Below are 57,671 nucleotides of genomic sequence, written 5' to 3'. Positions count from 1 at the left end.
ATTTAAAAATAAGTGCGCCAATCAATTTTGAATTAGTGGCAGTAAATTTAGATCAAAAGCAACCAGGGTTTCCTGAACATATCCTACCTCAATATTTAGCATCATTAGGTATTGAGTATAAAATTGTCCAGGAGAATACTTATGGCATTGTGAAAGAAAAGATCCCAGAAGGTAAAACTACCTGTTCGCTTTGTTCACGCTTACGACGTGGAATTTTATATCGTACGGCAACCGAACTGGGTGCGACCAAAATAGCATTAGGCCATCATCGTGATGATATTTTAGAAACTCTGTTTTTAAATATGTTCTATGGTGGCAAACTCAAAGCCATGCCGCCTAAATTAATGAATGATTCTGGTGAACATATTATCATCCGTCCACTTGCTTATTGCAAAGAAAAGGATATTGCCAAATATGCTGAAATTAAGCAATTTCCAATTATTCCTTGTAATCTTTGTGGTTCACAACCTAACTTACAACGACAAGTCATTAAAGAGATGCTTAATGAGTGGGATAAAAAATTTCCTGGGCGCATTGAAACCATGTTCCGTGCTACCCAAAATATCACACTCTCTCACCTATGTGATACGAACCTTTTTGATTTTAAAGGAATCAAAAAAGGAGATGATGCCATTAATGGTGGTGATATCGCTTTTGACCGAGAAGACATTGCTCCTGCAATGGGTTTTGATGCATCAGAACTTGAAGAGCAAGATATGATTTTGTGGAAAGAAGCAAAATAACTTGTTATTGAACAACAGACATCCATTATCGGTCGAATAAACACTATTAACCGATAATGGTTTACCTAAATAATTACATTAACCACTTTTGCCAACTTTGGTTGACAATCTGTTTTTCAGAATAAAATTGTGAACTGCTGACCGTACTTGGCAATAGTTGCAATGCAAGTTGATGAATTTGATTACGCATATCAATATAAGCTTGAGTCAATTGTTCTGCTTCATGACTGTTCATAATTTGGTAATGAGTGGCTAGCTCTAAAATTCGTACATTATCACTCCAAGTTGTCATTTTAGGATGTGAATTAGCATAATTAAGCACCAAATATTGTGATAAAAATTCGATGTCACCAATGCCTCCTTCATCTATTTTCAGATTAAATAGTTCAGCTTGCGTCGTTCCTAAATGATTTCGCATTTTTTCACGCATTTCTCTAACTTCTGTTTTTAATTGGTTTTCATCTCGTGGTTTACAAAGCACATCATGACGGATTTGGTTAAAACGTTTTATAAGCGAATTTTCACCATATACCACTCGAGCTCGTACCAGTGCTTGGTGTTCCCATGTCCATGCTTCATTCATTTGGTAATCCGCAAAGGAATCTAAACTACACGCAAGTAAACCTGCATCACCTTGTGGACGTAATCTGACATCGACTTCATAAAGAATACCGAAGCTAGTACGCACATTAAATAAATGAATAATACGTTGTACCAAGCGCAAATAAAATTGGCGACTATCAATCTGTTTATCACCATTGGTAACACTATTTACAGGGCAATCATGCAAAAAAACTAAATCCAGATCCGAACCGTAACCCAGCTCCCAGCCACCTAATTTACCATAAGCTACTACGACTAATCCTTTATGATTATCAGTTAAGTGTGCTGGTTTACCGTAACGTTCGATCATCTGATTCCAAGCCATTTGGACAACAAAATCAAGTAATGCTTCCGCCACATAAGTAAGGTGATCACTTACTTTCATAGTGGTTAGTACATGTTCCACATCGGCTGCAGCAATGTGCAGCAATTGCATCTGCTTAAATTGGCGTAAGGCTTCTAATTGTTGTTCTTCATCGTCGACTTGAATACGTAATAAATATTGATAAAGTTGGCTTTTATACTCATTAGGTGCAACCGTTTGATAAAGTGAATTAATATCAATTAATTCATCTAATAAAATTGGATAGTGAGCCAGTTGATCACTAATCATAGGAGAAGCACTACACAAACGGATCAATTGCTTTAATGCACTCGGATATTCAAGCAATAGCTCTAAATAGGTAGTACGACTAACAATATTAACCAATAAAGGTAATATGCGTGAAAACACCATAATTGCCTGTTGTTCATTACAAATAGCATCTAATAAACGAGGCATAAGTTGATCGAGTATTTCACGCCCACGCACACCTATTGTCCGTTTGCCAATATCATTACGAAATTGGATAAGCATTTGATAAAGTTGCTCGGCATCGCTATCAGAATAGTTTGGCAATACAGATTTTATATCGCTTAATTGCAAGTCAGGAACCCATAAGTCATCAAACAGATCATTGTATTGTTTTGTGTTTGGAACAGATTCTGAATCATCATTACCAATAAGAGCATTGAATATGAGGCGATTTTGCTTCATACGCACGGCTAATTGTTCAATAAACTCAGACCAATTCGTAAATCCCATATTGGTAGCTAAACGAATTTGGTCGAGTTCTTCGTCCGGTAATGTTTGGGTTTGTTCATCATTAATGGCTTGCAATAAATTTTCGCAGCGGCGTAAAAATAAGTAGTTATTACGCAATTGAGCAACTTCATTAGTATCAAGTAATGATTCTTGTTCAATCACTTGTAAGGCGGTAAGCAGTGAACGTGTCTGTAATCCAATGACACGACCACCGCGAATCAGTTGAAAAACCTGTACAATGAACTCAATTTCGCGAATGCCTCCAGCACCTAGTTTAATATTGTTTTTTAAACCACGACGGCGCACTTCACGTTCAATCATGCTTTTCATATTTCGCAAAGATTGCAAAACACTAAAATCAATGTAACGACGATAGACAAAAGGTTTAAGCATTTGGTAAAGTTCTTTGCTGTATGGATCTTGCTGATCACCTAACACTTTAGCTTTTACCATAGCATAACGTTCCCAATCTCGCCCTTGTTCTTGATAATAATCTTCCATAGATGAAAAACTTAAGACTAATGGCCCACCTTCACCAAGTGGACGTAATCGCATGTCGACACGATATACAAAACCATCTTCAGTAATATTATCGAGCGCTTTTATTAAACGTTGTCCTAAACGGGTAAAAAATACAGCATTATCCAGTTCTCGCCTGCCACCTTGCGTTTGCCCATGTTCAGGATAAGTAAAAATTAAATCAATATCAGAGGAAAAATTCAGTTCTCCTCCACCTAATTTTCCCATACCCAATACGAGCAAAGGTTGAGGTTCACCTTGATGACTACACGGTGTCCCCCACTCTTTACAACTTAATTCATACAACCAATCACGTGCCGTTACAATAATGACTTCAGCCAATTCACTTAATTGACTTAATATTAGTTCATCGCTACTAGTATAAGTTAATTGTGACCATTCAAGCCTAACTAAGATATAACGCCTAAATAATCTCAATGCTTTCATTAATGCCGTTTCATCCAATACCGATGTTAAGTGTTCATTAAGCCATTGTTGATAATAACGTCTTTCATCAGCTTGTGGCGGATGATTAATAATATTTGTAAGCCACTGTGGATATCGATAAAAAGCATCTACTATAAAATCACTTTGTACCAAAATATTAAGATTATCCTGTACGAAAACGGAATTACATTGTGATAGCTGTGATGTTATTTTCTGTTTTTGTTGATTCAAAATTTCAGATTGTGACATATCCTTCTCTCGCATTGATGACGTTATCGGCTCGTCCTATTTATCATAAAATCATAACATTACTCTTTATTTAACCGTGCAACTAGCAGTAGTTTTAATACTGTATTTATTGGGCTATAAGCAAAATCATAAACGGAGTTAATATTAGTCATTGCTTGTTGCCACTGTTTAAATTCAGATTCATGTGCAATATCGTGATTAGCTAGTATTTCGTTTATTTGAATTAAGAGTTGTTGATAAAACGCTAGATCATTATTTTCGAGTGCATACTCTTCGTTTTGTTGCCAAAAATTTAATAAGCTTGATAAATCATGTTTAAATTGCAGGGTAAAAGGTGTGCGATTAACAGGCGCGTTTTTTAATAATCGATAACCGCGAGAGGCCTTACTTTGAGAAAAGAGATGTAGGTTAAATCTGCTCAATTCAATAGCAAAATTGATTAAATCATGTTTATTACCTTGTTTTATTTCTAATTCAACTTCTTGTATCGATTTTGATTTTTCATTAGAAATGATTTCACCTTGATCTAAGGCGACTTCTATTTCGCTATTGGCAAATGAAATTAACCATGTTTGCCGATCAAAATGCGTTGAAAAGAGTGGGTGTAGCATTTTTTGTAAATTTTCGATATTACAATCTTTGGGGAAAGCACTGCTTGGTAGTAATGTTAAATCAAGATGATCGTCTGGTAAATTTGCATTATATTCAGATCGTTCATGTAAACCTGCAATGGCTTTGTTACCATGCTTTACGGTAATTTCAAATTGTTTATTGAGCTTATCTTGTGTTCCCCTGATACGTAAACCACATCCATTAGACCGCAAATAGTAATCTTGAGTATCATAATAGGTATTAAAAAGTTTAAGTTCGTGAATATTGTTTTGAATTTTTGAAGAGCTTTCAAATTCAGCTTGATCACAATTTACCCATTGATTTAAGAATATTTTTAAATCATGAATATCTTTAGTTGCAATTTCAAATTTTAATTCAATTTCTTTCATTATGTTTAGGTAAATCAGTTAATTTTTCTATATCATATACCGATTTACCCAAGAAATACACTCAATCAATTACTGATAGAAAACTGTTGTTTTTGCAAAGAATAAAGTCTAGTAAATAAACCATTGTTATCTATTAATTGTTGATAGCTACCCTGTTCAACAATACTTCCTTTATCTAATACAATAATTTGATCTGCCGTGATAATTGTTTTTAAGCGATGGGCAATAACAATTACAGTTCGATCTTTAACTAGTTCTGAAATGGCTTGTTGTATATAAACTTCGTTTTCAGGATCAAGTGATGCTGTTGCTTCATCTAGCAGTACAATCGGAGCATTCTTTAATAACGCTCTTGCTATTGATATTCGTTGTCTTTCGCCACCAGATAGCTTACTGCCATTTTCACCAATCAAAGTATCCCAGCCATGAGGTAAACGAGCAATCAATTCATCACATCGAGCCTTTTTGGCTGCAAGTTTAACCTCTTCATCACTTGCATCATGTCTACCGATACGGATATTGTTTAAAATGGTATCATCAAATAAAATAACATTTTGAAATACAAACGACATACTAAGCATCAAGGTTTCAGGATCGATAGTTTTAATATCATTACCGTCAATAGTAATCATACCTTTATCGACATCCCAAAAACGCGCGATTAATTGTAATAAAGTGCTTTTACCACTTCCTGAAGGCCCCACTAATGCAGTCATTTTATTTGACGGTATAACACAACTCAGATCATTAATAACAGATTTCTGTTTATATGAAAAATTAATGTGATCAATGTTAATACTAAAATCTTTAAATAAAACATCATTTCGACCTTCCATTGTAGACTCAGTTTGTAAACTTTTCATACGTTCAATAGATGTCAACATATAAAAAAGCTCAGGTAATAGTGTCAATACAGAAATTAAAGGGCTATATATGCGTGAACCTATAACGATAAATGCCAAAAATGTTATCGGATCTAAACTACCAATGACGATCAACTTCACGCCAACTAATACAACTACACCCAAACCTACCTTTAAAACCATAGTAGATAATGTAACGAAAATCCCACTTATACCTTCAAATTTGATCGCCGCCCACATCATATTTTTAAGGGCTCTATCCAATGTTTTAAATTTTTCACCACTAATACCAAAGCCTTTAATGATTTTAATTCCATCTAAATACTCTTGAACCTCATTTGAGACAGCTAATTTGCTTTGTAACTGTTTTTCACCTAATTTTTTCTCAAAACCTTTGCCGATAATCACAATTAAAAATGCTATAGGTAAAGTACAAAATATAGCACTTGCCATTCTCCAATCATAAAAAGCTAATAGGACACAAGTAATAACACTACTACATGAATAACCAATTAGTTGAGGAACTACATGACTCAACATGTTCTCAATTGTTGCACAATCACCCATGATATTGGTTGTTAGCTCGGATAAATCTTTACGATTAAAAAAACTAAGTGGAAGTTTTCTAATTTTTTCTGCTACTTCAATGCGAGTATTTGCTGCCTGCCCAAAAGCACTTGCATAAGTTTTTTTATATTCCCTTTGATAGCATAATAAAAAAAGTAAACTAGATAAAATGCCTAAACCGACCATTAACCATAAATAACTCTTATTTACAGCTAAATGATTTGTTAAAGGGGTAATTAACGATACAATAACTTGCAATAGAATAATAAAAGGTAACATTAATGTAAGATTTGAGATCGTACATGCAATGATGGCTTGCCTTAAATTTTTACTTCCTGCATCGGACAACATCAATAATCGTTTAAACATTTTCTGCCTCTTGCTGATAACTTATTTGCGCTTCATAATTTGTTTCACTCATATTTGAATCATGCATTTGCCAATCTAATGTTTGTTGATAATATTGCCACATCTTGTAGTAGGTACCCTTATTTGAAAATAGTTGTTCATGTGTTCCTGATTCAGCAATATTACCTTTATCTAATACTATTATCTTATCAGCATCTTTTATTGTTGATAGGCGGTGAGCAATCATAATGACCGTTTTATTTTTCATTAATGCTTTCATTGCTAATTGAATTTTACTTTCATTTTCTGGATCTGCAAATGCGGTTGCTTCATCAAGGATTAAAATTGGAGAATTTTTTAATAGTGCACGAGCGATAGCAAGTCGTTGCATTTCACCTCCGGAAAGGTGTATACCATCAGATCCAATTATTGAATCATAACCATTTGCTAATTTCTCAATGAACTCGTGACATTGAGCAGCTTTAGCAACAGCTATAACTTCATCAATTGTTGCGTCAGGTTTACCAATTCGAATGTTATTTATTACACTTTGTTTGAATAAAAACACATCCTGAAAAACAAAACTTACTAAAGATAATAGATAATCACTATTCATCTGTTTTAAATCCACATGACCAATTGTAATATGACCTTCATCGGGATCAAAAAATCGTGGAATGAGTAATGATATTGTACTTTTGCCACTGCCTGATAAACCAACTAAAGCTGTTATTTCTCCTTGTTTAGCTGTAAATGAGATATGGTTAAGCACTTTATTACTATCGGTTGAATTTGAGGTCGGATCATCACGATAAGAAAAACATACATTATCAAATTGAATATCGTAGCTTTTAACTTGCAAACCCTCTTGAGGTTCGCAAAGAGAAGGGGTATTCAACACTTCATCCATATTTTGGACACTCTTAACCGCTTTTTGGAAACCTTGCGTTACATATATCAATTTAAAAAATGGTGCAGGTAATCCCAAAGAAAAAATTAAATAAAAAATAGCTGATAAAATGAAGTTCGCGTAATCATCCGTGTCACTGATTAATAATATAACAATTGGAACAATAAAAAGATAAATACTATTTAATAGCAATATAAAACATGCCATGTGGTATTTAAAACAATATATAAACTTTAAACAATAAAGCTGATAAGCTTTAATTGACTCATTAAATCTTTTAAATGAAAAAAATGTCTGGTTGAAAGCCTTTATAACAGCAATACCTCGAATATATTCAACTGAAGCATGGCTCATTTCAATCAATTTTTTTTGCAATTCTTGTTGATTGGTTTTGATATCCTTACGTCGATATCCACTAATTAGTACAATATAGGCAAGAATAATGGGGACTAATGTTGCTAAACCTAACCGCCAATCGAAAACGGCTAAAATCACTAAAATAACAACAGGAGAAGCAAATGATCCAATCATATCGGGCAATTGATGAGCGATAAATTGTTCTATTTTTTCGATGTCATCATCGACAATTTTTCTTAGCTCGCCACTTGAATGGTTTGTATGAAAACCTAATGGTAGGCAAGATAAATAGCGAATAAAGTTGTATTTGAGATTATAAAGTGTTTTAAATGCAACAATATGTGATAAGCATAACGCTAAAAAATTAAAAAAAATTGCCAAAGCAGACGCTATAAATGCCAACCAGCCATTATTGATAATTAATTCACTATTTAATTCAGTTTGATGACTGATGCTCATTATAATTTCACAAACAATAAAATAGATAGCAATGAATGGTATAAATGAAGTTATCACACTTAAAATAGAAAATAAGCAGGAAAAAATCATTAATGTTTTATGAGTAAATGCTAGTTTCCATAAACGAGAACTTGGATTGATATCAGTTGAATTCATAACATAACACGCGCGCATTTTTGATGTTAATAATAATCATTATCAATTATAAAAAAATAAAATGATAATAAGTTTTATCTCTTCATTTGATAGATAAAAACTATTAATATTTTAAATTATGATTGATTTATTATTTTACTTATTGCCCGTTAGTTAAGCGGGCGTTGATAGGTTGGAAAATTAAATCTAAAAAATAATTTTGTTATAAAAATTATTTCACAACTCTAAATGGATTGGCCTTTTTTGCAGGAGGTGTTTCAGGTTGATTATTTTGTTTTTCTTGTAACCTTTGGTATTGAGGTTCATCTTCAAATCCCATCCCTACTCCATTTTCACGAGCATAAATAGCTTCAACCGCAGCCATAGGGACAACGATATGTTGTGGCACACCAGAAAAGCGAGCATTAAACTCAATTTGTTCATTATTTGAAACATATTGACCTACAGATTGTGGTGCAATATTTAGAACTATCTGATTATTCTGTACAAACTCTTGTGGGACCAATACTCCATAGACAGAAGTATTCACCACAATATAGGGGGTTAAATCATTATCCAGAATCCAATCATAAAAAGCCCTAAATAAATAAGGCCGACGTGGAGTCATTTGCTCAAGTTCCATAAAAAATACCTTGTATATAAAATAGTGCTAATCAGATAAAATTATTTATTATGTTCTCATCTTTCTTTCATCATCTGTAAGAGACTGCATAAAAGCAGGACGTTCAAAAATGCGTGCCATATAATTTAAATAATTTTTTTCAGCAACTTTTGGTAATTCAATATTAAGCATTTGTAAGCGCCATAATAATGGAGCAAAATAACAATCACATAAAGTGAAATCATCACTCATAAAATAATCTTTTTCTTTAAAAATAACTGAAATTGAAACAAGATCATCTAGTAAATTTTTTCGGGCGGTTTTAGCTGCACTGCCATTAGGATCTGCAATAATTGTTTCGTAAGCGGAATACCACTCTTTTTTGATACGATACATTGCTAAGCGAGCGTTTGCACGGAGAATAGGATAGACGGGCATTAAAGGAGGGTGGGGAAATCGTTCATCTAGATATTCCAATGCAATATGTGGTTCGTATAAAGTAAGATCGCGATCAATTAATGTCGGAATTGTAGCATATGGATTAAGATCCAATAATTCTTGAGGTAAATCATCTGCGGTTACAAACTCGATTTCAGCAGTCACACCTTTTTCTGCCAATACAAAACGAATCTGATGGCCGTAAATATCTGTTGTATCACAAAATAGTGTCATAACAGAACGTTTATTAACAGCAACAACCATGTTCACTCCCAATAAGCAAAGTTAAAATAAGTTAGTTAAGTAACTATTCTAACAAATTGGATAACAAATTTGTTAAAAAAATGCATTTTATTGCTATCTTTCTTGTAAGGAAAAATTTATTTGACAAGAAGTTTGAGGTTAGCTATACGTTTTAGTATAAATACTTATTTTTATATGTAGGAAGAATTATATTAAAAATATGAATGTTATATAACAAATAGGTTGAGTTATACTTGGTCACTCATCTCAATGGTAGTTTTAGATAAACAATAATTTGACATAAAAAACCCAGCTTTTGACTGGGTTTTGGAAACAATTTTGTAACGTATGCAATTAACGTTTGCTGAATTGTGGACGACGACGTGCTTTGCGTAGACCCACTTTTTTACGTTCAACTTGACGAGCATCACGAGTTACAAAGCCTGCTTGACGTAATGCAGAACGTAATGTTTCATCATATTCCATTAATGCACGAGTAATACCGTGACGAATTGCACCAGCTTGACCTGAAATACCGCCACCTTTAACAGTGATGTATAGATCAAGTTTGTCAGCCATTTCAACTAACTCTAAAGGTTGCATAACAACCATACGAGCAGTATCACGACCAAAGTATTGCTCTAATGAACGTTTATTAATAACGATATTTCCACTACCTGGTTTAATAAACACGCGAGCAGCAGAACTTTTGCGGCGACCTGTACCGTAATATTGATTATCAGCCATCTTCTATCCCCTTAAATATCTAATACTTGCGGTTGTTGTGCCGCATGATTGTGCTCACTACCAGCATAAACTTTTAGTTTACGGTACATTGCACGACCAAGAGGACCTTTCGGTAACATGCCTTTTACAGCAATTTCGATGACTTGTTCAGGATGACGTTCAATCATTTCTTTAAAAGTCGCTTCTTTAAGTCCACCGATGTAGCCAGTATAGCGATAATAAATCTTATCAGTGCGTTTTTTGCCTGTTACAGCAACTTTTTCTGCATTGATAACAATGATATAGTCACCTGTATCAACATGTGGTGTGTATTCTGCTTTGTGTTTACCACGCAAACGGCTTGCGATTTCAGTAGCTAAACGACCTAACGTTTTACCTGCTGCATCAACAACATACCAGTCGCGTTTAACTGTTTCTGGTTTAGCTGAAAAAGTACTCATTCGTAATTATCCAATTTTAAATTAATCTCACGTTAATAAATCATTTGATTTATTTACACTTTTTGATTGTTGCTATTAACTAACTAACCCCTTCGAGTTGTTACATTAACTTTGACAACCGAAAACAACGTCGGGAAAACGTTGTTGTAACGTGGGTGCCGATATTATACAGAAATAATATAAAAGCGCTAGTTTAAAAATAAAAATTCATGGCGAGAATAAACTCTTACTGTTACACTTAAAGCCAAGCCCAAATAATAGAATATTTATATCATGAATACTACCATCACACTTTCCGAAAAAGATTATATAAGCAAAGGATTACACCGCAAATGTTATCATCACCCCGAAGATTCGAATAAATGTATTAAAGTCAACTATAATGAAGGAGCAGAAGAAGAAACCAACCGTGAAATCGCTTATTATAAACACCTTATTAAACGAAATGTATCATTTGATGCATTAGCTAAATATTATGGGCCAGTTTCAACCAATTATGGTAACGGTCATATTTTTGAACTGATCCGAGATTATAATGGCGAAACTGCAATTCCCCTGGAAAAATATTTTGCTAATAATTCATTGACCGAAAAATATTTTGATCAATTAGTCACAGGGCTTAAAGAGTTAAAATCAGCATTATTAAAAGATCGTATTATTACCATGACCATCAAAAGTAAAAATATCTTATTTCAACATTTAAGTGAGACTAAAAGCCGCTTAATTATTATTGACAATATTGGTAATTCAACTTTTATTCCGATTGCAAATTACATTCCTTATTTTGCTAAATCTAAAATTGAACGGACTTGGCAACGCTTTTTAAATTCTATTGTTAAAGAAAATAGCAATAATCCTTTGCTTATTCGTTTAATTAGCGTGGTGAATCATTAAGTTGCAATTTCGCAATCGCACCTTTGGCATTGCTAGGTCGATTCTTTAACGTAAATTGCCCATGATGTAATTTAGCGATACGACTAACAATACTCAAACCAAGCCCAATACCGTTATGTTTACGATCCATACGGAAAAAGGCTTGAGTGAGTTTTTCACTTTTCGATTCGTCAATGCCTGTTCCCTCATCTTCCACACTTATAATAATATCTTTTTGATTTTTATAACAACTCACTACAATTTTGGTATGTTTTGGGCTGTATCGATAACTATTTTCGACTAAATTACGTAGTAGTAATCTTATTAAAGTAACATCACCACTAAACAAAAGTTTTGCATCAGGAATATACCATTCAATTGATTGAAATTTTTGTTTGGTTAATTCTGTTAACTCATCGAATAATGGGAGCATAATATCATCATAGAAATTAATCTGTTGATATTGCCCAACTGTAAATTTTTGGCTTGCACGCGCTAACATCAATAATTGCTCAACGGTATTAACTAAACGATCAATTCTGTCGATTAATTCAGTACAATCAATATTATTTTTAGTTTCTAATAATTCTAAATGTAAACGAATACCAGCAAGTGGCGTTCGCATTTCGTGCGCGACATCAGCAGTAAAAAGTCGCTCCTGGGCTAAAGTTGTATCAAGTCGCATAAACAAATTATTCAACACTGAAGTTATGGATTTAATTTCACGCATATTACTAATTGGTGCAATGGGTTTTAAATTCTTGTCAGTACGTTGATTAAGATCTTTCTCCAGAATCTCTAGCGGTTTAGTTATCCATTTTATTGCTTTATAGGCTAAAAATAATGTCACTAGCATCATGGTAAAAGCAGAACAAAACAGTGCAAAAATAGCTTCAAGTTCTTCATGCTCAACTACTTCATCAATTTTATTTTGACTCAGTGTTAAATTAACCAATACATCTATTTGTTCCTTACTTTCATGCCATAACCAAAAAACGGTAATAGTTTGGCAAATGAGCATAATTGCGCCTAAAGTAAAAAAAAGATTCCAGCGAATACTGTGGCGGATGTTACTAAGAGATTTTGCAATCATAATAAACTTATATATAGTAGTATTAATTAACATCCATCGCTAAGTTGATAGCCATAGCCACGAACAGTTCGAATAAAGTTTTTTCCCAGTTTATTGCGTAATCCATGAATATAAACTTCTAGTACGTTTGAGCTCGGATCACTTTGCCAATCATAAAGATCGTTTTGCAGTAAATCTCGATGCACCTTGTCACCTGCTTTTAACATCAATCGGGATAAAACAATAAACTCTTTAGGAGTTAATATTATTTCCTGATTATTGACAGTCACTTTTTGTTGTTTGATATCAATAGTAATTGGTCCATAACTAATCAAATTATCCGCAGTACCTTGATTACGACGAATTAATGCCCGCACTCTCGCCAATAATTCAGTTAAAGCAAAAGGTTTTATTAAATAGTCATCGGCACCTAAATCTAACCCCTCTACTCTATCTTCAACTGTATCGCGTGCAGTAAGTATGAGAACGGGTGCATCGATTTGTTCTTTTCGCCAGCGTGTCAGTAATTCTAACCCATCACAATCAGGTAAACCTAAATCAAGAATGATCAAACTAAATTGCCCAAATTGGATATACTGTTCAGCTTGTTTACCCGTTGATGCTAACTCACACACATAACCTTTAGAGGTAATACCATCATACAGCCCTTTTTGTAATAAACTATCATCTTCAACAATAAGTATTTTCATTATTATTTACTCTAATCGGTATTTTATAATAAAGTAGATAGTTAATGACTTATTATTTATTTGGCTTTGCTTAACAATGCGGGTAAATCAAATCCATAAATAACTATCGATTAATCAATTTACTTATACTCATCCAACATTTTTTAACTATCAATGAGGATATAATGCTTACAATAAATCCAATAAAAATATCTAATGGCCAATGTACTCCCAGATAGATACGGCCCCAACTGACTAATAATGCAACTATCACTAATAAATATAAGATTGTTTTAGTTCTCTGTGCTTTATTAAAAAAGGCAGTAAAAAATAAAGTCCATACAAAAACCGCATGTTGGCTTGGTAACGAGCTTGTTTTATCATGAAACAGGTAATTTGTTCCAACATCTATTGTAAATGGCCGTGGAGAATAAAATAGATGACGAATAATAAAAGTAATCAATAATGCGATACATAAACCTATCACCATTTTTAACATGAGTTGCCGATAAATGGGATGAGTAAACCAACAAATACTCATAACAATAATTGGGACATAGACCAAATATTTTGCACAAAAAATAGCAAAGCTAATAAATGATTTCGATGCTTGCTCTGAAGCATTAATTAATAGAAAAATTTGAGTATTTAAATCATGCAACATTGAACAATTACCAGATTAATTAAAATTATTAACAATTTAACGCTTAAACCTTAAAAGAACCTTAATAATATAATTAATTAATAAACAAATTTATCAAACAAAATCATAGATGATCGATTATTTTGTACTAAACCAACATCTTTTTGCTAAAAACGATACAACAATATCCAGAGATAAACAAATAATAAAATAAACAACGATAACAAATAAAAATATTTCGGTCGGATAAACCATACTACGGTTATTAATTTGTGTGGCAATAAAGGTAAATTCAGCGACGCCAACAACATATGCCAAGGAAGTATCTTTAATCAGTGATACCCATTGATTAACAAAAGATGGCATCATCATTTTTAGAGCTTGCGGTAAAATAATGTAGATAATAACTTGGATTTTAGATAATCCTAATGAAAATGCAGCTTGCCATTGATCTTTAAATACAGCAATCATCCCTGCATGCACTGAGTGCCCAATATAAGCCGCTCCAATAACAGATAATGCGAAAACTACCGTTGTAATTGCAGGCACATCCACATTAAATAACACAGGCAATAAAAAGTAAGTCCAAAATATGAGCATGATCACTGGAATTGCTCTTAAAAAACCCAGCACACCAATAAATAAAGAACGAACGAGACCTTTACTAACCGTTAAGCCAACGCCGGCTAAAACTCCCATAAAAGATGAAAATACAATTGCGGCTAAACTCATTAACAGTGTTAGAAATATTCCACCCAGAAAGTTACCCCACATCATATAACTTAAGTTATTATAGATTACTTCTAAACCTTTAAGTTCCATAATAAGTGATTACACCTTACTCGTTTGGAATCGTTTGGTTTGATAAATATTGCCTAACGTGCCAATAATTACAATAGCCAAAATATATAAAAACGTTGCAATAGCAAAATCTTGAAAAGTTTTTAATGATTCGGTTTCAACTTGCCTTGAAACATAAGATAACTCTAACACACCAATTGCCATTGTTAGCGATGAATTTTTAACAATATTCATATATTGACCAATAAGAGGAGCAAAGGCAATGCAAAAGCTTTGTGGTAAAATAATAAAACGCATACTTTGCCCTGATGAATCCCCTAATGATTTTTATCAAAATCATTAAGTTAAGGTAGATACACATCTTGTCATATGATCAAATGGTTTCGCCAAAAATCAATAATCAGACAACAAAATGTGCGAACTCGATATTTTACACGACTCTCTTTACCAATTCTGCCCCGAATTACACTTAAAACGACTCAACAGCTTAACGTTGGCTTGCCACGCCTTACTTGACTGTAAAACTCTCACTCTTACCGAACTTGGCCGTAACCTGCCAACCAAAGCGAGAACAAAACATAACATCAAACGAATCGACCGATTGTTAGGTAATCGTCACCTCCACAAAGAGCGACTCGCTGTATACCGTTGGCATGCTAGCTTTATCTGTTCGGGCAATACGATGCCCATTGTACTTGTTGACTGGTCTGATATCCGTGAGCAAAAACGGCTTATGGTATTGCGAGCTTCAGTCGCACTACACGGTCGTTCTGTTACTCTTTATGAGAAAGCGTTCCCGCTTTCAGAGCAATGTTCAAAGAAAGCTCATGACCAATTTCTAGCCGACCTTGCGAGCATTCTACCGAGTAACACCACACCGCTCATTGTCAGTGATGCTGGCTTTAAAGTGCCATGGTATAAATCCGTTGAGAAGCTGGGTTGGTACTGGTTAAGTCGAGTAAGAGGAAAAGTACAATATGCAGACCTAGGAGCGGAAAACTGGAAACCTATCAGCAACTTACATGATATGTCATCTAGTCACTCAAAGACTTTAGGCTATAAGAGGCTGACTAAAAGCAATCCAATCTCATGCCAAATTCTATTGTATAAATCTCGCTCTAAAGGCCGAAAAAATCAGCGCTCGACACGGACTCATTGTCACCACCCGTCACCTAAAATCTACTCAGCGTCGGCAAAGGAGCCATGGATTCTAGCAACTAACTTACCTGTTGAAATTCGAACACCCAAACAACTTGTTAATATCTATTCGAAGCGAATGCAGATTGAAGAAACCTTCCGAGACTTGAAAAGTCCTGCCTACGGACTAGGCCTACGCCATAGCCGAACGAGCAGCTCAGAGCGTTTTGATATCATGCTGCTAATCGCCCTGATGCTTCAACTAACATGTTGGCTTGCGGGCGTTCATGCTCAGAAACAAGGTTGGGACAAGCACTTCCAGGCTAACACAGTCAGAAATCGAAACGTACTCTCAACAGTTCGCTTAGGCATGGAAGTTTTGCGGCATTCTGGCTACACAATAACAAGGGAAGACTCACTCGTGGCTGCAACCCTGCTTACTCAAAATCTATTCACACATGGTTACGTTTTGGGGAAATTATGAGGGGATCTCTCAGTGCTCAGCATGTTTGAGTGCTTTACTCGCCGCGGGTTGAGAAATATGTAAAACTTCAGCCGCACGCGTTAAGGAACCACAAGTCATTACAGCATAAAAGATATCGAGATGTCTTAATTTCATTCCATGTAGCCTACTGATTATTTATTTCTACGGACTATTCTAACGAATAAAGTATAAATAATCAGATATACTCGTCATAATTCAAATTTTGGTTTAGTTGTCACGAGAATTAATTCGTAAACGTGCAAGCTAAATAGATTGACTAGGGGAATATACGGGGTAAGAAAGCGGCTCGGCATACTGCCCTATAATAAATTGTTAGGAGAAGTACGCCGAGTAGTGTGTAGCTATTAGGTAAAGTATGTACCAATTTCAATAAATATTTTAATTAAGATACTGTTTGAAATATCAACAATAAAGGCACCGACCATAGGAACGACAAGGAAAGCTTTATGTGATGGTCCAAATGCTTTTGTGACTGTTTGCATATTCGCAATTGCTGTTGGTGTTGCTCCCATACCAAAGCCACAGTGACCCGCGCTGATCACGACAGCATCATAATCTTTGCCCATCATTTTGAAGGTGACAAAGCAGGCAAATAGCACCATGACAACAGTTTGTACAGCAATGATAATTAATACTGGCCCTGCCATGCTTGCCAATTGACCAAATTTTAATGACATTAACGCCATTGCCAAGAAAAGCGATAAAGCAACGCTACCTAATACATCGACGGTCGGCTCAAACACTTCGTGTTTAAATACATGAGTCAGTGTATTACGGATAATAATACCGACAAATAAACACCAGACAAAAGTAGGCAGTTGCAGAAAAGTATCTTTAAACAATGCACTGATATAGCCACCAACAACAATACAGATAATCAGCATTGAAATGGTTTCAATAACGTTATTTGCATTGATTTTTCTTTTGACGCTTGGTTGCTCAAAAGCTTCAACGATAGTGTCGCGCTCTTGCTCGGTTGTTTTAGGAATAGAGACCTTTTTCAAAAGATGACGGGCAACAGGGCCGCCAACTAAACCACCCAACACTAATCCAAGTGTTGCACAAGCCATCGCTAATTCAACGGCGCCTGTTACACCATATTTATCAGCGAGAATAGGGCCCCATGCTCCGGCATTACCATGACCACCTGTTAGAGTAATTGAACCTGCAATTAAGCCAATAAATGGACTTTCATTCATCATGACAGCCATACTCATGCCGACAGTATTTTGAATGGCGATTAGGATCGTTACTGCAATAGTTAATAGAACTAACGGCTTTCCTCCTTTAATCAGTCGAGAAAAGTCAGAACTTAGCCCGATAGAGGAAAAGAATGTGAGCATTAATAAACTTTGCAATGAAGCATCAAAAGTAAACGAATAACCTGATGTTTTATCAATAATTAACAGAACAATTGCAACAATAAAGCCACCAACGACGGCTTCTGGTATGTGGTTTTTTTGTAGGAACGGGGTAAATTTTACGACAAACATTCCTATGAGTAGCGCGATACATGCGACTAATAATGTATAACTGGCATCTAGGATCATTTTTTTACCTCTATTAGTTTACCAGAATTTTCACTATAACAATTTAACAATAGTGAAAAATGAAGTTACTTTGGTTAACTAATCTTTAACAATGAGTTTTATTAGGGTATCCATAACTTTTAGTTAATAGGGTCATAATTTTAGTGTGATCTTAATCATGAAATATTAAAAAGATTAAAATAACAACAATGGTATTTAATGATGGGTAAACCTAAATACCATGCGGGATCCGCACTATTTTCGGTGATAGCAAAAAATAAAAAAGTATAAATAATAAACAAAATTATAAGAGAAGGAGAACATGATAAGCGCAGGCCGAGCAATTTAAAGAAGTGTGATATACAACATAAAACAGCAGCATGACCTTTCTATATTTCGTTGCTTATCGAAGTGTTAATTTTCGGGTGGATTACTCTGTTTGTTGATTAATAACGGAGAAAAATATGATTGCTGTAATATTTGAGGTGCAAATACAACCCGACCAACAAACTCGCTATTTGACTTTAGCTGAGGAGTTAAGACCACTATTAAGTCATGTAGCTGGTTTTATTTCAATTGAACGTTTTCAAAGTCTAGCTACAGAAGGAAAAATGTTATCGCTATCTTGGTGGGAAAACGAATACGCAGTTCTGCAATGGAAAAATCATGTTTTACATGCGAAAGCTCAACAAGAAGGGCGAGAGTCAATATTTGATTTTTACAAAATTAGTATTGCTCATATTACTCGCGAATATTCATTTAAAAAGGACAAGGATAATGTTTGATGTTCACGTTGTTTTAGATAATCAAATAGGACAATTAGCATTACTAGGAAAAACATTAGGTAATAAAGGTATTGGATTGGAAGGGGGGAGGGATATTTACGGTTGGTGATGAATGCCATGCTCATTTTCTTGTTGAACAAGGAAAGGAAGCTAAAATAGCGCTAGAGCAAGCTGGACTGTTAGTACTTGCGATCCGGACACCATTAATTCGTAAGTTAAAACAGGAAAAACCGGGGGAACTTGGCGAAATAGCACGAGTATTGGCGGAGAATAACATTAATATTTTAGTGCAATACAGTGACCATGCTAACCAACTGATATTAATAACGGACAATGATAGTATGGCTGCATCTGTTACGCTCCCTTGGGCAATAAAGTGAACTTGCGATGGCTAATTTAATACGAAAAGAGGTTACCTTTGAGTCCTCAATAGCCGCGATAGGGGCGGCTATGTCTGACATTTCACGAGTTAAAATACTCAGTGCTTTGATGGATGGGCGAGCTTGGACGGCCACTGAGCTAAGTTCTGTGGCGAATATATCAGCTTCAACGGCGAGCAGTCATTTATCTAAATTATTAGATTGCCAGCTAATCACAGTAGTAGCTCAAGGCAAGCATCGTTATTTTCGGCTAGCAGGAAAAGATATTGCTGAATTGATGGAAAGTATGATGGGGATCTCCTTAAACCATGGCGTACATGCCAAAGTTTCCACGCCAGTGCATTTACGAAAAGCACGTACTTGCTATGATCATTTAGCTGGCGAAGTTGCCGTTAAGATCTATGATTCCCTTTGTCAACAGCAATGGATCACTGAAAATGGTTCAATGATCACATTAAGTGGTATTCAATATTTTCATGAAATGGGAATTGACGTTCCTTCCAAACATTCACGTAAAATCTGTTGTGCGTGTTTAGATTGGAGTGAACGCCGTTTCCATTTAGGTGGGTACGTTGGAGCCGCATTATTTTCGCTTTATGAATCTAAAGGGTGGTTAACTCGACATCTTGGTTACCGTGAAGTTACCATCACGGAAAAAGGTTATGCTGCTTTTAAGACCCACTTTCACATTTAAGTTGTTTTTCTAATCCGCATATGATCAATTCAAGGCCGAATAAGAAGGCTGGCTCTGCACCTTGGTGATCAAATAATTCGATAGCTTGTCGTAATAATGGCGGCATACTATCAGTAGTAGGTGTTTCCCTTTCTTCTTTAGCGACTTGATGCTCTTGATCTTCCAATACGCAACCTAAAGTAAAATGCCCCACAGCGCTGAGTGCATATAATGCATTCTCTAGTGAAAAACCTTGTTGGCATAAAAAGGCTAATTGATTTTCGAGAGTTTCATACTGTTTTTCTGTAGGCCGTGTACCTAAATGTACTTTTGCTCCATCGCGATGACTTAGTAAAGCACATCTAAAACTTTTAGCGTTATTACGTAAAAAATCTTGCCAGCTTTCCCCTTCTAAAGGGCAAAAGTGAGTATGGTGCCTATCTAACATCTCAATGGCTAAGGCGTCGAGCAAAGCCCGCTTATTTTTTACATGCCAATACAATGTAGGCTGCTCTACACCTAGCTTCTGGGCGAGTTTACGGGTTGTTAAACCTTCGATTCCGACCTCATTAAGCAGCTCTAATGCGCTGTTAATCACTTTACTTTTATCTAATCTAGACATCATTAATTCCTAATTTTTGTTGACATTCTATCATTGATAGAGTTATTTTACCACTCCCTATAAGTGATAGAGAAAAGTGAAATGAATAGTTCGACAAAGATCGCATTGGTAATTACGTTACTCGATGCCATGGGGATTGGCCTTATCATGCCAGTCTTGCCAACGTTATTACGTGAATTTATTGCTTCGGAAGATATCGCTAACCACTTTGGCGTATTGCTTGCACTTTATGCGTTAATGCAGGTTATCTTTGCTCCTTGGCTTGGAAAAATGTCTGACCGATTTGGTCGGCGCCCAGTGCTGTTGTTGTCATTAATAGGCGCATCGCTGGATTACTTATTGCTGGCTTTTTCAAGTGCGCTTTGGATGCTGTATTTAGGCCGTTTGCTTTCAGGGATCACAGGAGCTACTGGGGCTGTCGCGGCATCGGTCATTGCCGATACCACCTCAGCTTCTCAACGCGTGAAGTGGTTCGGTTGGTTAGGGGCAAGTTTTGGGCTTGGTTTAATAGCGGGGCCTATTATTGGTGGTTTTGTAGGAGAGATTTCACCGCATAGTCCCTTTTTTATCGCTGCGTTGCTAAATATTGTCACTTTCCTTGTGGTTATGTTTTGGTTCCGTGAAACCAAAAATACACGTGATAATACAGATACCGAAGTAGGGGTTGAGACGCAATCGAATTCGGTATACATCACTTTATTTAAAACGATGCCCATTTTGTTGATTATTTATTTTTCAGCGCAATTGATAGGCCAAATTCCCGCAACGGTGTGGGTGCTATTTACCGAAAATCGTTTTGGATGGAATAGCATGATGGTTGGCTTTTCATTAGCGGGTCTTGGTCTTTTACACTCAGTATTCCAAGCCTTTGTGGCAGGAAGAATAGCCACTAAATGGGGCGAAAAAACGGCAGTACTGCTCGGATTTATTGCAGATAGTAGTGCATTTGCCTTTTTAGCGTTTATATCTGAAGGTTGGTTAGTTTTCCCTGTTTTAATTTTATTGGCTGGTGGTGGGATCGCTTTACCTGCATTACAGGGAGTGATGTCTATCCAAACAAAGAGTCATCAGCAAGGTGCTTTACAGGGATTATTGGTGAGCCTTACCAATGCAACCGGTGTTATTGGCCCATTACTGTTTGCTGTTATTTATAATCATTCACTACCAATTTGGGATGGCTGGATTTGGATTATTGGTTTAGCGTTTTACTGTATTATTATCCTGCTATCGATGACCTTCATGTTAACCCCTCAAGCTCAGGGGAGTAAACAGGAGACAAGTGCTTAGTTATTTCGTCACCAAATGATGTTATTCCGCGAAATATAATGACCCTCTTGATAACCCAAGAGGGCATTTTTTACGATAAAGAAGATTTAGCTTCAAATAAAACCTATCTATTTTATTTATCTTTCAAGCTCAATAAAAAGCCGCGGTAAATAGCAATAAATTGGCCTTTTTTATCGGCAAGCTCTTTTAGGTTTTTCGCATGTATTGCGATATGCATAAACCAGCCATTGAGTAAGTTTTTAAGCACATCATCATCATAAGCTTTAAGTTGGTTCTCTTGGATCAATTTGCTGACAATGGCGTTTACCTTACCAGTAATGTATTCAAGGCTAATTTTTTCAAGTTCATTCCAACCAATGATAGGCATCACTTCTTGGATAGGGATAAGGTTTTTATTATTATCAATAATATAATCAAGATAATGTTCAAATATACTTTCTAAGGCAGACCAACCATTTGTTAAATCAGTTTTTGTTGTGATGTAGGCATCAATCATAATTAATTGCTGCTTATAACAGGCACTGAGTAATTGTTTTTTATTTTTAAAGTGATGATAAAAGGCACCTTTGGTCACCAACGCTTTTCCCGAGATCTCATCTATTGAAACAGCTTGATAGCCTTTTTCAACAAACAATATTCGTGCTGAGTTAACCAGTGATTGATAGGTACTCTTAAAATTTTCTTGTTGATGATTTTTATTTTCCATGATAGATTTAAAATAACATACCGTCAGTATGTTTATGGTATCATGATGATGTGGTCGTGACAATCTTAAGAACATTTAGGTTATTTTATGTATATTGAACAGCATTCTCGCTATCAAAATAAAGCTAATAACATCCAATTAAGATATGATGATAAGCAGTTTCATACAACGGTTATCAAAGATGTTCTATTATGGATTGAACATAATTTAGATCAGTCTTTACTGCTTGATGATGTGGCGAATAAAGCGGGTTATACCAAGTGGTATTTTCAGCGGCTGTTCAAAAAAGTAACAGGGGTCACACTGGCTAGCTATATTCGTGCTCGTCGTTTGACGAAAGCGGCTGTTGAGTTGAGGTTGACGAAAAAAACTATCCTTGAGATCGCATTAAAATATCAATTTGATTCCCAACAATCTTTTACACGTCGATTTAAGTACATTTTTAAGGTTACACCAAGTTATTATCGGCGTAATAAATTATGGGAATTGGAGGCAATGCACTGAGAGATCCCCTCATAATTTCCCCAAAGCGTAACCATGTGTGAATAAATTTTGAGCTAGTAGGGTTGCAGCCACGAGTAAGTCTTCCCTTGTTATTGTGTAGCCAGAATGCCGCAAAACTTCCATGCCTAAGCGAACTGTTGAGAGTACGTTTCGATTTCTGACTGTGTTAGCCTGGAAGTGCTTGTCCCAACCTTGTTTCTGAGCATGAACGCCCGCAAGCCAACATGTTAGTTGAAGCATCAGGGCGATTAGCAGCATGATATCAAAACGCTCTGAGCTGCTCGTTCGGCTATGGCGTAGGCCTAGTCCGTAGGCAGGACTTTTCAAGTCTCGGAAGGTTTCTTCAATCTGCATTCGCTTCGAATAGATATTAACAAGTTGTTTGGGTGTTCGAATTTCAACAGGTAAGTTAGTTGCTAGAACCCATGGCTCCTTTGCCGACGCTGAGTAGATTTTAGGTGACGGGTGGTGACAATGAGTCCGTGTCGAGCGCTGATTTTTTCGGCCTTTAGAGCGAGATTTATACAATAGAATTTGGCATGAGATTGGATTGCTTTTAGTCAGCCTCTTATAGCCTAAAGTCTTTGAGTGACTAGATGACATATCATGTAAGTTGCTGATAGGTTTCCAGTTTTCCGCTCCTAGGTCTGCATATTGTACTTTTCCTCTTACTCGACTTAACCAGTACCAACCCAGCTTCTCAACGGATTTATACCATGGCACTTTAAAGCCAGCATCACTGACAATGAGCGGTGTGGTGTTACTCGGTAGAATGCTCGCAAGGTCGGCTAGAAATTGGTCATGAGCTTTCTTTGAACATTGCTCTGAAAGCGGGAACGCTTTCTCATAAAGAGTAACAGAACGACCGTGTAGTGCGACTGAAGCTCGCAATACCATAAGTCGTTTTTGCTCACGAATATCAGACCAGTCAACAAGTACAATGGGCATCGTATTGCCCGAACAGATAAAGCTAGCATGCCAACGGTATACAGCGAGTCGCTCTTTGTGGAGGTGACGATTACCTAACAATCGGTCGATTCGTTTGATGTTATGTTTTGTTCTCGCTTTGGTTGGCAGGTTACGGCCAAGTTCGGTAAGAGTGAGAGTTTTACAGTCAAGTAATGCGTGGCAAGCCAACGTTAAGCTGTTGAGTCGTTTTAAGTGTAATTCGGGGCAGAATTGGTAAAGAGAGTCGTGTAAAATATCGAGTTCGCACATCTTGTTGTCTGATTATTGATTTTTCGCGAAACCATTTGATCATATGACAAGATGTGTATCCACCTTAACTTAATGATTTTTACCAAAATCATTAGGGGATTCATCAGTACTTTGCCACCAAGTTAATCCTAATGCCAGCGATGCTTGTTGTTGCCCTACGCTCACTCCAGCAATACCTGCTCTAAATTCTTCGGCAATAAAAGCACTGGAATAACAGGTCAATCCAATAAAACCAATAATAAATTCAAATGATGGCATTTTTAGTGTAAAAAACCATAATTGAATTTGTGGCTCGTCAAACAACCACATTTTAAATTCGGTAGGCAACAAGTTACCAATGCCAAAATACCAAAAGAACAATTGTGGCAATAATGGAGAATAACGAAAAATTGCGTTATACCCTAATACAATACCCTTAATCAATTTGATTCGACTTTGCTGAGCAATAACCAACAAAAAACCTAAAATCGTCGAAAAAATGATAGTAAAAAATGAGATAGCTAAAGTTACTAAAAAACCATCCCATAACCACCATAAATAGCGAGGTTCGAGTAATTGCTCTAACATAGTTTATTGAACCTGACCTATTTTAAATTCACCGCGGGGCATTGCCGATTTAGTGTTAGGACCAAACCAACGATTATAAATCGTTAATGCTTCACCACCAGTTTCAAGTTTTAATAATATTTGGTTCACTTTATCTTTTAATCGCGTTTCTCCTTTTGGAATACCGACCGCTTGATATTCTTGTGTGATACTAAATGGTGAAATTTCGAAGGCTTCACGCTGTTCTTCTGGTACATTGGCAAGTAAACCTATTAATTTAGCGTCATCTTGGGTAATCGCTTGCACCACACCATTACGTAATGCAGCAAACGCAAATGGTGTATCATCATAAGAGATCACTTTTGCAGTTGGATATTTTTCACGAAGAGTAATTTCCATCACGGTGCCCTTATCAGCGCCAATTCGCAAATTATTCAGATCATCGGTTGATTTAAGTACACCCTTTTTAGCAATAAATTTTTGACCGGTAGCAAAATAAGGCAAGCTAAAATCAACTGTTTTTGCTCTTTCATCGGTAACCGTAAAGTTAGCCACTATTAAATCCGCTTTTTGTGAAGTTAATAATGGAATGCGATTAGCTGGATTAGTTGGTACCAATTCAACTTTGACATTTAACTCTTTGGCAATTGCATTGGCATAATCTACATCAAGACCTACAATTTTGTTGGTTGTTTCATCAATAAAACCAAAAGGTGGATTGCTATCAAATACGGCTATTTTAATTTCACCACGCTTTTCGATATCATCTAAGCGATCGGCAAAAGCTGAATTGGTGCTTAATAATGTGCCAATGAAAGCAACCGTTATCAGCGATTTAGTAAGAAATTTCATTCAAAACCTCATTAAAAGTTATATTAGGTACCTTTTAAAGTCTATCAAGAAAAAAATGTTATAAATAAATAATAAATCATTACATAGTTATAACTAAAAGTTATATTAAGAGAATTAAATTTGCTTGATAAAATTGTTAATGCTGAAAGAATACGCTCTTTTTTATAACACATTAAAGATGATAATAATTAGACCTTACATTAAAAAAATCTGGTCATTAAAAACTAACGATTAAAAAAACATATTGTTAAAATCAATGAATGCATTGGTAAGAGTAAACACCTGACCATTACAATAATATTGCTTGGGTATGGCTGGAAATTGGGATTTAAATTGATAAGATAGTGCACAATCAAAAGGGACTATTTTACGAAAGACTATACTATATTATTTCTCGCTAATAGTTATCCATAATATATTATAAATATGTGGATAGATATAGCTAATTAGGCTCAGAGAACAAACACATTAATAATGTTTAAATTCAAGATATTTTTTTAATCCTGGCGGCACAGATTGCAATAAGTAACTGTTTATTGCTTTTTCATGACGTTGCCAAAAAATACCCGCCACGATAATAGATAAACCTATTATTGTTAAGGCAAAAGGAAATAGTAGACTGTCTTCAAATACGTTATATGACAAATAACTTAAATATCCAGTTATTCCTAAACCGCCAAAAATAACAAAAACTCTTCTAACGATTATTACCCCTATTAGTATCATGAGTAAATTAACACAAAAATAAAGAAATTTATTAAATTCACTGTCTGATTCCATTGAACTTAATGCTCCCCAAAAAGCAATAACACCAAATAAATAGAGCCAAAATGACAGATCTTTATCACTTTTATTCTTTATATCGATAAGAAAGGCCACCACAATAACCAATAATCCAAACCATAGCGATACTTGTTGACGAACATTTAAATAATCAGAATAATCGATATTGTCTTTTGCATAATCCAATAAATGAACTAGATAAGGTGTAAGATCCATACTCATATACCAGAGTGTAAATGTTAATGGCATAAATAAAAAAGAAAATCGATATCGAATAATTAGACAAACAGCAACAAATACGGTCGCTAACTCCATAAATAACCAACTAAAATCTATATATTGATGATAATCAGTGTAGGTATAATGGTTATCCAAAACGCCTATAGCATTTTCAAATCCATAAACCCCTAGAGGCGTTAATACGATCACTAACGTTATTAATATATTCGCTGGGATGATCAGATGATAACGTTTTAATAAAAATTCTGCTGTAAAAAATGCAGTAACGGCATAAATAGTACTAATACACAATAAACCAATACCGCCTAAATGCTCCCAACCTAAAGTCATAAATAGTGACATCGCACCTATAGCAATCAAACTGCCTAGATAATACAATATATGCGTAAATTGAAAGCTAGGCTGATGTTTATTCTGTTCTTGGAAAAACAGCCATAATTGTTCTGCCTGTTGATAGGTCAATAATTTTCGTTCCACTGCACTCGTTAACTGTTTATAGGTAATTTTCATAAGTTTCACAACTCGTTGTTAATTGATAGTCATCTATCGAAATATTTCGCTATCGACAAAAAAATAAGCAATTTCACGTTCTGCTGATGCTAAAGAATCGGAACCATGTACGGCGTTTTCTCTCATACTGTTCGCAAAATCTGCTCTTAAAGTCCCAGCAGAGGCTTTAGATAGATCTGTAGGCCCCATAAGTTGTCGGTAGCGCTCAACGGCATTTTCACCTTGTAAAACTTGAACAACAATTGGTCCAGACATCATAAAATTTACCAAATTAGCAAAAAAGGGCTTGTCTTGATGCTCAGCATAAAAACCTTCAGCTTGTTCCTTTGTTAACTTCACCATTTTTATCGCAATAATATCGAGTTTAGCTTGGTGAATTCTTGTTTGAATTTCGCCAATAATCTGTTTTTTTACCGCATCAGGTTTAATAATGCTGAGGGTTTGTTCAATAGCCATGTTAATGTTCCTTTATTAATCTGACATAAAATTTATTCGGACAATTTGTCCACTTTCATCTAATACCAGTAAACGATGTTTTCCATTTTTAGTCACAGTTAAAGCAACTTTTTCATTATCCTTTGAATTAGCCACTAAAGTACCATCTAAAAACCACCATTTTTCACCGAATCCACCTTCGGGAATTAAATCAATCGTGACTTGATTATTGCCTGGTAATGCTCTAATCAGTTGCTTGTCCCGTAAGCCAACAATATTAAGTGGGTTAAAAATATCTTTACCCATTACAGGACAATTTTTATCAATTGGAGGCAGTAAAGATTGTCGTCTTTCTTTAGTTAATAACCAATTTTCTAATGAAACTGGCCACAAGGCTATCTGCTTTTTTTGTGCTCCTATACAATCAGCTGCTACACGCTCACCGCGATCATTTACCCAAATATTTATCCAACCTGAACGGTAAATATTGTTTTTTAATTCACTATAGGTGCTTAATGTTGGTGGCAACATATTATTTAATACCCATGCTGTTTTTTGACGATGGCAATTAGCATCAGACTCAGGAAGTGGCTGACCTGATGGCCAACAAATTTTGGCACTTGATACTGAATCAGGTTTCTCATAAGTAAGAAGAGGATGGTTTAAACGACTTTCTCTATTTAACAAAATCGAATTTACTTGTTGTAAAATTGGCATTGCTGACATTGAACCATACTGCCCAACAACTGGCGTACCGTCAGGGCGCCCTACCCAAATACCTATCAAATATCGAGGATTTATACCAATAGCCCAAGCATCGCGATAACCATAACTGGTTCCTGTTTTATAAGCTAATAAATTGCTATTAATCAACATTTGCCGTGTTATCCATGCACTACCATCAGAGATAAAAGGTTTATTAATTAAAGGATCAGATTGAGTAAATCGTAAGGGACTCACATCACCGTGCCTTGCAAATGCACTGTATGCACTAACAAGGTTATCCATCCTAAGCGAGGCTCCACCTAATATATATGAAATATTTGGATCATTTGCAATAGAGAATAAAGGTAAACCAATACCTGCGAGTTTTCCTGCAAATCTTTTTGGACCATATAACTCAATTAATTGAACTGCCGGTAAATTTAATGATTTACTTAATGCATCAGAAGCACTAACTGGTCCATGAAAACCTTCATCAAAATTAGTTGGTCGATAATCGGTAGTTATACGCGGAACATCTTGTAGTAACGATTCAGAATGAATCATACCATCATCAATAGCAAAGGCATAAATGAAAGGCTTGAGTGTTGAACCAGGAGAGCGTAACGCTCTAATCATATCGACTTGACCAAAACGCTCTTTATCATTAAAGTCAGCAGAACCAACATATCCTTTAACCGTCATATCGTCATGATCTACTACTAAAATTGCCAATGATGTTTTAGGTGGGAGCTGTTTTTTTCGATTAATAGCAAGATCTTCTAAAATATATTGAATAGAAATATCAATAGTGGAATGAATAATATTATCATTAGGATATTGCTGTTTTAAACGATAAGCCAATAATGGTGCTAACTGTGGTGTTTTTCGTGGATAAACCCAAACTTCATCACGTCGAACTTGTTCAATCAACTCTTTCGGCCAAACATCATATTGAGCAAGTCTATCTAATACTTTGTCACGAGCTTGCTTAGCCCTTTTAGGAAATCGATCTGGTCTTAATCGACTCGGCGCTTGAGGCAATACCGCCAATAATACCGCTTCACTATGAGTTAAAGCTTTAGGTTGTTTACCAAAATAAGACCAGCTAGCGGCTCCAATACCCTCAATTGTGCCGCCATAAGGCGCATGATTAATATATAAAGTTAAAATCTCTTCTTTACTATAATGTAGTTCAAGTTGAAAAGTCCGAAAGATTTGTTTTAATTTACCGATAATTGTTCGATCATGAGGAGAGAGTAACCTAGCTACCTGCATTGAAATGGTGCTACCACCTGAAATAATTTTATTATTGGATAAGTTTTGCCAAGCAGCACGAAATAGTGACATCGGATTAACGCCAATATGATTATAAAAATAACGATCCTCATAATTTAATAACACATCAAGATAATAATCAGGAACTTCATCAAGGCTTACCGAATAACGCCAAATCCCCTTTTCATCAGCAAATCGCCATAAAGGCGTTTCATCTTGAGCAACAACGGTTTGTGTTGTTTTATTTTGCGAAATAGATAATGGGAAAAAATAATCCGCAACAAAAAAGCTGCCAACTAACAAAACTGATAATAACAATAAAAAAAGAAATGATTTATAAAAAAACTTTTTCATTATTGGTATTCAATTATCCAACATAATTTTAAAAAATAAAAATTCCGCCAACGTTATTGGCGGAATAGTCAATAAAGTTAATCTTAGTGATAGTATTGGAATTTTTACTATCTCTTGATTAATTACTTTCTTTATTAGGAACAGATATCGTCATCAAATCTGGTGATTGTCCGATTGCAAAACGATCAGGGCGGTACATAGATTCAACATAAGGATAAGGAATCATGTAATTACCTGTTGTTACCGCTCTCACTAAATAAGCAACACGTTTATGATATTTTTGGCGTTCCTTATAATTTTGGATATTAACAGCAGCAACATATCTATCATCTCTAAATTCCTGATATTTAAGTTGACTTACATCATCATCTTTCAATAAATCAGATACACCAGGAATTGATGATAAATTAACGCTACTATTTGAAAGATTCTGATTTTCAAGTTCTAACCCAGCTGGTAAGTAATCAACAATCAATGCATCATGAACGGGTTCTTTCGATGTTACATCTAAAATCACAACCATCATGGAACCCACTTCTAATTGTGATGGGTTTATTTCGTTGCCATGTAGATCGTAATAGGTTCGAGTAATATTGAAAAAACCATCGTTCGATGTTGGTGCCGGTGGCGTTTTTCCATACCCAGAAAGAGAGAATTTAACATAAAGTGGTTTATCATGTTCTGAATTATTGATAGATAACCCTTGACTTAAGTCTTCATAATTATAGGAATTAGAAGAGACTGAATTAACCTCAACAACACTATCATTTATTGCCAATTTAAATTTATCATCTTTTTTATGTTGCTCTAATGACCAACCAGCAATAAATAATGAATTTAACTCCTGAGTTGAGTAATAACGTTTATTTTTTAACAATTCTGATAAAATAGATAGATAAATCGGTTGATTTTTTGTGTCCATGTCGTTTTCTATCAATAACGATAAAATTAATGCTTGATCACGAACCTCGCTACCATAATTACCCCGCCATGTGCTGTAGTTATATGGAGTAGTGAAGATTAATGGTAATAATTGATCATAAACAGATGTCAAACCATTTAACTTCGCGCTTACGGCTAATTGAGCCAAAGGTAACGGACTATAGATAAATGATTTATCCTTGCTGATCTTATCTAATAAATAATTAATTTCATTACGCATCGCTGAGGTAATCTTATTTTGTTTAGATAGTATCATCAACGCATAAGCTTTAATAGAGAATTTTTCAAACTCAAGTGCATTTTCATCCTTATAATAATAAAGATTATTAAATGCAGAATTATCATAAATATATTCACCAAGACGCGACATTGCTGCATCAAGAGCTTTATCATTTACCTGATAACCACGCTCTTTAGCTTGCAATAAAAAGTCAGTAGCATAAACAGTAAGCCAATGTTCTTCCTCACTATGATTACTCCATAAACCAAAACTACCATTACTACGTTGCATTGATAAAATACGTGAAATACCTTTTTGAATTTTTTCTCGGCGTTTATCATCAGAATCCGTTTTAATACCTAACTGTGCAAGCTGTTCACTGTTAGCATATAAAGATGGGAACAATCCACTGGTTGTCTGTTCTAAACAGCCATAAGGATAGGCAAATAAACTTTTGATATATTGAGCGATATTCAGTGGTGGTTGATTAGAGATAACTAATTGCCCTTCAATGGTATTTTCAATCAGTCCCATTAACGCTTCGTCAGGTAATTTCCAACTTTTCTTTTCATCTAGCACTACTTCAAAATATCTTGTAGTTGCAGCATAAGCTGGTCTTACACCGATAGTCCATGAACGATGAATATCAAAATCTGAATTATTATCAATAACAATTCCTTTCACATCTATATTTATAGTACCTTTACCATAACCATAATCTGCAACAATAGGTATTTGAATAATATTTTTTTGTTTGCTATCAAGTCTGACAGGAATAGATTTTACATCATTTTGATGAATCAACCCTGTGGTTGATACCTCAACTTGCATATTTTGAGCCGTATCAGTCAAATTATGAAGATCTAACGCTAATACTGCTTGATCTCCTCCAGACAAAAAGCGCGGAGTTGTTAATTCTGCAATAACAGGAGCGGCAACTTTCATCGTTTTTTCTGCTTTACCAAAACGATTGTCATCCCATGCTTGCGCCATGATGCGCAATTCACCATTAAAATTAGGTAATGGTAAATCAATAACACCTTCACCTTTGTCATTTAACTGAATGGTTTTCAATTGTTGAGCAACAATAAGAACTTCATTAGACGGTTTTTTCCCGCCAGCGCCCATCGCATCACCACCAAAACTCATGTTAACATTACGCCCTGAAGCTTCAATTAACTTACCATAAACATCAAAAATATCGACATCATAACGTTTACGCCCTAAAAATCCAACATAAGGATCTGGCGTAACATAATCAGTAATATTTAATACACCAGAATCAACAGCTGAAACTAACACTGTGACTTTTTTATCTTTTTGGATAAATTTTTCATCCATTTTGATTTTAATTGGCACAGTACTTTCTGGTTTTACTTGTTTTGGTGCATTTATTGAAATATTTAAATGTCGATTTGTTGTATCAGTAGGTAAATAAAGCAAACCAATCGCTCGTTTTACTGTTTGTACGGCAGCATTAGTTGATGGGCGGATTATCATGGCATTAATATAAATATCATGTCTTCCCCAATCTTTAATTGGTATATCGACATCTAAACCTTTTTCGCCAACAGTAATTGCTTTTTTCCAAATGATACCATCATTCGTTTCAAGAGAAATATAACCAGAACCTGCAACTGGGGCTTGAACATTGACTTTAGCCACATCACCGACAAGGTAAAATGGTTTATCAATACTTAACTTAACTTGATCGGGACGTACTGATTTCGTACCCCGTGTATTATCCTCCCAATCATAACCTGACCAAAAGCGAAAACTTGTCACTACTTTAGACTTGTCATCGATCACTTCAACACGATAAGATCCATAATCACTGGTTAAATAGCTTATTTTAGTCGTACTATCCTTTTCAATTGATAGCTGATCTTCCGAAATAACAATCTCACTGGAATTATGATTAAGTTGCCAGCCATCTTCACTTGACCAAGTCCAATAATATTCACGATGTTCACGAACCAATCTTGTCTTTAAGGAATTTGTGGCTAGTTTGTTACCGTCTAGATCGACATAAGCAATTTCAAATTCCGCATTAGTCCCCATATCAACGGTAGGGCGCTCATAATAATTATCACTGTTCCAATCATAATAAGGTGAATCGCCAAACAATGCTCGGATAGCTGGTAATTTACTTGCTGGCCAAATGGTTTGAGTTGCATAACGCGTAACTGGTCTACCTCCTGAATCGAGTAAACTCGCTTGTAAAACTACTTTCACTGGAGAACGTAAATTTGACCAATTACTCTTGTTAATATGAAGCTGGGTTAAGCCACCGTTATCTAATTTTTCTTCAAAAGAACCAAGTTCACTATAAAGAGTACCATCTGTCGCTGAACCAATTTTGAAATCGGCTAATCCGGCAATGGAATCAACCTTCTTTAAATAAACATTAGCATTTAGGCGATTATCTGATGCTGGTGCACCATACAAATACCAACCTTTGATATTAAAGTAAACATCTTCATCGCCTAATATTGGACCTTCTGATGAACTGCTTACTTCCATCGCCATACGTTCTGGCAAAAATTCTTCCACATTGAAATACCAATAACGATAAATATCATCACCTAAATTAAAACGAATTGACCATTTACCTGTTGCCGCATCAGATGGAATGACAAAATTTGCCTGATATAAACCATTGGTATTAGTACTGCTTTTTAATTGAAAATTTTTGACCACACGCCCATCAGTTGAAATCGCATCGGCAATAATTGGTTGATTAGGCAATGGTTGTCCATCTGCATCACGCAATAAAGCATTAAAATAGACGGTTTCATCTGGACGGTAAAGATCTCGTGGACCAAAAACAAATAATTGAGCATGAGAATAAGGTGTACCTGATAAATCGAATTCAGTCAAATTAAGGGCATTGCGATCTACATATATAAATGAAGTTTGTTTTCCATCATTGGCAAGTAATATCCAATTGTCATCATGGGTTTCCAAGGTAAATTCAGCGTAACCATCTTTATCCGTTTTTTCTAAAAAACGATCACAATCCATGTTCTCTTTTCCATGACAAGATATTTCAACATTTGCAAGAGGTTTACCATTATCCAAACCATGAGCCATAACCGCAAATTTATTGTTTTTGTAATTATGAACTGAAACGCCAATATTACTTATTGAAAATATGGTTGCTGGATTTGATTCATTGTAAGTACCTGCTTGATTCATCACTGCAACATAAACGCCTTCTTGCTTAAGTTCACTAATTTTAGAAAGATTGACTAAAACAGTTTCTTGAACATTAGGTTTAGGATTAAGATCAAAACGTGATGAGTAAACTAAATCAGCATACCTATTCAACTCTTCTGACCGCCAATCGTATAGCGAATTAATAAAACCAAAGTTATCAATAAAATCACTTAATTTTTCTGGCTTAATTTTAAAAAAGTTAATGTCGACTTTATTAATATTCAATGTGGTCACAGGTAATCCACTCATGGATTTACTCGGTAATAATAATCCAGTACTTGCAAAATTTACTAATGGTTGACGATCACGAGTAGTTAATTCTTTTTCATAAACTGATTTTAAGCTATTGTCATTGATCGCCGTTAACATTTTATCAATGGTTAACTTTAATTTACGATTTGGTGCAAGATAACGATGTCTTAGTTCCAAACCATTATTAGATAATTCCCAGTCGCCATCAACGACACCTGTTTCCTTGTCAACTAATCTAAGTAAATTTGAAAAATTCAATTTTGGAAGAAGTGGAACTGAAAAAGTCACGACTAAAGTACTTGACCCATCAATAATCATCTCCGAACAATCAAAAACTTCTAGTTTTTTATCTTTATATTTTTCGATTAATTCTGGTGTTGGATTAAATACGTTAGGTGATTGCGAATTAACACTTGAGTTTTGAGTTGTGCTATTTTTTCTGTTATCTGTTATATTTGTCGCTTGCCCGTTGTTTTTGGCTTGTACACACAGGCTTAAAAACAAGCTCAAAATTACTAAATATTTAATTAATCTCATGATTACACCAAATCCCTTTATATTTCACTAAATATTGTGATTATTTTTCATTAATATTATGCACTCTCATTAAACGTTTAGCAAAACATCTTTAGAAAGAAATTGATTTTTTTAGTGCGCAATCAAATTTTAAAAAAACCTTTGAGGCTCATTTATTTGAAAGTGTTATGTTTGACATTTAGAACTTATTGTTTTATCAATAAGCTCTAAATGTTGATAATTTGATAATTACTAAGCAGAGACTGGTTGCTTTATTGCTTTTTCGCAGTTAATTTTTTGAGGATAAAATTCAAAATAATTCCATATAATGGTAAAAAGAACAAACCACAAATTAAAATTTTAAAACTATAATCCACTAACGAAATTTCGACCCAATGATTAGCCATAAATTCATCACTAGTTTTGTAAAAAGCAATAGCAAAAAAGACAATAGTATCAATACCATTACCAAAGATTGCTGAAGCTGAGGGCGCGACCCACCAAGACCGATTTTTTCTTAAATAGTTAAAAACAGTAATATCCATTAATTGCCCAACTAAATAAGCCGCAAAACTGGCTAATGCTATTCGAAAAACAAAGCTATTAAATTGTGTCAATGCTGACCAACCTACCCAATGGGTTTCGAAGAATAGAACCGAAATCAGATACGAAAATAGTAAAGCGGGAATCATAACCACAAAAATAATTTTTCTTGCCAAACTGGCACCAAAAATACGGATAGTTAAATCAGTGGTTAAAAAAATAAACGGAAAAGTAAAGGCACCCCAAGTAGTATGAAATTCAAAAATATCAAATGGAATTTGCACCAGATAGTTACTGGAAGCAATAACGATAATATGAAAAATAGCCAACCAGACTAGTGCTTTATGCTTTTGCTGTCGAGTAAACTGTTTTTCAACCAGTGGTGAATGAACATTCAAATACATATTCGTTTCCTTTTTAATGGGAGAGAACCCAAATAAATATTTGTTAGTTTCTGTCTAGATATTCTTGTAGACCTTTATCACGAAGCACACAACTTGGACATTTACCGCATCCACCTTCTACACCGTAATAACAGGTATGGGTATTTTGGCGAACATAATCAAGATAACCCAATTTATCAGCCATTTCCCATGTTTGAGCTTTAGTAAGATACATCAACGGTGTTTTAATATTAAACGTAAAATCCATTGCTAAGTTCATAGAAACATTCATAGATTTAATAAAAATATCTCGACAATCGGGATAACCACTAAAATCTGTTTCACATACGCCGATAATAATATCTTTAATACCTTGCTGTTTGGCATAACAACCTGCTAACAATAAAAACAGCATATTACGACCATCGACAAACGTATTAGGGTAATCGCCATCTTGCGCAGCTTTAATTTCTTGTGAGTCATCAATCAAAGCGTTATTGGTCGTCTGTTTAATAACTGATGTATCAATTACAGTTTGCTTGACACCTAAATCTTTTGCAATCCATTTAGCTTTATCTAATTCAATACTATGACGTTGACCATATTGAAAACTGATAGTTTCGACATTCTCACGCCCATAATCGGCAATGGCTTGTAGTAAACACGTAGTCGAATCTTGCCCACCAGAAAATATCACGAGTGCTTTACGGTTTTTCATTAAAAAATTCCTGTCAGATTGAACAAATTAGCGATTATCTACTTTTTCAGGATAGAGATCATGATTAGCTAAACGATTGAACGCAATTTGCTCCCACCGAGTATCAGCTTTACCATAATTAGCATAAGGATCAATTGAAATACCTCCACGTGGTGTGAATTTACCCCACACTTCGATGTATTTAGGATCCATTAATTTGATCAGATCTTTCATAATGATATTGATGCAATCTTCATGGTAATCACCATGATTACGAAAGCTAAACAGGTACAGCTTAAGAGATTTGCTTTCAACCATTTTGATGTTAGGCACATAAGAAATATAAATTGTGGCAAAATCAGGCTGCCCAGTAATAGGACAAAGACTAGTAAATTCCGGGCAATTAAATTTAACAAAATAATCATTACCAGGATGTTTATTATCAAAAGTTTCCAGAATTTCTGGGCTATAGGTTGTTGGATAGCGAACAGACTGATCGCCTAATAATGTAACGTTACTCATAATTTTCCTTAGTTTTTTAGCGTGGGAGGTTCACGAACCACGAGACAAACCGCACACATTACTCTTTTTTACTAAAAATGTCTAGAATATCGTTTTTAATCTTTGTGATTAAGCATTGGACTTGTGTACTCATTTGAAATAGTTAACTGCAAAAACTAGCTAATATTTCTCTAAAAAGTATCTGTCTAATCAAATTTTATAAAGTAAAAAACATTACTTTATTTTGAGCAATGTTTATTTGCATCGCTTTACCTTGTTTATCAACAAAACAATGCTCATTACTGATAGAAGAACACAAACTAATTGTTAAAGATTACCAATCAATAGTCATATATTTTTAATTAGTTTGGAAATAAAAGGGATCAGTCTTATAAAATGTTTGATCTATTTATATAATGACCAAAGCTATTAATTAACCTGTTAATAATTTAATTAGATTATCAAAGTTTTTTGATTGACTTGTAATTGAAATTCGAAATAATTGTAAGGGTTATATTTAAATTTAACACGTTTAGTCGGTTCAATATATTCAACTTTTAAGTTCTTGTGATTATTATCCGTTAATAATCTGTCATAAAACCCTTCAATTTCCAATCGTTTGTTAAAAAATGGTGAGGTAAGCAACAATACAAACTGTATCTTTTTTTAAGCGTTGAGGATTAAAGTAATTTTTTTTAGGAAAAATCTAAATGAAATGAAAAGATATTTGTCAAAATTTTAGTTATATAGCATATAAAAGATGACCTCAAGTGGTGAAATATGTACTTGAGGTCAATATTAACTAACACAAATTTCAATATTATTTTGTTGTTTGAACCTATCTTTTTAATTACGACAAAATTAAAAAACTCTGATTATTTAGTTTTAGCATTTTCATAATAATCCGCTAGGTTATTTTTTGCTTCAGAAAGTTCTTTTTCTGCACCATGTAATTTAGATTTTAATGCATCAATTTTATCTTGATTCGCATCAACACCATCTTTTTCATACTCTTTCGTTTTTTCGGCTAATTCTTTGATTTTGTCAGAAACATTTTTGCTTTTTTCATCCACTAATCTTTTATATTTTTGTTCCAATGTTTCATCGGAACAATTGGTATCAACTTGTTGAAGTGCTTTTTCAAGTCCTGTTACTTCAAAAGTATTATTGGCTTTTTTAGCTTGTTCTATTTTTGTTTCGATTGCTTGCTTTTTAGCATCGCAAGTCAATTCTTCATGTGCATCATTACTTGATGCATAACTATTTACAGAAAAAGCCGTAACTAAAGTGATAATGCTTAATTTACTTAATAACCCTATTGCTGATTTCATATTAAACCCCTTAAGTTTATTTTCTTAATTGAACATAATCTACTTTATGATCTTCACCTTTTGTCAAAATTAAACTGGCTCTTTCGCGGGTTGGTAAAATGTTTTCAACTAAATTTAATTCGTTTATATCGCGCCATAAGCGATTGGCAATATTGATTGCCTCTTGTTCTGGCAATTTAGAATAGTGTTTAAAGTATGAATTAGGATCACTAAAAGCCCCTGCTCTAAATTTTAAAAAACGGTTCACATACCACTGATGTAATAAAGATAAATCAGCATCAACGTATATTGAAAAATCGACATAATCTGAAACAAATACTCGATTATGTGCTTGAGTATAATTGACCGCACCTTGTAATACGTTCAATCCTTCCAAAATTAAAATGTCAGGGCTATCAATCACAATCTCTTCATTTTCTACAATATCATAAACTAAATGCGAATAAACTGGCGCTTTGACTTCCGCTTGTCCTGATTTAATATCGGCAACAAAGTTAATTAGCTTTTTAAGATTGTAAGATTGTGGAAAACCTTTTTTATTCATAATGCCTCGCTCCTCAAGGCATTTATTCGGATATAAAAAACCGTCCGTTGTAACTAAAGCTACTTTTCTATGTTCAGGCCAGCGAGTTAACAGTGCCTGTAATACACGAGCTGTAGTACTTTTACCAACAGCAACACTGCCAGCAATACCAATTATATAAGGAATTTTTTGGCTTTTACCTAAAAATTTGGATAATACAGCCTGCCGACTAAAACTATTACTAATATAAAAATTGAGCAATCTTGATAAAGGTAGGTAAATTTCACTCACTTCATCCATTGATAAATCTTCATTGATTCCCTGTAAAGAAACGAGTTCTCCAGGTGTTAATGTCATTGGTTCCGCATTACGCAAACTTGCCCATTCTTTACGGCTGAATTGCATGTAAGGACTCAAATGATTATTCATGTTTATTTCTCTATAACGATTGATTCTAGAATATTCGGCTCAGATTATACATAAAACTGTAATTTTACAATCACAAATTCACAATGTGCCTTCCTCATAGCTATATTTTAGACTTACTGATAAAATACGTTGAATAAATGATTAACCAAAGTGTAAAACAGAGATAGTATGTTAAAAACTAAATCGAAACAAAAACCCAAAAAAAGCCGTCAAGAAATTAATGAAGAGTCTCGCGAACTCAAACGTAAACGCAAACATAAAGGTTTGCCTAGTGGTTCACGCTTTAATAATACAGATAATAACAAAAATAACAATACTCAAAAAGCAGTAAAAGATCCACGTATAGGCAGTAAAACGCCGATTGCTTTAGTCGTTGATACAAATACCACTAAAGTAGTTAAACAACCTAAACCTAAAAAAGCAGTTCTATCACCCCAACAAGAATTAGAGCAACTTGAAAACGATCCTAAACTGGATATGTTACTCGATTTAGTTGAACAAAATGGCAAATTGACTAAGGAGCAACAGACTTATTTGGACAGCAGATTAAATCGAATTGATGAACTGATGCAAGAATTGGGTTATACCGACGATGATTTTGAAGATCTTGATGATGAGAAAGAAGATATTGTTAGTTTATTAAAACGTAATTAATAGTAGGCAATGGTTTTAGCTTGCCCAATCTTAATTTTTCAGTAACGTCAGGGATTGAGTCATAAAAAAATCCCTGACACACGTTGATAATAGTGGATGTATTATTCAAATCATAATTTATAACAAATAGTGAGCAAATAGTAATGCCAATATTGATAATGTTAAGTTTATATTTTGGATTATTAATTTGCACATTATTGTATTTGCATAAAACTAACCAGATTAAACTGAAAACAAAAACCAGAGCAAAACGTATAACTAAGCGAAAACCAACTTTAATAAGTCATGGATATAATAACGCTAAACACAGACTTAAATGGAAACAGAAGCATGACTGAAACACAATTATGGGATCAGGCCTTAATTGAAAAATATAACTATTCTGGTCCAAGATATACTTCGTATCCCACTGCACTTGAATTTAATGAAAGTTATAATGAACAGGATTTTTTGAACGCGACTTCTCGTTACCCTACTCAACCATTATCCTTATACGTACACATTCCGTTTTGTCATAAACTTTGTTATTTTTGTGGCTGTAACAAACTTATTACTCGTCAAACACATAAAGTCACTAAATACCTTGATATTTTAGATATTGAAATAGCAAAACGCGCCAAACTTTTTGAAAGTAGAATTGTCACCCAAATGCACTGGGGAGGAGGAACACCCACCTTTTTAACGGATCAAGAAATTAGCCGATTAATTACCTCTTTAAAATCCCATTTTAACTTTGCTGATAATGCCGAGCTGTCAATTGAGATCGATCCTCGTGAAATTACGCCACAAACTATCGATCATTTAGCCAATGTTGGCTTTAATCGCTTAAGCATGGGGATTCAGGATTTTAATCATGAGATCCAAAATCTTATTAATCGTAAACAAGATGAAAATTTAATTCGGTCATTAATCGATCAAGCTCGCAAAAATCGTTTTCATTCAATCAGCCTTGATTTAATTTATGGATTACCCAAACAAACGGTTGCAAGCTTTACTGAAACACTCAATAAAGTGATTGATATCTCACCAGATCGCCTAAGTGTATTCAATTATGCACATTTACCAAGTCGCTTTGCAGCTCAACGCAAAATTAAAGATAACGATTTGCCCAATGCTGCGCAAAAATTATTGATTTTACAAACCAGTATTGAAAAGCTAACCCAAGCAGGCTATCAATATATTGGTATGGATCATTTTGCTAAACCAACCGATGAACTCGCGCTTGCTCAAAAGAACAATAAATTACATCGAAACTTTCAGGGTTATACCACACAAGGCGATGCAGATTTGCTAGGATTAGGTGTCTCTTCAATTAGTATGTTAGGCGATAGTTATGCGCAAAATCAAAAAGATCTTAACATCTACCAGCAACAAGTTGAACAGATCGGTAATGGTTTATGGAAAGGCTTCACATTAGATCGTGATGACCTTATCCGTCGCGATGTGATAAAACAATTAATTTGTCATTTTTACCTTGATAAGAAAATGATTGAACAGCAATACCATATTAATTTCGAAGATTATTTTGCCGAAGATTTAGCTCTTTTACAGCCATTGCAGAAAGATGGATTGGTCATCATTCATGGCGATACGATTGAAGTTCCTCTTAAAGGTCACTTACTGATCCGTAATATCTGCATGTGTTTTGATATCTACATGCGTAAAATGGCAAGACAACAACAGTTTTCGCGAGTAATTTAATTTTATTTAAACACAAAAAGTTACGGCTAACACCGTAACTTTTAAATAAATTGAAAAATACTTTTAGATTCTTAATGACTAGCTAAATAAACTTTGAATTTAGTTGTTTGCGCAATGACTTCCACACTTTTGAAGGTTTCGTCTAAAATCGATTGATAAGGCAAAAATGAATTTGCCACAATGCACAAATAACCATTTAATTTTAGATGTTTTTTGGCTTCTTTAATTAACGCATTGACGGCTGTATAATTTGTCTCTTTACCATCATGAAAAGGAGGGTTAGAGATGATAAGATGATATTTATCATTCAAATTGGAAAATACATCACTTGCAACAACATTCCCTTTGACATGGTTGCAATTTAGTGTAGCTTTACTTGACTCAATTGCTGCACTACTCACATCTGATAAAGTGAGCTCAATATCTGGATATAATTTACCTACAACCGTAGATAATATACCCGAACCACACCCAACATCTAACACATTACCTTTGATGATTTCAGCATGGTCAACTAATGCATTGAGTAATAATTCACTACCAGAATCTAACCCTTTTTGGCTAAACACACCCGGCAAACTTTTAATTTCAATATTTTGATTTTCAATGGTTAGATGATAACTCAACCACCATTCATTTAGATCAAACGCTAAACGACTTTCAGCCAGAAAATGATACAATCCACAGCGTCTTGCGCTATCAATTTTTTGAATGGTACCAAAATCATTTAATAACGTTTCAACACTTTTTACACCAGTACGATTTTCGCCGACGATAAAGATATCACTCCCTTTAGGCATATTATTAAGTAAATAAGAGAGCTGAAATTGTGCTTCACTTTTCGTTTTTGGCCAATAATAAATTAGCGTATTCATTCCAGTATAAAAATCAGCATCTGGTAGTAACGAAAAATTAGTTTGCTCACCACGCATACTATTTTTTAGACGTAAATAAGTATGAAATTGAGTACAGTGAATTTTAACTTGATTTGCAACCATTACCGCAGGATAACTATCTTGAATATCACCTGCAATAATCACATTTTTATCATTAAAAAATGTTTGATGACGTTCAATTACCTGACTTGCTGGAGTAAAAACGGATGTTGCCATAGTACCTCAATGAAAAAAACTTTATAATTTTAGTTGTTGATTATACAATTAACCCTTATTATTCACTAATAAAAAATAGTAATTCAATAATGACTGAACAAGATTGGTATTTGCAACAATGCAATATTACTCAATACATTTTGCGTAATTCAATAGTATTCAAAGGCGAAATGGCAACCCATATTAGTGATGAAATTCGTTTAATTGTTGTTGCCGACCAAAAACCAACGCAAAAAATCTACACAGATATTCTTAATGCTATTCGACTTAAAGAAGAACAAGTATTAATACTTACACCATCACAATTGATTATTCCAGCTAGCGATATAAAAACCGTAATTTGGTTTATAGATATCACGCCTGATGAAAACTGGCAAAATCATTTAACTATACAAACATCAAGTTTAGATGTTTTAGCTAATACACCACAACAAAAGCGCCAACTTTGGCGACAATTATGCCAATATGAAAACTATTTCCACCCTGAACCACAATGATTTAAACGAAGCTTTTGCTTTAGAGCAACTTTGTCATATGATTCCATGGTCTAAACCAACGTTTTTTTCAAATCAAGGAGAGCATTATTTAAATTTAAAACTGACCATTGATGATAAGATAATTGGATTTTGCATCTGCCAAGTGGTTGCCGATGAAGCAAATTTATTTAACATAGCTATTCACCCTGAATTTAGACAACAGGGATTAGCTAAAGAGCTTTTAAACCATTTAATTGAAAAATTGATGACGAGTAATTTTGACAAACCAATTGCTTCTTTGTGGTTAGAAGTAAGGAAATCCAACGATGCAGCAATTCACTTATATCATTCACTTGGTTTTAACCAAATAACTGTTAGAAAAAATTATTATCCAACTGTTGATGGAAAACAGGAAGATGCCATTATAATGGCCTATACCGTAACTCTATAAAACAGTGAAGTATATGACAATGCAAAGCAATAAAACTCTACTTTTTGTGAATGGCGAACCACCTGAGCGCTATCCCAGCAATTTAGAAAACTATGCTTTTATTGCTGCAACAGATGGGGCTTATCATAACTATCTTTATACTTCACCAATAATTCCTAATTATATTATTGGTGATTTAGATAGTTTTGATAAAAGTCGTACTATACCGAGCAGAACAGAGATTATTCATACGCCTGATCAGAACAAAACGGATTTTGAGAAAGCCATCTTATTTTTAGCAAATAAAGGTGTGAAAAAATTTGATATTTTTGGTGCTTCTGGTCATGCCAGTGACCATTTCTTAGGTAATTTATCGGTTGCAATGCATTATTACCATCGATTCGATTTTACTTTTTATGATAATTATTGTCAGTTCTTTTTTTCAAAAAAACAGCAAACTATTTATGATATAAAAAATCACATCATTTCTTTTATCCCAATGTCTAAAGTCACTAATCTCACAATTACAGGCGTTAAATATCCATTAAGTAATGCAACAATAACGTTAAGAGGATTCATAAGCTTAAGAAATAAAGCCATCAAGAATTCTGTTGAAATATCCTTTAAAAACGGTTACTTACTCGTTTTCGTAGAAAATAAATCTATACAAGATTGACAATAACATTTACATTACTTTACAATACCATACACAAATATACATAACTATACACATTAGCAGAAGAATTATTTAAAAAGGGCCTTCTTCATGTTCATAAAAAAACTGTTTGTGCTTATTTGTTCTTCACTAATTTCTTTTATGGTTTATGCACAAGACCAAACTAACGTAAATGAAACAAATAAAGTAATTGATTCTTTTTTTCAATGTGACAACCAATTTTTTCAGCAATTAGAGATAAATAAGAACTCTTTCAGTCAATATACTGATTTAGCAACAGTTGATAATTTTGCTTATATTGTGGTCGACTCGATTGAATATAATAACAAAAATAAGGTTATATTTAAAAAACCAATTGAATACAAAGGATTAGTAATTTTAGGTTATCAAAATATTTTTATTCCAACACCATTATCTGGCCAATTTTATTATTGGGGGTTCATTTTTGACAATAAAACCCAACAAATTAAACAATCGCTTAATAATATTAACTGGTTAGTTTTTAACGAAAAGATATATTTTGCTAACCCTAAAATTTACGATCGCAAAAGTAAAGATAAAACTTGGCTAGATAATCCCTATTCAATTGATATGGTGATACCAAGATCAGGAACTGTTGAAAAATCCTTATATTTAGAACCAATTGCAGATAATCAAAGTCGTGTCATTTGCTCAATACAAGGGGATATTGATAAAAAACTCCTCTATTCAGTACGTCCAGATATGGAACCTATTGATAAAGAATATGAAGCAAAACGCAAAAAAAGAATTGAAGATTACAAACGAACAACAAAAAAACAAAATCAAGAAAACCTGAAATCCCAACAAGAAAAAGAAATTAATCCAACAACAATTAAAGTTAATTCAAAAAATGGGGATAAACTCTAAATGAAAAAATTATATTTGTTAATTATTCTTTTTTCTTTTTCAGCTTTATGTAATGATTTTGATACTGCAACACAAACCAGTAATAATAAAAGTGATACAAGTAGCTCCCATGAAAAAAGTGAAAACTTAAAAGATTCGCGCATTGGCGAACAATTTATCCCAATGAGTAAATTTAATGAAGATAAATCTTTAGGTTATTCATTTATTGATAGGAGTTCTATTATTCTGCATCCATATAATAAAAAAATTAGAGTATTTAATGAAGTCGTAAATTTTATTCCCCCATTAGTACAAGAAAATAGCGAAGGTGAAAAAATAACGTACCGCTCAATTGTGATTCAACATTTCGCAAATTGTGATAAGAAAGAAATAGCTAAAGGAATTATCAAATTATTTGAAAATTACTTTGGTGATGGTCGTTTGGTGAGTACTAATGACACACCTAACCGATGGGCAAATGCAATTGACAATAATGAACAACGTCGATTGTTAATCGTCTCTTGCTCCTTATCTATTGCTCATTAAATACTACTGATTTTTCGTTAATATCTAACTGCCACTTCTTGTGGCAGATAGCTTTTGATTATGCTAATATCATTTTACTATATCTATATTGATTAATTTTCTATGAACATCACTGAATTTCATACTATTACCGATCAACTGTTTAATAAGATCGAATTATTTTTAGATCACTTTGCCGAAGAACAAGATATTGACATTGATTATGAAATAAATGGTAATGTAATTACCATAACCTTTCCCAATCAGAGTAAAATTATCGTCAACACACAAGAACCACTCTACCAAGTTTGGCTAGCTACAGACAAACAAGGATATCACTTTGATTATGTCGAAAATGAGTGGGTATGCACTCGTACTAAGCAATCATTTGATAAAATCTTCTCACAATCAGTTACTGATCAAGCAACAATATAACAACAGAGTTCTAAAAAACAGGCAAGGCAAATTAAATTTTGCCTTTATTATTGCTCAAGTTTTCAATATCAAAGTAAGGTAAGATTAGCTAATTTAATCACCAGCCATTTAACTCCTTCATCAACAAAGGCAATTTGAACTCGTTTATGATCACCTTCGCCATCAAGATTGATAATAGTCCCTTCACCAAAGCGATGGTGTTTAACTTTTCGACCTAAAATATAACCATCACTTTCACGTTGTTTTTCAAGATAGGATTTTTTACGCTCTAAAATAAATTGCTCATTTTTACTGAGGTCTTTTTTACTTAGATCATTCGATTTAAACTCAGAGGAGGTGAGCATACCTCGATAACTAACTTCGTTCAGCCTTTCAACAGGTAATTCTGCTAAAAAACGAGAAGGTAGATTACGCTCATCTCGACCGTAAAGTCGCCTTAATTCACATAACGTTAATGTCAAATGTTTTCGAGCTCGAGTGATACCAACGTAGGCTAAACGTCGCTCTTCCTCCATGCGTTCACTATCTTTAACTGAACGTTGCGCTGGAAAGATACCTTCTTCTAATCCGACAATAAATACATTATCAAACTCTAATCCTTTAGCTGAATGCAATGTCATTAATTGCACTGAATCTTGAGCTTTGACAACATCACGACTTTCCAATGAGGTAAAAGCTAAAAATGACTCGAGTACTGTAAGTGTTTTACCCGTGATATTATCCTGAATAACAGTATTTTCATTGTTATGGTAAAATTGTTCCGCAGCCGACACCAGTTCTTCAAGATTTTCTAATCGAGATTGTCCTTTAATTCCTGATTCTTGCTCATACATTTGCTGCACACCAGATAATTTAATCATCACATCTAGCTGCTGATAAAATGGCAACGGTTCTACTTCTTTATGAATTGATTCGATCAATTCAAGAAAACGGCTCAGCCCTGAACGCTGTCTTTCTGTTAATGCATTGGTTTGGATTAACATTAAACAAGCATCCCATAATGAAAGATTATGTTGTTTGGCGGTAAGTCTTACTTTTTCAAGCGTGACATTACCAATACCGCGAGCTGGAGTATTAACGGTCGTGTCAAAAGCCATATCATTATTGTGATCATGTAATAACCGCAAATACGCTAGCGCTAGTTTAACTTCTTGCCGTTCATAAAACCGTATTGAACCATAAATTTGGTATGGTAATCCTGCTTGTAACAAGGTGTCTTCAAAAATTCGTGATTGAACGTTATTACGGTATAAAATGGCACAACTTGAATATTTATCACCTTCTTCATGACGTTTTTTGATTTGACCAATCACAAATCTTGCTTCATCAATATCATTAAAACCCACATAGAGTGAAATCTTCTCGCCTTCGCCACTATCCGTCCATAGGTTTTTACCTAAGCGATTTTGATTTTTGGCGATTAAAATATTAGCTGCATCTAAAATATTACTGGTTGAACGATAATTTTGTTCTAGACGAATTATTTCAGTATCCGGATAATCATTAATAAATAATTGTAAGTTATCGGCATTAGCACCACGCCAGCTATAAATGGATTGATCATCATCACCAACAATCATAACGTTAGCTGTAATACCTGCCAATTTTTTTACTAATCGATATTGAATTAAGTTCGTATCTTGAAACTCATCAATTAAAATATTAGAAAAACGTTGATGACAATAATTTAGTACGTCATGATTTTGGTTAAGCAGTTCATAAGCTCGTAAAATTAATTCTGAAAAATCAACATACCCGACTCTGTCGCAAATTGCTTGATAATCTTGATAAATAGTCTGCCACATCACTTGTTTAGGGTCTTGGGGTGACATGTCATTAGCTCGTAATCCCATCTCTTTTTGACTAGAGATAAAAGCTGCACATTCTTTTGCTGACCACTGTTTCTCATCAACTTTATGCTCTTTAAAAATACGTTTAATAAGACGAATCTGGTCTTCTGAGTCAATAAGCTGAAAATTAGAAGGTAATCTAGCTTGCTGTGAAAACATCCGTAACAAGCGATGAGTTAATCCATGGAAGGTTCCAATCCACATTCCACTAAAATACCCTTCTCCAACTAATGCTTTGATACGCTCTTGCATTTCAACAGCCGCTTTATTCGTAAAAGTAACGGCAAAAATGGATTGCGGTGAGTAATGCTTTTCCATGCAGAGCCATGCAATTCGATGAACTAAAACACGTGTTTTACCACTCCCTGCACCTGCAAGTACTACTGTATATTGGTTATCAGTAGTTACTGCATTTTGTTGTTCGTTATTGAGGTCTTCTAATAATGATTTTTTAATTTCCATTATATTTAAACCCATTTTGGTTATAAGAAATACGAGTTGGTTTCAATTTCATAAGTATTACAAATAAATTCATTATTTTTCTAAATTTTGTTTATTGCCTGTAGGCAAATAAGAGGTAAAAATAGGCTTTAAATTAAATGTAAACCCTACTTAATCAAACTGTCTATTTATACAGATATTTTCAAAATTATAACAGATTCTCTAATTCAGACAATTGACTTATCTCAATATGGGGTAAACATCGAGCATCAGAAAGGTGAAAAATATCTTGATTAAAGATATTTATCCAACAAGCTAATAAGCCATTATTGATAGCACCATTGACATCAGTTAATAAGTTATCGCCTACATGTAATATATTACCTGCCGGTACAGCCAATTTGTTAATCGCTAAATTGAAGATTTCAGGAAAAGGTTTGGAGCGCCCATCAGCCCCTCCTCGTAATGAAAATTGAAAATAATCACTTAATCCAATTTTATTAACATCTACATTACCATTGGTAATCACCGCTAAAGGCACTTTGGTTGCTAATTTAGTTAATAAGGCATGAGTCGACTGCGGAACATGCATTTTATGACGCCAAAAATTAAACGTATCCAAAGTTTCGTCAATAATGTTTGACCACTTTTCTGATGGGATTTTTGCTTTATTTAAAAGGGATTTGATGGTTTCAATTCGCCAAACAACAACATCATGATAAATTTCTGGATTCGAGACAAGCATCGCTTTTTTCTCTAAATGCAGTTCAGATACGGTCAAATGCTGTAACCCCTCATAACTCTGTAAATATTTGACAATTTCCTCTTCGGATTTTTCAACAATATCACTATTGTCATACAAGGTATCATCAAGATCGAAAGTGATTGCCTTAATTGTATTAATGGAACGATAAATATGCATTACTTGTTTCCTCTTTTCGCTCTTGGATGAGTAGAATCATAAACTTCTGACAGATGTGAAAAATCTAAATGAGTATAAACTTGCGTGGTCGATAAATCTGCATGACCTAACAATTCTTGTACAGCTCGCAAATCACCACTCGATTCTAACATGTGTGTGGCAAATGAGTGCCGTAATTTATGCGGATGAACATGTACAGACAATCCACGTTTAATGCCCCATTGTGCAAATCTTTTTTCAACATTACGGGGTGAAATGCGTTTACCTAATTTGGAGATAAATAAGGCATCATCCTTGGGATCCAATAAATTACGCATTGATAACCAATTATTAATCCATTTAATAGATTCACATCCTAATGGTAATTTTCGTTCTTTGTTTCCCTTACCCGTCACACGAACTTCGCCCTCATTTAAATTCAATTCTCGACAATTAAGATTGACTAATTCAGACAATCGTAGACCTGAACCATACATAAGTTCAAGCATAGCTCGATCGCGTACTGAAAGTGGATCATTATATTTAATGTCGAGTAATTGATTAATTGCATCAATATCAATATTTTTAGGAAGATGTTGTCCTAGTTTAGGATTCAAAACACCACGAGCAGGGTTGGCACTAATAGATTTATTTTTAATCAACCAATCACAGAAACTGCGCAACGCCGACAACCTTAATGATAAACTTCTTGCCTGTAAACCTGTTCGTTTGCTGTGACTAATTAATAATCTAACTGCTGATGAATCTACATCTTGCCATTTTGTGATGCCAGCTTCTTTTGCAATGGCAATAAGCGCAAAAAGCTGACGTCGATAATTGACTTGGGTATTTAGGCTGAGCTGTTTTTCCGATTTTAAATAGTTTAGAAAACGCTCTACCGGTTCAGTTAATAAACAATGACTATTTTGGGAGGATTGAACCATAACTTACCTTATTTTTTTCGCATAACCCATTTTTCAATTAATATAGGTAATAGTTGACTCATTTTTTCTAGTAATAGTGTACCTTGTTTTTCTTGATAATGATGCGGATCAGAACTAGTAAACATCAAAAGCCCCAAATCACCAAATTGCCCCAATAAGGATAAAGCAACTGAACCGATATAATTACGTTCAGATAATAAAAAGTCTAATTCAGTGGTATTCAATTGTCCCAGATATTGATTGCTGTATTGTAGATGCCTAACTCGAATAAAATTGAAACCTGAACTATTTAAAGCAAAATGTTGATATTTTGAAGGAGCATTAATTAACCATTTATCATCAAAAAGATATAAATAAGCACCATTAAGACCCAACGACTTTGCCCAATTTTTTATTATTTGCACTAATACATCAAGATCATCAGCATTAAATATTTGACTTTGTAGATCCATAAATTGATTAAACAGCAATTCATTAGAACGTGCGTATTCCATTAACAAGGTTATTTCTGCCTCAAGATGAGAAATTTTATTTCGCTGCCTTGCCATTTGCCATTCAGGAAGTGAAATGCCACCTCTTATTGGGTGAGGAATGCGCATATTTTCAATAAGACTTGCGTTTCTAATAAAAAAATCTGGATTGTCATTCAAATATTGACTAACAATCTCATCGTTCAATTTTATTTTACGGATTGTTGGTTTTGTATTTTTTGTTTTATAAGATCGTGTTGTTTTAGCAACCATGCTGAATCTCTGTTATAACCGATATGACACACTAAGCTAAAAAATTACTTAAACTCATTAGAGTTAGTTTTTTTAAATAATTTATTAACAAAGAATGAAATTTTATTAATCGACTTTACTATTAAACCAAATTTAAATTGCAATAAATCCATCGTAAACATGCGTAGCTGGTCCCGTCATGTAAAGCGGTTTATTTACTCCTTGCCATTCTATGACTAGCTTACCTCCTGGCAAGTTTACTTTAACTTTGCTGTTGAGTAATCCTTGATTAATACCAACTGCGACAGCGGCACATGCTCCAGTTCCACAAGCTTGGGTTTCACCAACGCCACGTTCAAATACGCGTAAATTGATATTATTACGATCGATAATATGCATAAAACCAATATTGGCTCGTTCAGGAAAACGTTCGTGCTGTTCTAATAATGGACCTAATTTTTCTACTTCTGCGGTAATAACATTATCTACTTGGAGAACACAATGAGGATTACCCATTGAAGCAACGCCACATAATATTGTGCGCTCTTGGGCACGAATGATGTATGTTTTTTCTTCTTTGACTGCTTTAAATGGTACTTTGTTCGGCTCAAAAATTGGTTGCCCCATATTAACTCTTACCGTCTCATCATCATTAACAACTAACACAATATTACCTTTCATCGTGCTAACTTTTAAAGTACGTTTTTTAGTTAAACCTTTTAAACGAACAAAACGTGCAAAACAACGGGCTCCATTTCCACACTGCTGAACTTCACTACCATCAGCATTGAAAATTCGATAATGAAAATCGGTATCTGGAGCATAAGGTGGCTCGACAACCAAAAGTTGATCAAAACCAACTCCTGTATATCTATCAGCAAGACGTTTAATCATTTCAGTGGAAAGATGAACATTTTGGGTTACCGCATCAATGACCATAAAATCATTTCCGAGTCCATGCATTTTTGAAAAGTTCATCTATTTCTACCTTCTATTGAGAAAAACATAATTATCTATTGAGTTATATTACCGGATAAGGTCATCACATAACTGATGAATGAAAATCTATTACTGAGTTTGCAAATCATCAGAAATTTTATTTATTATAGGGATTCACCTCGCCATAAATCGTCAAATGACTCTCGCTGACGAATAACTTTATGTTGTTGCTCGCCAATCAGCATCACCTCAGCAGGTCTTGGGTGACTATTATAATTCGATGCCATAGAAAATCCATAAGCACCAGCACTGCAAACCACTAATAAATCATCTTGTTGAACCGAAAGATCTCGTTGATGAGCCAATACATCACTTGATTCGCAAATAGGACCTACTACATTATATATCAAGGTCTCATCAGATGATTTTGGCTCTTTTACTGGTAAAACTCGCATCCAAGCGTCATATAGGGCTGGTCTAATTAAATCATTCATACCCGCATCCACAATTGCAAAATGATTACCATCTTGATGCTTAGTGTATTCAACTTTCGTAATTAATAGTCCCGCATTGGCAACAATACACCGACCAGGTTCAAATAAAAGCTCAACATTAGCGTATTTTGCAAATTTCTTTTTCAACTCAGTAACAAGTTGTAAAGGTGATATAGTTTTTTCATCATTATAACAAACACCAAGACCTCCACCTAAATCAATATGCTCAATATTGATGTCATTAGCCTTTAATTCGTCAACTAATGCCACAATACGATCAGCTGCATCTAGAAATGGCGATAATTCGGTTAACTGAGAGCCGATATGACAGTCAATGCCTGCTATTTTGATATTCGATAATGATTTGGCTTTACGATAGACATCTAACGCTAACTGATAACTAATACCAAATTTATTTTCACGTAATCCAGTTGAAATATAGGGATGAGTTTTGGCATCAACATCAGGGTTAATTCTTAATGAAATTGTGGCAACTTTATTCAATCTTTTAGCAATATCATTGATTCGGTAAAGCTCAGGTTCAGACTCAACATTAAAACATTTGATACCCACAGTCAGTGCGCGTTCAATTTCTACAATTGATTTTGCCACACCAGAAAAGACAACTTTGTTAGCATCCGCCCCCGCTTTTAGCACGCGTTCCAACTCACCCTGGGATACAATATCAAATCCTGCACCTAAATTTGCCAATTGATTTAATACAGATAAATTACTATTGGCCTTAACTGCATAACAGATTAAGTGATTCGTATCATTTAAGGCTTGATGATAAGCTAAAAACTGTTTAGTGATATAATCTGATGAGTAAACATAAAGTGGTGTACCATATTGCTCAGCCAAATCAGATATAGCAACTTGATTAGCAAACAATTGACCGTTTTGATAATGTAGAAAATCCATAAGCTATTCCGTTATGATGTTTGGTTAATTGAATACGAATCCATTGATGCTGTTGGATTTTCAGCAGGCATATAAAGAGGCCCTCTCAGTCCACACCCCAATAATGTCAATGTAACTAAAAGTATAGAAAGTAGTTTTATAGGTGATTTCATAGAACATTCACAATTATTTCATTTGTATGATGCCGACTATATTACACGATAGCCATATCCGTGCAAAGCATAAATAATCAAATCGTTATATATTACTTTGATATCAAATTATTCATTTGCTTACTTATGTTGCAGCATTCAATCTAATTTTTAATTCTTTTGGATTAAATGAGTCTTAAAGAACCTATACAACGTTATCAATAAAAAAATAGGTGTATCCAATTATTTTGTATTGATAAATTTTTAAACGTTATTTAATAATCCATACACAGGTCTTTTTTATTGAAATATGTGGGCAGTTAGCGTTAGAGCATAACAGCGCTATTATTATTCAAGCCATTTTTAACTGAAACGTAGGCATAATCTTAAACTTTTTTACAATCTTACTTTTATTCAGTCAAAAAAGAAGATCTATTACTATGTCTGCTTTTACTGATTTATGTGAGTATTTAGCGTTAGAGCATAACAACGCTATTATTATGCTAGTCATTTTTAACTGAAACGTAGGCATAATCTGAAACTTTTTTACAAAAGGATTCCTAACGAAATTATTTATAAAAAAAGATAATCGTATTAGTGTTATATTTGTTCTGATTGACTAGATTGGAAACTAAACAAAAGTTTAATACTAAGCATTGATGTACTTTTGACGATCAGGAAGCCAGCAAGCTATTAATTGCTGGGCGACTTGCGGGTAATTTTGCTGAAGATAATCAGATGTTTTTTGTACTTCACTAATCAGATGTTGATCACGGATTAAATCAACGATTTTAAAGTTTACCACACCCATTTGACGCGTCCCTAAAATTTCACCACTACCACGAATTTCAAGATCTTTTTGGGCAATAACAAAACCATCATTGCTCTCACGCATGACTCTCATTCTGGCTTGGGCTACCTTACTAAGTGGGGCTTGGTACATTAAAACGCAATGAGAAACAGCACTACCCCGACCGACTCGCCCACGTAATTGGTGTAATTGAGCTAACCCAAGTCGTTCAGCATTTTCAATTATCATTAAACTCGCATTAGGTACATCAACACCGACTTCAATTACCGTTGTTGCAACTAAAAGTTGAGTGTTACCAGCTTTAAAGTTTTGCATCACCAACTGTTTTTCATCTGATTTCATTTTGCCATGTATTAATGCAATGGATAAATTAGGTAATCGCTCACGCAATTCTTCAACCAAAATTTCGGCAGCTTGGGCATCAAGTGTTTCTGACTCTTCAACTAAAGTACAAACCCAATAAACTTGCCGAGCACTCAAACAAGCTTGATTAACTTTTTCGATGATCTCTTCTCGGCGAGAATTAGGAATAACAACCGTTGTTACTGGCGTGCGGCCTGGAGGTAATTCATCAATCACAGATACATCTAAATCAGCATAAACTGTCATTGCCAGCGTTCTTGGTATCGGGGTTGCAGTCATAATTAATTGATGAGGATGCATACTCTCTTTTATACCTTTTTCCCACAATGTTAATCTCTGATTCACACCAAATCGATGCTGTTCATCAATAATCACCAAACCTAATGTTGCAAATTCAACTTTATCAACAAAAACAGCATGTGTACCAATTAACATAGTGATATCGCCACTTTGTACGCCTTCATAACGTAGCTTTTTATTTTTTGTAGTTAGGCGTCCAGATAACCAATCCACTTTTATGCCAAGCGGTTCAAACCATTGTTTAAAATTGTTATAGTGCTGTTCAGCTAAAATCTCGGTCGGTGCCATTAAGACAACTTGTTGATTATTTTCTATGGCATTTAATGCCGCCAATGCGGCAACTAAGGTTTTACCTGATCCTACATCTCCTTGAATTAAACGCATCATCGGAACAGGTTTAGCCATATCTTTATAAATATCTCTAACGACACGTTGCTGAGCATTAGTAGGTGTAAAAGGCAATGATGCTAAAAAAGGTTTTATAAATTTCTGATTAACACGCATGGCATAAGCTTGTTGTTTTTGATTATCTATTTTTAATAGCAACATGCTTAAGTGGTAAGCAAGTAACTCTTCAAAAATAAATCGTTTAATCGCGCGATGCTCACCAGTAACTAATTGATTAATATCTGTATCAATTGGCGGGTTATGAATGATATTTAACGAATCTAACGCAGGCAAAAAAAGTCTAGCTAATTGACTCGGTAGTATCTCAGCGGGTGGATTACGTTTTAACAATAATAAAGCAGATTGAATCAGTTTACGAATAACATTTTGAGTCAACCCATAGGTTGTAGAATATATAGGAGTATATCTTTCCTGACCTGCTTCAACTAAGGCATTATCCTCTCGATTAGCTTTAATTTTATATTGTGGATGAATTATTTCTGGATAATTTTTTCCACTTTTTATTTCACCGTAGGCACTTACCCACTTACCTTGAGCTAAACTTGCTTTTATTCCAGCATTGAAATTCATAAATCTCAATATTGCTATGCCTGATTCATCTTGAATATGACAAACTAACATTTGTTTACGTTTTAAGATCACTTCAGTTTTTATAATGCAACCCTCGATTGTGGTATATTCACCAATAGTTACATCACCAATGGAGCACGATGAAGTGCGATCTTCATAACGTAAAGGAAAATGGAATAGTAAATCCTGAATTGAATCAATGCCAAGTGTATGGAACTTTTTTTCTAAATTACTACCAATTCCACTTAAGTTAATTAATGGAATGTGATTGAAAAAACGGTTGGCCATAATAATTAATTAATATTGCGAGTCACACTCACAACATCTTGTTGTAAAGACAATTTACGCATTAATTCACTAAGTTGTTGGGAATTTTTTACTTCAATTTGTAAGATGATAGTATAAATTTGTCGATCTTTTTCTTCCGTATTTAACCATTGTAAATGAGCTTTTTCATCATTAATGATAGAAAGTATATGCCCTAGCGATCCTTGATTATTCAAAATATCTACCCAAATTTCAGCAACAAAAAATTGGTCAATATTTGTCGCCCATTTAAGAGGAATATACTTATCAGGATTATTTTGATAACCAGTTATATTACGACAAGATTCATGATGCACGATTAAACCTTTTTCTGCACTCACATGACCAATAATTGGATCATTAGGAATTGGATGACAACATTTTGAAAAAGTAACTAAAACACCTTCACTGCCAGTTATTACTAAAGTTTTACTCGGATCAGATTGATCTTGTAATAATTCATCATGCTTTAAACCTTTGGCAATAAAGTGACTCATAATATTACCTAAGCCAATTTCGGCAAGCACATCATCAAAGGATTGTAATTTGGTGACTAGTAAAATTTTATTGATCTGTTCATTTGTAAGATCCTCAATTCCACCAGTGTTGACAAGCGCTAAATTGAGTAATCGACGCCCAAGTACTATGGCGTCTTCACGTTTTAACGATTTTAATGCTTGACGAATACGCGATCTTGCTTTGGCGCTTACCACAAAACTGAGCCAACGAGCATTAGGTCGAGCTTCTGGTGAAGTAATAATTTCAACCGTTTGACCATTACTTAATGGTTGTGATAGCGGATAAGGTTTGCGATCAACAATTGCACCAATACACTGATGACCTATATCAGAGTGTACTGCATACGCTAGATCAACGGCTGTTGCACCTTCTGGTAATTGAACAATACGACCTTTAGGAGTAAAAACATAGATCTCTTTAGGAAACAGATCAGATTTTACATTTTCAATGAATTCAAACGAGTTACCAACACTTTGTTGCAGTTCTAATAAGCTTTGCATCCAGCGTTGTGCCTTAATTTGAGCAGTAGTATGAGTAATCTCATCATTTTCATTGTATACCCAATGGGCGGCTACACCCATTTCGGCCATTTGATCCATATCCTCAGTGCGTATTTGTACTTCTACTGGCGTGCCATGTGGACCGATTAACGATGAGTGTAAGGATTGATAACCATTGGCTTTAGGAATGGCGATATAATCTTTAAATCGATTAAGGCGT

The 57,671-nt window shown here is 34.5% G+C and carries 51 protein-coding genes, 4 pseudogenes and 1 riboswitch (2 of these 56 only partly in view); of the genes and pseudogenes, 16 read left to right on the top strand and 39 right to left on the bottom strand.

Features of this window, described 5'->3' with window-relative positions:
- Positions 1-743: the 3' portion of a tRNA 2-thiocytidine(32) synthetase TtcA gene (ttcA, locus tag GAPWK_RS04490; protein WP_025315079.1), read on the top strand. The gene continues 154 nt to the left of window position 1, outside the view; 743 of the gene's 897 nt are visible here — the last part of the coding sequence; its start codon lies beyond the left edge, outside the window; the stop codon is at positions 741-743.
- Positions 744-816: 73 nt separating this feature from the next.
- Here the strand turns inward: ttcA and glnE are convergent, their stop codons facing one another.
- The 8 genes from glnE to rplM form a co-directional block, all read right to left on the bottom strand.
- Complete coding sequence (gene glnE, locus GAPWK_RS04485) at positions 817-3,645, bottom strand: bifunctional [glutamate--ammonia ligase]-adenylyl-L-tyrosine phosphorylase/[glutamate--ammonia-ligase] adenylyltransferase (protein WP_025315078.1); 2,829 nt, start codon at positions 3,643-3,645, stop codon at positions 817-819.
- 59 nt (positions 3,646-3,704) lie between these two features.
- Entirely contained in the window at positions 3,705-4,646 is a 942-nt protein-coding gene (locus tag GAPWK_RS04480) for a CYTH domain-containing protein (RefSeq protein WP_025315077.1), read from the bottom strand.
- 65 nt (positions 4,647-4,711) lie between these two features.
- Complete coding sequence (locus GAPWK_RS04475) at positions 4,712-6,445, bottom strand: ABC transporter ATP-binding protein (protein ID WP_025315076.1); 1,734 nt, start codon at positions 6,443-6,445, stop codon at positions 4,712-4,714.
- Complete coding sequence (locus GAPWK_RS04470; RefSeq protein ID WP_025315075.1) at positions 6,438-8,306, bottom strand: ABC transporter ATP-binding protein; 1,869 nt, start codon at positions 8,304-8,306, stop codon at positions 6,438-6,440. Before GAPWK_RS04470 ends, GAPWK_RS04475 begins: the two co-directional genes overlap by 8 nt.
- A 211-nt stretch (positions 8,307-8,517) precedes the next feature.
- Positions 8,518-8,928: a ClpXP protease specificity-enhancing factor gene (locus GAPWK_RS04465; protein ID WP_025315074.1), complete on the bottom strand. Its 411-nt coding sequence runs from the start codon at positions 8,926-8,928 to the stop codon at positions 8,518-8,520.
- A 48-nt stretch (positions 8,929-8,976) separates the two neighbouring features.
- Positions 8,977-9,609: a glutathione S-transferase N-terminal domain-containing protein gene (locus tag GAPWK_RS04460; RefSeq protein WP_025315073.1), complete on the bottom strand. Its 633-nt coding sequence runs from the start codon at positions 9,607-9,609 to the stop codon at positions 8,977-8,979.
- Between the two features lie 333 nt (positions 9,610-9,942).
- Positions 9,943-10,335, bottom strand: coding sequence for a 30S ribosomal protein S9 (rpsI, locus tag GAPWK_RS04455; protein ID WP_025315072.1), 393 nt, complete (start codon positions 10,333-10,335; stop codon positions 9,943-9,945).
- Positions 10,336-10,346: 11 nt separating this feature from the next.
- Positions 10,347-10,775, bottom strand: a complete 429-nt coding sequence (rplM, locus tag GAPWK_RS04450) for a 50S ribosomal protein L13 (RefSeq protein ID WP_025315071.1) — start codon at positions 10,773-10,775, stop codon at positions 10,347-10,349.
- 273 nt (positions 10,776-11,048) lie between these two features.
- On the opposite strand from rplM, the gene GAPWK_RS04445 reads away from it, so the two are divergent.
- Entirely contained in the window at positions 11,049-11,669 is a 621-nt protein-coding gene (locus GAPWK_RS04445; protein ID WP_051516231.1) for a YrbL family protein, read from the top strand.
- On the opposite strand, the gene pmrB is transcribed toward GAPWK_RS04445, so the two are convergent.
- The 5 genes and pseudogenes from pmrB to GAPWK_RS04420 all read right to left on the bottom strand — a co-directional run.
- Positions 11,650-12,741, bottom strand: a complete 1,092-nt coding sequence (gene pmrB, locus GAPWK_RS04440) for a two-component system sensor histidine kinase PmrB (RefSeq protein ID WP_038517902.1) — start codon at positions 12,739-12,741, stop codon at positions 11,650-11,652. The two genes, GAPWK_RS04445 and pmrB, sit on opposite strands and share 20 nt — an antisense overlap.
- Positions 12,742-12,767: 26 nt before the next feature.
- Entirely contained in the window at positions 12,768-13,430 is a 663-nt protein-coding gene (gene pmrA / locus GAPWK_RS04435; protein ID WP_025315068.1) for a two-component system response regulator PmrA, read from the bottom strand.
- Between the two features lie 103 nt (positions 13,431-13,533).
- On the bottom strand, positions 13,534-14,073 hold the full coding sequence (locus GAPWK_RS04430; RefSeq protein ID WP_025315067.1) for a phosphatase PAP2 family protein: 540 nt from the start codon (positions 14,071-14,073) through the stop codon (positions 13,534-13,536).
- 117 nt (positions 14,074-14,190) lie between these two features.
- Positions 14,191-14,874 (bottom strand): amino acid ABC transporter permease, encoded by a 684-nt coding sequence (locus tag GAPWK_RS04425; protein WP_025315066.1) that lies wholly within the window; start codon positions 14,872-14,874, stop codon positions 14,191-14,193.
- Positions 14,875-14,883: 9 nt separating this feature from the next.
- Positions 14,884-15,165, bottom strand: a pseudogene (locus GAPWK_RS04420) (amino acid ABC transporter permease); the annotation flags it as partial.
- 100 nt (positions 15,166-15,265) lie between these two features.
- Between GAPWK_RS04420 and GAPWK_RS04415 the strand changes: the two are divergent.
- The gene (locus GAPWK_RS04415; protein WP_001352368.1) at positions 15,266-16,474 is read left to right on the top strand and encodes an IS4-like element ISVsa5 family transposase; all 1,209 of its coding nucleotides are present in this window, start codon (positions 15,266-15,268) and stop codon (positions 16,472-16,474) included.
- A gap of 15 nt (positions 16,475-16,489) precedes the next feature.
- On the opposite strand, the pseudogene GAPWK_RS04410 reads toward GAPWK_RS04415, so the two are convergent.
- Both GAPWK_RS04410 and gltS read right to left on the bottom strand, forming a co-directional pair.
- Positions 16,490-16,609, bottom strand: a pseudogene (locus GAPWK_RS04410) (LysR family transcriptional regulator); the annotation flags it as partial.
- 230 nt (positions 16,610-16,839) lie between these two features.
- A complete protein-coding gene (gene gltS / locus GAPWK_RS04405) occupies positions 16,840-18,045 on the bottom strand; it encodes a sodium/glutamate symporter (RefSeq protein WP_000599533.1) in 1,206 nt (401 codons plus the stop codon).
- A 443-nt stretch (positions 18,046-18,488) separates the two neighbouring features.
- Between gltS and GAPWK_RS04400 the strand changes: the two genes are divergently transcribed.
- From GAPWK_RS04400 to GAPWK_RS04390, 3 genes and pseudogenes are all read left to right on the top strand, one after another.
- Positions 18,489-18,809: an antibiotic biosynthesis monooxygenase family protein gene (locus GAPWK_RS04400; protein WP_000562370.1), complete on the top strand. Its 321-nt coding sequence runs from the start codon at positions 18,489-18,491 to the stop codon at positions 18,807-18,809.
- Positions 18,802-19,189 (top strand): annotated as a pseudogene (locus GAPWK_RS04395) (amino acid-binding protein). The gene GAPWK_RS04400 and the pseudogene GAPWK_RS04395 overlap by 8 nt, the downstream one beginning before the upstream one ends.
- 7 nt (positions 19,190-19,196) lie before the next feature.
- Entirely contained in the window at positions 19,197-19,883 is a 687-nt protein-coding gene (locus GAPWK_RS04390) for an ArsR/SmtB family transcription factor (protein WP_001284954.1), read from the top strand.
- Here GAPWK_RS04390 and tetR(B) read toward each other — a convergent pair.
- On the bottom strand, positions 19,861-20,484 hold the full coding sequence (gene tetR(B) / locus GAPWK_RS04385) for a tetracycline resistance transcriptional repressor TetR(B) (protein ID WP_000088605.1): 624 nt from the start codon (positions 20,482-20,484) through the stop codon (positions 19,861-19,863). The genes GAPWK_RS04390 and tetR(B) overlap by 23 nt on opposite strands.
- 81 nt (positions 20,485-20,565) lie before the next feature.
- On the opposite strand from tetR(B), the gene tet(B) reads away from it, so the two are divergent.
- Positions 20,566-21,771, top strand: coding sequence for a tetracycline efflux MFS transporter Tet(B) (tet(B), locus tag GAPWK_RS04380; RefSeq protein WP_025315064.1), 1,206 nt, complete (start codon positions 20,566-20,568; stop codon positions 21,769-21,771).
- Positions 21,772-21,883: 112 nt separating this feature from the next.
- On the opposite strand, the gene tetC is transcribed toward tet(B), so the two are convergent.
- Positions 21,884-22,477: a tetracyline resistance-associated transcriptional repressor TetC gene (gene tetC, locus GAPWK_RS04375; RefSeq protein ID WP_000428546.1), complete on the bottom strand. Its 594-nt coding sequence runs from the start codon at positions 22,475-22,477 to the stop codon at positions 21,884-21,886.
- Positions 22,478-22,564: 87 nt separating this feature from the next.
- Here tetC and GAPWK_RS04370 point away from each other — a divergent pair.
- Positions 22,565-22,960, top strand: a pseudogene (locus tag GAPWK_RS04370) (helix-turn-helix domain-containing protein); the annotation flags it as partial.
- Between the two features lie 30 nt (positions 22,961-22,990).
- Here the strand turns inward: GAPWK_RS04370 and GAPWK_RS04365 are convergent.
- The 12 genes from GAPWK_RS04365 to coaA form a co-directional block, all read right to left on the bottom strand.
- Positions 22,991-24,199 (bottom strand): IS4-like element ISVsa5 family transposase, encoded by a 1,209-nt coding sequence (locus tag GAPWK_RS04365; RefSeq protein ID WP_001339197.1) that lies wholly within the window; start codon positions 24,197-24,199, stop codon positions 22,991-22,993.
- Positions 24,200-24,268: 69 nt separating this feature from the next.
- On the bottom strand, positions 24,269-24,766 hold the full coding sequence (locus GAPWK_RS04360; protein WP_051516230.1) for an ABC transporter permease subunit: 498 nt from the start codon (positions 24,764-24,766) through the stop codon (positions 24,269-24,271).
- 3 nt (positions 24,767-24,769) lie between these two features.
- Positions 24,770-25,597 (bottom strand): ABC transporter substrate-binding protein, encoded by an 828-nt coding sequence (locus GAPWK_RS04355; RefSeq protein WP_025315063.1) that lies wholly within the window; start codon positions 25,595-25,597, stop codon positions 24,770-24,772.
- A 468-nt stretch (positions 25,598-26,065) separates the two neighbouring features.
- The gene (locus GAPWK_RS04350; RefSeq protein WP_025315062.1) at positions 26,066-27,130 is read right to left on the bottom strand and encodes a hypothetical protein; all 1,065 of its coding nucleotides are present in this window, start codon (positions 27,128-27,130) and stop codon (positions 26,066-26,068) included.
- A 33-nt stretch (positions 27,131-27,163) separates the two neighbouring features.
- On the bottom strand, positions 27,164-27,586 hold the full coding sequence (gene ndk / locus GAPWK_RS04345) for a nucleoside-diphosphate kinase (RefSeq protein ID WP_025315061.1): 423 nt from the start codon (positions 27,584-27,586) through the stop codon (positions 27,164-27,166).
- A 15-nt stretch (positions 27,587-27,601) separates the two neighbouring features.
- The gene (gene pbpC / locus GAPWK_RS04340) at positions 27,602-29,899 is read right to left on the bottom strand and encodes a penicillin-binding protein 1C (RefSeq protein WP_025315060.1); all 2,298 of its coding nucleotides are present in this window, start codon (positions 29,897-29,899) and stop codon (positions 27,602-27,604) included.
- A gap of 118 nt (positions 29,900-30,017) precedes the next feature.
- Positions 30,018-35,069, bottom strand: coding sequence for an alpha-2-macroglobulin family protein (locus tag GAPWK_RS04335; protein ID WP_025315059.1), 5,052 nt, complete (start codon positions 35,067-35,069; stop codon positions 30,018-30,020).
- A gap of 251 nt (positions 35,070-35,320) precedes the next feature.
- The gene (locus GAPWK_RS04330; protein WP_051516229.1) at positions 35,321-35,995 is read right to left on the bottom strand and encodes a 7-cyano-7-deazaguanine/7-aminomethyl-7-deazaguanine transporter; all 675 of its coding nucleotides are present in this window, start codon (positions 35,993-35,995) and stop codon (positions 35,321-35,323) included.
- 43 nt (positions 35,996-36,038) lie between these two features.
- On the bottom strand, positions 36,039-36,692 hold the full coding sequence (gene queC / locus GAPWK_RS04325) for a 7-cyano-7-deazaguanine synthase QueC (protein WP_025315058.1): 654 nt from the start codon (positions 36,690-36,692) through the stop codon (positions 36,039-36,041).
- Positions 36,693-36,719: 27 nt separating this feature from the next.
- On the bottom strand, positions 36,720-37,193 hold the full coding sequence (gene queF / locus GAPWK_RS04320; RefSeq protein WP_025315057.1) for a preQ(1) synthase: 474 nt from the start codon (positions 37,191-37,193) through the stop codon (positions 36,720-36,722).
- 2 nt (positions 37,194-37,195) lie between these two features.
- Positions 37,196-37,240, bottom strand: a riboswitch (PreQ1 riboswitch).
- 807 nt (positions 37,241-38,047) lie between these two features.
- On the bottom strand, positions 38,048-38,503 hold the full coding sequence (locus GAPWK_RS04315) for a DUF1090 domain-containing protein (RefSeq protein WP_025315056.1): 456 nt from the start codon (positions 38,501-38,503) through the stop codon (positions 38,048-38,050).
- A 16-nt stretch (positions 38,504-38,519) separates the two neighbouring features.
- Positions 38,520-39,455 (bottom strand): type I pantothenate kinase, encoded by a 936-nt coding sequence (gene coaA, locus GAPWK_RS04310; RefSeq protein ID WP_025315055.1) that lies wholly within the window; start codon positions 39,453-39,455, stop codon positions 38,520-38,522.
- Positions 39,456-39,623: 168 nt separating this feature from the next.
- Here coaA and yihI point away from each other — a divergent pair, with 168 nt between their 5' ends.
- Together yihI and hemN are read left to right on the top strand one after the other, a co-directional pair.
- A complete protein-coding gene (yihI, locus tag GAPWK_RS04305) occupies positions 39,624-40,109 on the top strand; it encodes a Der GTPase-activating protein YihI (RefSeq protein WP_025315054.1) in 486 nt (161 codons plus the stop codon).
- A 330-nt stretch (positions 40,110-40,439) separates the two neighbouring features.
- Entirely contained in the window at positions 40,440-41,810 is a 1,371-nt protein-coding gene (hemN, locus tag GAPWK_RS04295) for an oxygen-independent coproporphyrinogen III oxidase (RefSeq protein ID WP_025315053.1), read from the top strand.
- 71 nt (positions 41,811-41,881) lie between these two features.
- Here hemN and rsmC read toward each other — a convergent pair whose 3' ends face one another.
- Positions 41,882-42,922, bottom strand: a complete 1,041-nt coding sequence (gene rsmC, locus GAPWK_RS04290; RefSeq protein ID WP_038517168.1) for a 16S rRNA (guanine(1207)-N(2))-methyltransferase RsmC — start codon at positions 42,920-42,922, stop codon at positions 41,882-41,884.
- Between the two features lie 89 nt (positions 42,923-43,011).
- Here rsmC and GAPWK_RS04285 point away from each other — a divergent pair, with 89 nt between their 5' ends.
- From GAPWK_RS04285 to cyaY, 6 genes are all read left to right on the top strand, one after another.
- Entirely contained in the window at positions 43,012-43,419 is a 408-nt protein-coding gene (locus GAPWK_RS04285; protein WP_025315051.1) for a DNA polymerase III subunit psi, read from the top strand.
- Positions 43,388-43,849, top strand: coding sequence for a ribosomal protein S18-alanine N-acetyltransferase (gene rimI / locus GAPWK_RS04280; RefSeq protein WP_025315050.1), 462 nt, complete (start codon positions 43,388-43,390; stop codon positions 43,847-43,849). The genes GAPWK_RS04285 and rimI overlap by 32 nt, the downstream gene beginning before the upstream one ends.
- A gap of 19 nt (positions 43,850-43,868) precedes the next feature.
- On the top strand, positions 43,869-44,504 hold the full coding sequence (locus tag GAPWK_RS04275; protein WP_025315049.1) for a thiamine diphosphokinase: 636 nt from the start codon (positions 43,869-43,871) through the stop codon (positions 44,502-44,504).
- 90 nt (positions 44,505-44,594) lie between these two features.
- Positions 44,595-45,392 carry a hypothetical protein gene (locus GAPWK_RS04270; protein ID WP_025315048.1) on the top strand — a complete coding sequence of 266 codons (798 nt, stop codon included), beginning with the start codon at positions 44,595-44,597 and terminating at the stop codon, positions 45,390-45,392.
- A complete protein-coding gene (locus GAPWK_RS04265) occupies positions 45,393-45,917 on the top strand; it encodes a surface-adhesin E family protein (protein ID WP_025315047.1) in 525 nt (174 codons plus the stop codon).
- 102 nt (positions 45,918-46,019) lie between these two features.
- Positions 46,020-46,331 carry an iron donor protein CyaY gene (gene cyaY / locus GAPWK_RS04260; protein ID WP_025315046.1) on the top strand — a complete coding sequence of 104 codons (312 nt, stop codon included), beginning with the start codon at positions 46,020-46,022 and terminating at the stop codon, positions 46,329-46,331.
- Between the two features lie 68 nt (positions 46,332-46,399).
- Here cyaY and uvrD read toward each other — a convergent pair whose 3' ends face one another.
- The 9 genes from uvrD to spoT all read right to left on the bottom strand — a co-directional run.
- Positions 46,400-48,643, bottom strand: a complete 2,244-nt coding sequence (gene uvrD / locus GAPWK_RS04255; protein WP_025315045.1) for a DNA helicase II — start codon at positions 48,641-48,643, stop codon at positions 46,400-46,402.
- A 187-nt stretch (positions 48,644-48,830) separates the two neighbouring features.
- Positions 48,831-49,544 (bottom strand): 5-amino-6-(5-phospho-D-ribitylamino)uracil phosphatase YigB, encoded by a 714-nt coding sequence (gene yigB, locus GAPWK_RS04250; protein WP_025315044.1) that lies wholly within the window; start codon positions 49,542-49,544, stop codon positions 48,831-48,833.
- Positions 49,544-50,467, bottom strand: coding sequence for a tyrosine recombinase XerC (gene xerC / locus GAPWK_RS04245; protein ID WP_025315043.1), 924 nt, complete (start codon positions 50,465-50,467; stop codon positions 49,544-49,546). Before xerC ends, yigB begins: the two co-directional genes overlap by 1 nt.
- An 8-nt stretch (positions 50,468-50,475) precedes the next feature.
- On the bottom strand, positions 50,476-51,210 hold the full coding sequence (locus GAPWK_RS04240) for a DUF484 family protein (RefSeq protein WP_025315042.1): 735 nt from the start codon (positions 51,208-51,210) through the stop codon (positions 50,476-50,478).
- 132 nt (positions 51,211-51,342) lie between these two features.
- Positions 51,343-52,167: a diaminopimelate epimerase gene (gene dapF / locus GAPWK_RS04235; protein WP_025315041.1), complete on the bottom strand. Its 825-nt coding sequence runs from the start codon at positions 52,165-52,167 to the stop codon at positions 51,343-51,345.
- A 125-nt stretch (positions 52,168-52,292) separates the two neighbouring features.
- On the bottom strand, positions 52,293-53,543 hold the full coding sequence (gene lysA / locus GAPWK_RS04230) for a diaminopimelate decarboxylase (RefSeq protein WP_025315040.1): 1,251 nt from the start codon (positions 53,541-53,543) through the stop codon (positions 52,293-52,295).
- Positions 53,544-53,554: 11 nt separating this feature from the next.
- Positions 53,555-53,695 carry an LPS translocon maturation chaperone LptM gene (gene lptM / locus GAPWK_RS14460; RefSeq protein ID WP_080692424.1) on the bottom strand — a complete coding sequence of 47 codons (141 nt, stop codon included), beginning with the start codon at positions 53,693-53,695 and terminating at the stop codon, positions 53,555-53,557.
- Between the two features lie 628 nt (positions 53,696-54,323).
- Entirely contained in the window at positions 54,324-56,414 is a 2,091-nt protein-coding gene (gene recG, locus GAPWK_RS04225; RefSeq protein ID WP_025315039.1) for an ATP-dependent DNA helicase RecG, read from the bottom strand.
- Between the two features lie 5 nt (positions 56,415-56,419).
- Positions 56,420-57,671: the 3' portion of a bifunctional GTP diphosphokinase/guanosine-3',5'-bis pyrophosphate 3'-pyrophosphohydrolase gene (gene spoT, locus GAPWK_RS04220; RefSeq protein WP_025315038.1), read on the bottom strand. The gene runs 857 nt beyond the window's last position; only the last 1,252 of its 2,109 coding nucleotides appear in the window; its start codon lies off the right edge, out of view — the gene reads right to left on this strand; the stop codon is at positions 56,420-56,422.

Source organism: Gilliamella apicola (assembly GCF_000599985.1).
Lineage (GTDB): Bacteria > Pseudomonadota > Gammaproteobacteria > Enterobacterales > Orbaceae > Gilliamella > Gilliamella apicola.
Note: the sequence above shows the minus strand (reverse complement) of the source record. Positions and strands in the feature narration are given on the sequence as shown.

Excerpts from the sequence above, each read along its gene's own strand:
- coaA (WP_025315055.1), bottom strand. The coding sequence starts at position 39,455 with ATGAATAATCATTTGAGTCCTTACATGCAATTCAGCCGTAAAGAATGG.
- uvrD (WP_025315045.1), bottom strand. The coding sequence starts at position 48,643 with ATGGAAATTAAAAAATCATTATTAGAAGACCTCAATAACGAACAACAA.
- recG (WP_025315039.1), bottom strand. The coding sequence starts at position 56,414 with ATGGCCAACCGTTTTTTCAATCACATTCCATTAATTAACTTAAGTGGA.
- GAPWK_RS04480 (WP_025315077.1), bottom strand. The coding sequence starts at position 4,646 with ATGAAAGAAATTGAATTAAAATTTGAAATTGCAACTAAAGATATTCAT.
- GAPWK_RS04360 (WP_051516230.1), bottom strand. The coding sequence starts at position 24,766 with ATGTTAGAGCAATTACTCGAACCTCGCTATTTATGGTGGTTATGGGAT.
- hemN (WP_025315053.1), top strand. The coding sequence starts at position 40,440 with ATGACTGAAACACAATTATGGGATCAGGCCTTAATTGAAAAATATAAC.
- GAPWK_RS04335 (WP_025315059.1), bottom strand. The coding sequence starts at position 35,069 with ATGAGATTAATTAAATATTTAGTAATTTTGAGCTTGTTTTTAAGCCTG.
- glnE (WP_025315078.1), bottom strand. The coding sequence starts at position 3,645 with ATGTCACAATCTGAAATTTTGAATCAACAAAAACAGAAAATAACATCA.
- GAPWK_RS04390 (WP_001284954.1), top strand. The coding sequence starts at position 19,197 with ATGGCTAATTTAATACGAAAAGAGGTTACCTTTGAGTCCTCAATAGCC.
- ndk (WP_025315061.1), bottom strand. The coding sequence starts at position 27,586 with ATGGCTATTGAACAAACCCTCAGCATTATTAAACCTGATGCGGTAAAA.
- yigB (WP_025315044.1), bottom strand. The coding sequence starts at position 49,544 with ATGCATATTTATCGTTCCATTAATACAATTAAGGCAATCACTTTCGAT.
- GAPWK_RS04465 (WP_025315074.1), bottom strand. The coding sequence starts at position 8,928 with ATGGAACTTGAGCAAATGACTCCACGTCGGCCTTATTTATTTAGGGCT.
- yihI (WP_025315054.1), top strand. The coding sequence starts at position 39,624 with ATGTTAAAAACTAAATCGAAACAAAAACCCAAAAAAAGCCGTCAAGAA.
- queC (WP_025315058.1), bottom strand. The coding sequence starts at position 36,692 with ATGAAAAACCGTAAAGCACTCGTGATATTTTCTGGTGGGCAAGATTCG.
- cyaY (WP_025315046.1), top strand. The coding sequence starts at position 46,020 with ATGAACATCACTGAATTTCATACTATTACCGATCAACTGTTTAATAAG.
- rpsI (WP_025315072.1), bottom strand. The coding sequence starts at position 10,335 with ATGGCTGATAATCAATATTACGGTACAGGTCGCCGCAAAAGTTCTGCT.
- rimI (WP_025315050.1), top strand. The coding sequence starts at position 43,388 with ATGAAAACTATTTCCACCCTGAACCACAATGATTTAAACGAAGCTTTT.
- GAPWK_RS04240 (WP_025315042.1), bottom strand. The coding sequence starts at position 51,210 with ATGGTTGCTAAAACAACACGATCTTATAAAACAAAAAATACAAAACCA.
- GAPWK_RS04460 (WP_025315073.1), bottom strand. The coding sequence starts at position 9,609 with ATGGTTGTTGCTGTTAATAAACGTTCTGTTATGACACTATTTTGTGAT.
- rplM (WP_025315071.1), bottom strand. The coding sequence starts at position 10,775 with ATGAGTACTTTTTCAGCTAAACCAGAAACAGTTAAACGCGACTGGTAT.
- GAPWK_RS04350 (WP_025315062.1), bottom strand. The coding sequence starts at position 27,130 with ATGAAAATTACCTATAAACAGTTAACGAGTGCAGTGGAACGAAAATTA.
- pmrB (WP_038517902.1), bottom strand. The coding sequence starts at position 12,741 with ATGATTGCAAAATCTCTTAGTAACATCCGCCACAGTATTCGCTGGAAT.
- GAPWK_RS04315 (WP_025315056.1), bottom strand. The coding sequence starts at position 38,503 with ATGAAATCAGCAATAGGGTTATTAAGTAAATTAAGCATTATCACTTTA.
- GAPWK_RS04400 (WP_000562370.1), top strand. The coding sequence starts at position 18,489 with ATGATTGCTGTAATATTTGAGGTGCAAATACAACCCGACCAACAAACT.
- GAPWK_RS04270 (WP_025315048.1), top strand. The coding sequence starts at position 44,595 with ATGTTCATAAAAAAACTGTTTGTGCTTATTTGTTCTTCACTAATTTCT.
- pmrA (WP_025315068.1), bottom strand. The coding sequence starts at position 13,430 with ATGAAAATACTTATTGTTGAAGATGATAGTTTATTACAAAAAGGGCTG.
- GAPWK_RS04265 (WP_025315047.1), top strand. The coding sequence starts at position 45,393 with ATGAAAAAATTATATTTGTTAATTATTCTTTTTTCTTTTTCAGCTTTA.
- GAPWK_RS04475 (WP_025315076.1), bottom strand. The coding sequence starts at position 6,445 with ATGTTTAAACGATTATTGATGTTGTCCGATGCAGGAAGTAAAAATTTA.
- xerC (WP_025315043.1), bottom strand. The coding sequence starts at position 50,467 with ATGGTTCAATCCTCCCAAAATAGTCATTGTTTATTAACTGAACCGGTA.
- rsmC (WP_038517168.1), bottom strand. The coding sequence starts at position 42,922 with ATGGCAACATCCGTTTTTACTCCAGCAAGTCAGGTAATTGAACGTCAT.
- GAPWK_RS04275 (WP_025315049.1), top strand. The coding sequence starts at position 43,869 with ATGCAAAGCAATAAAACTCTACTTTTTGTGAATGGCGAACCACCTGAG.
- lysA (WP_025315040.1), bottom strand. The coding sequence starts at position 53,543 with ATGGATTTTCTACATTATCAAAACGGTCAATTGTTTGCTAATCAAGTT.
- GAPWK_RS04355 (WP_025315063.1), bottom strand. The coding sequence starts at position 25,597 with ATGAAATTTCTTACTAAATCGCTGATAACGGTTGCTTTCATTGGCACA.
- GAPWK_RS04445 (WP_051516231.1), top strand. The coding sequence starts at position 11,049 with ATGAATACTACCATCACACTTTCCGAAAAAGATTATATAAGCAAAGGA.
- GAPWK_RS04365 (WP_001339197.1), bottom strand. The coding sequence starts at position 24,199 with ATGTGCGAACTCGATATTTTACACGACTCTCTTTACCAATTCTGCCCC.
- GAPWK_RS04285 (WP_025315051.1), top strand. The coding sequence starts at position 43,012 with ATGACTGAACAAGATTGGTATTTGCAACAATGCAATATTACTCAATAC.
- gltS (WP_000599533.1), bottom strand. The coding sequence starts at position 18,045 with ATGATCCTAGATGCCAGTTATACATTATTAGTCGCATGTATCGCGCTA.
- pbpC (WP_025315060.1), bottom strand. The coding sequence starts at position 29,899 with ATGAAAAAGTTTTTTTATAAATCATTTCTTTTTTTATTGTTATTATCA.
- GAPWK_RS04470 (WP_025315075.1), bottom strand. The coding sequence starts at position 8,306 with ATGAATTCAACTGATATCAATCCAAGTTCTCGTTTATGGAAACTAGCA.
- dapF (WP_025315041.1), bottom strand. The coding sequence starts at position 52,167 with ATGAACTTTTCAAAAATGCATGGACTCGGAAATGATTTTATGGTCATT.
- GAPWK_RS04330 (WP_051516229.1), bottom strand. The coding sequence starts at position 35,995 with ATGTATTTGAATGTTCATTCACCACTGGTTGAAAAACAGTTTACTCGA.
- queF (WP_025315057.1), bottom strand. The coding sequence starts at position 37,193 with ATGAGTAACGTTACATTATTAGGCGATCAGTCTGTTCGCTATCCAACA.
- lptM (WP_080692424.1), bottom strand. The coding sequence starts at position 53,695 with ATGAAATCACCTATAAAACTACTTTCTATACTTTTAGTTACATTGACA.
- GAPWK_RS04415 (WP_001352368.1), top strand. The coding sequence starts at position 15,266 with ATGTGCGAACTCGATATTTTACACGACTCTCTTTACCAATTCTGCCCC.
- tetC (WP_000428546.1), bottom strand. The coding sequence starts at position 22,477 with ATGGAAAATAAAAATCATCAACAAGAAAATTTTAAGAGTACCTATCAA.
- GAPWK_RS04430 (WP_025315067.1), bottom strand. The coding sequence starts at position 14,073 with ATGTTGCATGATTTAAATACTCAAATTTTTCTATTAATTAATGCTTCA.
- GAPWK_RS04425 (WP_025315066.1), bottom strand. The coding sequence starts at position 14,874 with ATGGAACTTAAAGGTTTAGAAGTAATCTATAATAACTTAAGTTATATG.